Below are 55,999 nucleotides of genomic sequence, written 5' to 3' on the forward strand. Positions count from 1 at the left end.
CTCGAAGCGCATGCGCCGCAGGCGCGAGTCTCGAGCGCTGATCGGCGGCCCCCAAGGGGCCGCGACCTCGAGCGCGCCAGCGCTCCAAAAACACAGCGCATACCGTCCTGGGTCACCAAACCCCAAGTCAGCCGCGCACCCCCCACTCCCTCTACACTGCAAACCGTGCTCGCACCCGAGCGGCGAACGCGCGCCGACATCTTCACCGCTGTAGCGATCGCCGTCACCGTATTGGTGGCGGCGATCGTGGTATGGGCCCGCGCCGATGCCACCGGCACCGATTCCGTCGTCGCCTCCTCCCCCGCCCCCACCGTCACCGCCGCCACCCAGGTACCCACCGTCCTACATGAACGCTGGCACGCCGCCGACGATTCGAGCAGCCGCGCGCTGATCGCGGGCAATGTGGCGGTCACCGGCGCGGACGGCACCGTCAGCGGGCGTAACCCGCAGACCGGCGAGCAGCTGTGGTGGTATCGCCGGGACATGCCGCTGTGCGCGGTGCAGTCGCAGTACGGCTCGGTCATCGCCACCTACCGTGATCAGCGCGGGTGCAGTCAGAGCGTGATGCTCGACGCCGGCACCGGGCAGCGCAAGGTGGCGCGCAGCAGCTACATGGACGACGACATCCAGGTCACCGGCGACGGCACCTACCTGCTGGCGCTGGGCCCCGAACGGCTGGAGATGTGGCGCTCGGATCTGGTCCGCACGCTCGAGTACGGCTATGTCGACGCCCCGGTCAACCCGAACACCCAGCCGCGCTCGGGGTGCACGCTGCGGTCGGCGGCGTCGAGTTCTTCCCGGCTGGCGGTGCTCGAACGCTGCCCCGGCGACACCACCGACCGGCTGACCGTGCTCAATCCCGCGCCCAAGGAGGCGACCGATCCCGAGGAGTACGGCTCGCACGTGCTCACCGCGCCCGGCGCCGACGCACCCGAGGTGCGCGTGATCGCGGTGTCGGACAACAAGATCGCGGTCTACTACCCGCCGACCGCGCCCACCGCGACCGGTCTCGGCCTGCCCGCGCGGCTGGCCGTGTACGACGGCAACGGCAACGAGCTCGCGACCCATCAGCTGGCCGCGCCGTGGACCGCCGACACCACCGTCACCCGAATCGGTTCGGCCGTCTACGTTTTCACCGGCGACAGCCTGATCTCGTTGAACACCAGCACATTACAGCCGGTGTGGACGGTCCCCGACGCGCTCGGCACGCCCGCGCTGATGGCCGGGCGGCTGCTGGTCCCGGTCGCCGACGCACTGCTGGCCGTCGACGCGGGCGACGGCGCCACCGTCGGGCGGATTCCGGTCCAGCGCAGCGACTACACCGGCGGCGTCATCTCCACCGCAGTCCTCGGCCCGACCGTGTTCGAGCGCCGTGGCGGGGTGCTCTACGCCCTGGGCTGAATGTCGGACCGCCCTGCCATGATGGAGCCATGTCCGTACCCGAGGCCCGACTGGTCCTGCTGCGCCATGGCGAAACCACCTGGTCGAGTCAGCGCAGGCACACCGGCCGCACCGATCTGCCACTGACCCCCGACGGCGAGGCGCAGGCCCGCGCGGCCGGGCCGGTGCTGAAGTCCCTCGAACTGCGCGATCCGCTGGTGTTCACCAGTCCCCGCCTGCGCGCCAGGCAGACCGCCGAGCTGGCCGGGCTGTCCCCCGCCCTGATCGACGACGACCTGGTCGAGTGGGACTACGGCGACTACGAGGGCATCACCACCGCGCGGATCCGCGAGACCGTCCCCGGCTGGACGGTGTGGACCCATCCGGTACCCGGCGGCGAGACCGCCGACCAAGTCGGCGCCAGAGCCGATCGGGCACTGGGCCGGGCCGAACCCTTACTGGCCGAACGCGATGTCGTGTTCGTCGGGCACGGCCACTTCTCGCGGGTCCTGATCGCCCGCTGGGCCGAGTTCCCGGTCCGGGAGGGCCGTCGCTTCGCCCTGTCGACCGGCGCGATCAGCGTGCTCGGTTTCGACCACGACGCCCGCAGCATCTGGGGCCACAACCTCACCGCCCGCACCGAACCGATCGAAGGAACCGGCCGATGAGTACCGCTGTCCGCCGCGCCACGCCCGCCGATGTCGCGACGATGGTCGAGCTGGTGCACGAGCTGGCCGCCTACGAGAAGGCGCCCGAGCAGTGCACGCTGACCGCGGAGCAGTTGCATACGGCGCTGTTCGGGCCGTCGCCCGCGCTGTTCGCGCATGTCGCCGAGCACGACGGCGTGGTGGCCGGGTGCGCGATCTGGTTCCTGAACTATTCGACGTGGGACGGCGTGCACGGCATCTACCTGGAGGACCTGTACGTGCGCCCGGCGACCAGGGGTAGCGGGCTCGGTCGCGCGTTGGTCGCCGCGCTCGCCGCCGAGGCGGTAGCGCGGGGCTACAGCCGGGTGTCGTGGTCGGTGCTCACCTGGAACACGCCGTCGATCGCCTTCTACGAATCCCTCGGCGCCGCAGCGCAGGACGAGTGGATCGGGTATCGCCTCGCCGGTGCCGAACTGGCCGCGCTGGCCGCCACGGTGCGCTGAGATGCGCGTCGACGCGCCCGCCGAGTGGCCGCGCACCGAGGCCGAGGCGATCGCCCTGCAGCAGGCGTTGCGCCCGCTGGTGCGCGCGGAAAACCCGGCGCCACCGCGATTTCGCACCGCCGCCGGAATTGATTCGGCCTATGCCGAGGACGGCACTGTCGCGACCGCCGCCGTCATTCTCGATATGGTCAGCATGGAAACGGTGGAATCGGCCGTCGCACAGGGAATTTCGACATTTCCCTATATGCCGGGACTACTGGCGTTCCGGGAACTCCCGGCCACTGTCGCCGCCCTGGAAATGCTCACCGCCACACCGGATCTGCTGGTGTGCGATGCCCAGGGCACCGCGCATCCGCGCCGTTTCGGGCTGGCCTGTCATATCGGGTTGCTGACCGGAATTCCGACCGTCGGCGTCGCCAAATCGGTGTGGGGTGAATACACCGAACCGGGACCACGGCGCGGGGACGCCACCGATGTCACCATCGACGGCGAAGTGGTCGGCCGGGCACTGCGCACCCGCGACGCGTTGAAACCGCTGTTCGTCTCGGTCGGCCATCTCATCGACCTGGATACCGCGTGCGCGCAGGTACTGGCGCTGACGCGGGGTTTCCGGCAGCCGGAGACCACCCGGCGAGCCGACCACCTGTGCCGGGAAGCCCTGCGGGCGGCTACGGCCTGATCAGGCGCGCTGGTCGTCTTCGGGGATTTCGCCGTAATCCTGAGCCATGTACCGGCTGGTAGCCGGGGCGAACAGGGCGCCGAGGGTGCCGAGGGAGAGCACGGCCAGGAGGGTTCCCCACAGCGGCTGGTGCGAGTCGGTCAGCAACGACCACGCGACCGGCAGCAGCAGCACCTGCGCGATGACCGCGATGGCGCGGCCCCAGCGCTTGCCACGCAGCAGCCCGATGCCCGCGGCGAGTACACCGCCGAACAGCACCCCGAACCAGATCGCGGTGCCGATACCGCTGGCGACCGACTGATCGTGCCCGGTCGCGGCCCGCACGATCAGCACGATCGCGGTCCCGACCCCGACCAGCCCTTCGAGCGAGACGAGCGCACCGGCGACACGCACCGCAGTCGGGATTCCACCCGCCACCGACTCGACGTCGTGCTGCTCCTCAGCACCACGCTGCTCGTCACCTTTGGTCATATCCGGCTCACCCACAGGCCCCACCCTACGGCCATCCCGACCACGCACCCCCGACCCCTAGGGAGGGGCCGGTTGACGGCCCGGCCCGCCGGTCAGGTGCCGCGGCGTAGGCGACGAAGGAGCAAGCCGCGGTGCCTGACCGGCGGGCCCCGAGGGGGCCGTCAACCCGCCGCGCCGCAGGCGCGGCAAAATAAACACAGTGCGGACGTTGCTGATCGTCAATCCGAATGCCACCTCGACCACTCCGGCGACGCGGGATCTGCTCGCGCACGCCCTGGAGAGCCGGACACAGCTGACCGTTGCGCACACCCAGCATCGCGGCCACGCGGCCGAATTGGCCCAGTGGGCATCCACCCAGGAAATGGACCTGATCGTCGTGCACGGCGGCGATGGGACGGTCAACGAGACCATCAACGGATTCCTGCCGCTGCCGCAGGTCGGTGACGATCAGGTGTGGCGGCCCCGGCTCGGCATCATCCCGGGCGGTTCGGCCAATGTGTTCGCCCGCGCGCTCGGCATCTCCCCCGATCCGGTGACAGCGACCAATCAGCTCATCGATCTGCTCGGCCGCGACGCCGACCGCCGGATCGGGCTCGGGCTCGCCGACGACCGGTGGTTCACCTTCAGCGCCGGCGTCGGTCTGGACGCCGATGTGTGCGAGTCGATCGACGCCGCCCGCGCCAAGGGCCGCAAGGCCACGCCCGCGCGTTATCTGCGGACCACGGTGCGCCAGTTCTTCCGCGCCCGCAGGCGCGAGCCCGACGTCACTGTCGAGGTCCCCGGACATGATCCGGTGGAGCAGGTCTATTACGCCTTCGTCACGAATTCGAGCCCGTGGACCTATCTGGAGGACCGGCCGATTCGTACCAATCCCACAACAACCTTCGAATCCGGGCTCGGGGTGTTCGCCGTCCGGTCGATGAGTGTGACCCGAACCCTGCTGCTTGCCCGCCAGTTGCTGGCCGAGAATGGAAACCCCAAGTCAGCCGCGCTCTTTCGGGCCGACGACGTGCCGTCGGTGCGCATCGACACCGGCACCGAGATCGGCCTGCAAATCGATGGCGACTTCATCGGAAAACGCAAGATGGTGCATTTCACATCGGTTCCCGGGGTCCTCGATGTGGTAGCTCCCAAGCCCTCGTGAGGTTCTGACACGCAGAAAAATCTCCCGGTTGCGCTGCGAAAACCAGGAGACGCGAGTACAAAGGACCGGGCAGGTTCCCCTTGCGGGTCCCCGAGAGCGTGATCTCCCCCACGGTGCGCCGGACACCTATTGACATCTACGGTGTTCGTGAAAGCATTCACAAGCAACCGTGCGGAAACATTCGAGTCGCACAAGTGAACGATCCACTAACCAGAGGTGCCCTTTGGGGTGCCCGCGCAAAGGAGCAGAGGAATGGACTGGCGCCACAAGGCCATCTGTCGCGATGAGGACCCCGAGCTGTTCTTCCCGGTGGGTAACAGTGGTCCTGCGCTCGCGCAGATTGCCGATGCCAAGCTGGTCTGCGCCCGCTGCCCCGTCACTGCCGATTGCCTGTCATGGGCCCTGAAGTCCGGACAGGATGCCGGCGTGTGGGGTGGAATGAGCGAAGACGAGCGTCGCGCGCTCAAGCGGCGCAACGCGCGCACCCGTACGCGTACCTCCGTCTAGTCGACGTAGGAGGCGTTGCCGGGCCATCCAACCCCCGGCCCGGTAACGCATGTAGCGAACCCGGCACCTCGCGGTGCCGGGTTTATTGTTGCCTCGCAGCGGTTTTCAGCGCCCGGACCGACGTCCGAGCGGAACCCGCAGCACCGCGTCGGTACCCACCTCGGCACCGGGATGCAGCCCGATCGAACCACCCAGTTCCGAGGTCACCAGCGTGCGCACGATCTGCAGGCCGAGCCGGTCGGAGCTCTCCAGGCTGAAACCTGCGGGCAGCCCGCGACCGTCGTCGCTGATGATCACATCGAGCCAGCGCGCCGAACGTTCCGAACGAATGGTCACCATGCCGTTCTGACCCGCGTCGAAGGCGTGCTCGATCGCGTTCTGCACCAGTTCGGTCAGCACCATCACCAGCGGTGTCGCCCGTTCGGCCGAGAACACCCCGAGCGAACCGGCCCGGCGCACGGTGATCCGCGCGGTGTGCACGGTGGCCACATCGGCCATGATCGGCAGCAGCCGGTCCACGACCTCGTCGAGGTCGACCTCTTCGTCCACCGACATCGACAGCATCTCGTGCACCGAGGCGATGGAGGTGACCCGGCGCACCGATTCCGTCAGCGCCACTTGGGCTTCCGGGTTCTCGGTGCGGCGCGCCTGCAACCGCAGCAGCGCCGCGACGGTCTGCAGATTGTTCTTCACCCGGTGGTGGATCTCGCGGATGGTGGCGTCCTTGCTGAGCAGCGCGCGGTCGCGCCGCTTCACCTCGGTGACATCGCGCACCAGCACCGCGGGCCCGGCCAGTTCCCCGCCGGGACGCAGCACCAGCGTGCGCAACAGCACCGTCGCGCCGCGCGCCTCGACCTCCATCCGCCTGCCGGTGCGACCGGCCAGCGCGGCCTGGATATCGGCGACCACTTCCTGCGCGTCGAACGGGTCGGTGATCAGCGAGCGGGTGGTGACGGCCAGATCCTGGCCGACCAGATCGGCCTGCATCCCCATCCGGTGATAGGCCGACAGCGCGTTGGGGCTGGCGTAGACCACGATGCCGGCGGTGTCCAGGCGGATGAAACCGTCGCCGGCGCGCGGGCTGGAATGGGTGGCCGCGCGGTCCTCCGGGGTGGGAAAACTGCCGTCGGCGATCATCCGGCACAGGTCGTCGGCGCAGGAGACGTAGGCGGTTTCCAGGGTGGAGCGCACCCGTGAGCGCTGCAGGTCCGAGTCGCGGCTGAGCACCGCGATCACGTCCTCGCCACAGCGCACCGGGATGGCCTCGCGCACCGCGTGCAGCGGGCTGGGGTGGTAGACCCCGCTCACCTCGACCTCGGTGTCGGTGCGCACCGGTGCACCGGTCAGCAGGGCGTCGAACACCTGCGGGAAGTCGGTCCGCGAGGCGGTGGTGCCCACCTTGTCGTCGAGATGGACGGTGGGCGCCGTCGTCGGGCGGATCTGGGCGACACACACGACGTCGGCGCCGTCGGCGACCGGTCCCGCCCCCACCCACAGCAGCAGATCCGAGAACGAGAGGTCGGCGAGCAACTGCCAATCGCCCACCACCCGTTGCAGATGGTCCACGGCGATGCCGGGAAGGTCGGTGTGTTCGGCCAGGAGCTCGCTCAGTGTTGCCACGGATCTACCGCTTCGTTCCTTCCCCGGCCTACGCGATCGTGGCGATCAGGTCGCCCGCCTGTAGTACCTGGCCGGGCGCGACGTCGACCGAGGTGATGTCGCCTTCGATCTCGGTGAGCACCGGGATCTCCATCTTCATCGACTCGAGCAGCACCAGGGTCTGGTCGACCTTGACGTGCTCACCCACTGTGACCTCGACAGCGAGCACGGTCGAGACCATCTCCGCGCGCACTTCTTCAGGCATGACACCCCGTTCGTTAGTCGTTCGGCCACCGCGTGCGGGCGGTGGCCGTATCCGCCGAAGCTACAGCCAATCACACATGAAACAATGGCTGTCGATCAGATTGTGCTCCGCGCTGCGGCGGGGAGGACCCACAGAAGGGAGCTACCGATGGGTAAGCGTGGACGTAAGAAGCGCAGCCGCAAGGGCAACGCAGCCAACCACGGCAAGCGGCCCAACGCCTGAGCTTGGTTCGGATACCGAAAAGGGGCACCCGGCGGGTGCCCCTTTTCTGTGTCTGTGCCGTGGGTCTCAGCCCTCGGTGGTCTCGATCCTGGTGACCGTGATGGACCGGTGGATCTCCAGCTTCAGCCGGTCGCGCAGACCTTCCGGCGCGTGCTCACCACCGCATTTACGGCTGAGCAGGCCCTTGATCTTCTCCTCGATACCGTAGGCCTCGATGCACGGACTGCAGTGGTCCATGTGCTGCTGGAGGCGCTCGCGGGTGGCCTGATCGCATTCGCCGTCGAGCATGAGCCACACGTCCGCGAGTACGGCGGTGCAGTCCATCTCCATATCGGGGTCGCTCACTTCGTAACCTCCTGGCGTTCCCCACGGTCGAATCCACGTTCGCGCGCCACATCGGCGAGCAAACTCTTGAGTTGCTTGCGGCCGCGATGCAGCCGGGACATCACGGTACCGATCGGAGTGCCCATGATGTCGGCGATTTCCTTGTACGGGAAACCTTCGACATCGGCGTAGTACACCGCCATCCGGAATTCCTCGGGCAACTGCTGCAGCGCCGACTTGATCTCGTCGTCGGGCAGCGCGTCCAGGGCCTCCACCTCGGCCGAGCGCAGACCGGTGGACGAGTGCTCGGCGGTGGCCGCCAGCTGCCAGTCGGTGATCTCGTCGGTCGGGTACTGCGCGGGCTGACGCTGCTTCTTGCGATAGGAGTTGATGTAGGTGTTGGTCAGGATGCGGTAGAGCCAGGCCCGCAGGTTCGTGCCCTCCTTGAAGGACTTGAAGCCCTGGAAGGCCTTGACGTAGGTCTCCTGCACCAGGTCCTCGGCGTCGGCCGGGTTCCTGGTCATCCGCAGGGCGGCGCCGTAGAGCTGATCCAGCATCGGGAGCGCATCGCGCTCGAACCGCGCGGCCAGCTCGGCTTCGTCGTCGCTCGTCACACCAATCCCTTCGATCGCCGTAGTAGCCGAATCTACCGGCTCGGCGGAATCGACGGGCAAGCGCGCACCCCGCACGGCGATGGGACGCTCCTCGAGCAGCACTGTCACTATCTCTCCTTCGCATCGCTCGGCGGGCCGGTGTGTCACACCTGTGCAACACCGCACCCGTGCGCCGGTGTTCCCGTTCGGGAGCAAAATCTGGTTGCGCCCGCCGATAAAGTGCTGTTCATGGCAGCCGCGTCGACGCCCGCGATCAAGGTCCTCACCGGTGCGGGGATCACCCATCGGGTGCACGCCTACGCCCACGACCCGCGCGCGGAGTCCTTCGGTGACGAGGCCGTCGATGCGCTCGCCGCCGAACTCGGGGTGCTGCCCGCGCAGATCTTCAAGACTCTGGTGATCGAACTGTCCACCGGCGCGCTCGCGGTCGCGGTGCTGCCGGTGCCTGCCAGGTTGTCGCTCAAGGCGGCGGCGGCCGCGCTGGGCGCGCCGAAGGCCGCGATGGCCGACAAGACCAAGGCCGAACGCAGCACCGGCTATGTGCTGGGCGGGGTCTCGCCGCTGGGGCAGCGCAAGCGGCTGGCGACCGTCCTCGACGCCTCGGCGCTGGACTGGGACCGGGTGCTGTGCAGCGCGGGCAGGCGCGGCCTCGAAATCGAGCTCGCCCCGGCGAATCTGGTGCGCGCGGCCGGCGCGGTGACCGCCGCGATCACCAGCTAGCCATCCGTTCGGGGGTCCGGTTCCGAATCTCCCCCAGACGCATTCCGCGCCCGGTACGACCGATTCGATACCCGAGGATGTGATGCGAGAAATGTCCGCTCGTTCGACGATCGCCACCCTGTCCGGTGCTCTTGTCCTCACTGTCGGCGCGCTCGCTTTCGCCGCGCCGGCCACCGCGATTCCGCCGGTGGCACCATCCGCACCCACCGCGCCGGGCGACTACCCGCTCAACGGCCAGGGCACTCCGAAGAACTCACCGCAGCAGCACACCGAACCCGAGCGCAGCGAGGAGGCCGAGAAGGCCGAGAAGCTCGGCGGCGGGCTCGCCACGGAGGTGATCGACCTGGTCACCGGCGTCATCAAGTGCGGCTTGAACATCGCCACGGACTCGGTGCCCTGCACTCTCTGATCTCCCGACCATCGGGTGGTCAGAACAGTCCCGGTGGGCCGGCCGGATCGCCGCCGGTCGCGTCCGGTTCCAGCAGTTCGGGGCCGTTGTTGCGGACATTGTTGACCAGCGTGGACACCGGTCGGGCCACGATCGTGGCGACCTCGGCGGCCGAGGGCGGCGTCAGCAGGTCGGCGGGGGCCGGGTGGTCGGGGTCGAGCCAGGCAGCCCAGTGCTCGCGCGGCATGGGCAGCGGCATACGGTCGTGGACGGCGGTCAGATCGCCGACGGCGTCCGTGGTCAGAATCGTGCACGACAGCAGCGGCGGCGAATCCGGCTGCGCGCGGTCGCGCCACACCGACCACAGTCCGGCCATGTAGAGCAGTGAGCCGTCGGCGTGCGACATGTAGAAGGGCCGCTTGACCGCCTTGCCCTTCCTGGTCGGCGCCGGCTCGACGAGCCATTCGTACCAGCCGTCCATCGGGACCAGGCAGCGCTTGTGCTTGGCGGCGTCACGGAAGGAGGGCGCGGTGATCGCCCGGTCGGCGCGCGCATTGAACAGCGGCTTGCCCTTGGCGGGCACGCCGGGTTCGGCCGCCTTGGTCCAGGACGGGATCAGCCCCCAGCGCATCCGCCGGATCCGTAACCGGGGGTCGTCGTCGGGGTCGCCGTGCGCGTGCCGCTCGACCACGGTCAGCACCTGGGTGGTCGGCGCGACGTTGTAGCTGACGCCGGCGTCGGGCAGCGTGGCGTCCAGCCCGGTTTCGTCGACGGCGTCGAGGTCAGCGGCGAGGCGGGCCGGATTCGTGGTCGTCGCATATCGTCCACACATCTGTCCATGGTCGCACCACCCTCCGACATCCCGGTGTGACACAGCTGACGGCGACCACGCCGATTTGTGCGCCACTGATGTATCCGGACCGCACATGAGAGAGGATGGGCGGGTGAGTTTCTGGCCAGCGCCCCATATCGAGGTCCCCGTCCACGCGACCGTGACCCTGCCCGGTTCGAAATCCATCACCAATCGCGCGCTCATCCTGGCAGCGCTCGCCGATGGTCCGTCCACCCTCACCGGCGCGCTGCGCAGCCGCGACACCGACCTGATGATCCAGGCACTGCGTGCCCTGGGGACCGAGATCACCGGTGACGCCGAGACACTCGAGGTCACCCCCGCTCCCCTGCACAACGCGGCCGTCGACTGCGGCCTGGCAGGCACCATCATGCGGTTCCTGCCGCCCGCCGCTGCCCTGGCCACCGGCGACGTCGCCTTCTTCGGAGACGAACAGGCCCGCCATCGCCCGCTGACCACCATCCTGGACGCGCTGCGCGCGCTCGGCCTCGACGTCGACGGCGACGCGCTGCCGTTCGTCGTGCACGGCACCGGCAGCCTGCGCGGCGGCACCGTCACCATCGACGCCTCGGGATCCTCGCAGTTCGTCTCCGGGCTGCTGCTCTCGGCGGCCCGCTTCGACGAGGGCATCACCGTCCACCACGACGGCAAGCAGCTGCCCTCGATGCCGCATATCGAGATGACCGTTGAGATGCTGCGCCGCGCCGACGTGGCCGTCACCACCCCGGCCGATTCGCGCAGCGCGCAGACCTGGACCGTGGCGCCCGGCCCGATCCGCGCGGTGGACTGGGAGATCGAGCCCGACCTGTCCAACGCCACCCCGTTCCTGGCCGCGGCCGCGGTGACCGGCGGCGAGGTGAGCGTGCCGATGTGGCCGCGCGGCACCACCCAGCCCGGTGACGTGATCCGCGAGATCCTGGTCCGGATGGGCGCCGAGGCGCGGGTGTTCGACGGCGTGCTCACCGTGCGCGGGCCGGAACGGCTGGCCGGCATCGATATCGACCTGCACGATGTCGGCGAGCTCACCCCGACCGTCGCCGCGCTGGCCGCACTGGCCGATTCGCCGTCCTATCTGCGCGGCATCGCGCACCTGCGCGGCCACGAGACCGACCGGCTGGCCGCGCTCTCGGCCGAGATCAACCGCCTCGGCGGCAATGTCACCGAGACCGCGGACGGTCTCGAGATCGTGCCCGCCCCGCTGCACGGCGGGCAGTGGCATTCCTACGCCGACCACCGGATGGCCACCGCCGGTGCGATTCTCGGCCTGCGCGTGCCCGGGATCGAGATCGAGGACATCGGCACCACCGCCAAGACACTGCCGACCTTCGTCGCACTGTGGGAGCAGATGCTGGCGCCCGCGTTATCGGGTGAGGGAGCGGTGCGCTGAGCCGCCGCGGCCGCACCGCAGCCAGCTACGACGAATCCGATGTCCGGGTCCGGCCGGGCAAGGCCTCGCGCCCGCGCACCAAAACCCGGCCGCAGCACAACGACGCCGAGGCCGCCATGGTGGTCTCGGTGGATCGCGGCCGCTGGGGCTGCGTGCTCGACAGCGACGCCGACCGGCGGATCGTCGCCATGCGCGCCCGCGAGCTGGGCCGCACCCCGATCGTGGTGGGCGACCAGGTCGACGTGGTCGGCGACCTGACCGGCAAGCCCGACACCCTGGCCCGGATCGTGCGGGTCGCCGACCGCGCGACGGTATTGCGGCGCACCGCCGACGACACCGATCCGTTCGAGCGGATCGTCGTCGCCAATGCCGAGCAGCTGTTCATCGTGGTCGCGCTGGCCGACCCGCCGCCGCGCACCGGTTTCGTGGAGCGGGCGATGGTGGCCGCGTATGCCGGTGGGCTGGAACCGGTTCTGGTACTCACCAAACGCGATCTGGTCGCGGAATCCGAATTCGCCACCGCCTTCGAGGGTTTGGACCTGAAGATCATCTACGCCGGGATCGACGATCCGATCGAGCCGGTGCTCGACATCCTGCGCGACCGGCTCAGCGCGCTGATCGGGCACTCGGGGGTGGGTAAGTCGACGATGGTGAATCGTCTTGTGCCCGACGCCTATCGGGCGGTCGGTGAGGTCTCGGGCGTTGGCAAGGGCAAGCACACCTCCACCCAGTCGGTGGCGCTGGCACTGCCCGAGGGCGGCTGGGTGATCGACACTCCCGGCGTGCGCTCGTTCGGCCTGGCCCACATCACCCCCGACGACGTGATCGCCTCGTTCACCGACCTCGCCGACGCCATCGAGGACTGCCCGCGCGGCTGCACCCATCTGGGTCCACCCGCGGACCCGGAGTGCGCGCTCGACCAGCTCCCCGGCACGGAACGGCGGGTGGCCGCGATTCGTCAGCTGCTGACCGCGTTGATCGCCAACGAGACCTGGTAGCAACCGATTCCGTGCCGGGGTTCCTGCTCAGAAGCTGAACGATCCGGTGTCGAGACCGCCACCGTCGCCGGGCTCGGGCTCGGTCGGCAACTCGGCGACGGTGACCACCCTGGTGGTCGACGAGCTCGCCACGCCGCTGCGGCCGGAGAAGGTCGCGCCGATGGTGTAGGAGCCGGGCGCGCCCGGGGTCCAGACGATGGACGCCTTGCCGTTCGCGGCGACGGGGATGTCACCGAGGACGTTGTCACCCGCCTTGAACTGGATGGTCCCGCCGGCCGCGGCCGGGGTCACACTCGCCTCGAGTGTCACCGCCTGGCCGACCTGCGCGCCGCTCACCTCGGTGATGGTCGTGTTCGACACCGCGTCGCTGGAGACGGTGATAGCCGGGCCTTTGCCCTGGTAGGTGCCGTCACCGAGCGAGCCGCCGTAGTGCATCGAGGTCGGCAGCGGGGTGTCGCGCGCGCAGTTCACGCCGACGGTGTACTGGATCTCGAAGGTCTGTGACTTCGGCGAGATGTTCGGGTACACCGGGTATTTCGTGACGCCGAACTCGGCCCGGGTCCAGTCCGAGGACGAGGTGTCGAGCTGGACCGCGTCGCCCGACATCTTGGCCGAACCAGGCACCGGGCTCAGGCATGCCGGGTGCAGGTCCTTGATCGAGTAGATGTACTCGACCGGGATGCCGGTGCGCTCGAACTTCGTCGTCACGGTCACGACATCGCCGACGACCGGGTTGGTGTTCGACACCGTCCTGGTGAATTTGCTGTTGCCGTCGGTCCAGCTGATCGAGCCGGGCGCGGCCATCGCGGTACCGGGTACCGCTGCCACCGCGAAGCCCGCCGCCACCGCGAACGCGGCCAGCGAACCGGCCACACGCTGCACTGTTGTGTCCACCATCGTTGTTTCTCCATCTGCCAGGCATTGATTCGCCCGAGGTGGCAGCAGTAGATCACGCCATGGTGGGCCACCGGACGAAAATCAGAAATGAGTATCATTCAGATTGCGAATTCGACTCGCGTTCGCTAGCGTTCACGACGACGACACCCACCGCCGGTACCGTCATGCCCATGAAGCCACCGGCGATCGGTTATCTGCGCCGCGACATCTCGGGTGTCGCCCAATCCTGGGATGAAACGCAGATCCGTTCCCTAGCCGAGCGTCTCGGTTACCGCTTCACCAAGACCGTGGTCTTCAGCGAGCGCACCGTCGATCCGATCCGCAGGCTGCTCGAGGTCGTCGGCACCGTCGAGGCCGCCGCGGTCGTCACCCCCAGCCTCGCCCACCTCGACCACGATGTCCCCGACCGGTTGCTGGCGGCGTGCGACGTCGTCACGGTCTCCCCCGAAATGACCCACGCCAGAACCCTGCCCGCGCTGCCCGCCTAGGTCAGCGCGCGATAGCGGCCGCCGGGCTCACCGGCCAGGCGGCCGCGACGCACGGCCTGGGTGAGGCAGGCCTCGATACGGTCCTCGGCCTCAAAGGGGTGTCGTCACAACGGACGCGCCGAGAGTTCCCGAGATGGTCCAGCCGGCCATCATCCCTTGGGAGGTTCGAGGGCGCCGGCGGTGAGGCCGGTGGCGATGAGGTCGGCGGTGGTGCGGGCGGTGGTGGCGGTGGTGCGGGCGGCGACGCGGAGGTGGTGGAGGCGGCGGAAGGCTGCGCCGTAGCGTTGCTGGTCAGGGAGTGGGAGCAGGGGGATGCGCAGGCGGGCGGGGTCCAGGCGGATGGTGGTGGTGCCGTACATGGCGGCGGCGTTGTCGGGGCTGCCGATGAAACCGGCGAAGAACCAGGGGTCGACGCGGGCGGGGTCGGTGCGGAAGACGAGCACGCCCGCCCCGGGGACCGCGCCGATATCGGCGCCCTCGGCGACCCGCGCACCCTGGGCCGCGCCGTGGTCGTCGCGCAGTCGCGAGACCAGTACGTCACCGGCTTCGATCGGCTCACCGACCGGGGCGCCGGGCGCGGTGAGACCGGAGGGGGCGCGACTGTCGAGCAGGTCGTGCCCGGTCAGTACGGGGCGTTGCGGGGTGTCGTCGGCGGCCGCGTCGTCGGTGGCGCTGGTGACGATGCGCACCGCCTTGCCGGTGATCAGATTGCCGACGGCCACATAGCGCCACACCGTGCCCGGCGCGGAGTCCCATGCGCGCACCGCCTCGGCGACATCGCGTAGTTCCGTCAGGTTCTCGCCGAGCTGACCGATGGCCGCGCGGGCCGCGGCGGAGGCATTGTCGGGGTCGACGGCGGCGCGGACCTGCCGGGCCGGCGTCAGGTCGACGTCGTCGTCGAGCACATCCATCACCCGGACCACGGCGGTCACATCCGAGACGGTGGCCGCCTCGGCGTCGCCGCGGTCGAATGCCCGCCAGGTGTCGATCACGGTCGCGGCCAGTACCGGCCAATCCGGTTGGTCGCCACCGTGATTCGGTAGCCGGGTGGTGTCGGCGAACAGCAGGGTGTCGGCGGGCAGACCGGGCCCCGGCCGGCGCAACACCCACAGTTGCAGCCCGACCTGACGTGGTGTCGACGCCCCGGGCGGCAGCGCGATCACCGCCCGTAACGCGCCCGCGCGCAACAGTTCCATCCGGATCCGGCGACCCGACGACCTGGCCGCGACGGCGGGCGGCAGCAGCAGGACCGCGGTCGCACCGGGGCGCAGATGCGCGAGCGCGTGCTGGGCCCAGGCCAGTTCGGATTCACCGCGCGGCGGCACCGAGTACACCCAGCGCGGGTCGAGGGCCAGTTCGTCGGCACCCCAATCACGTTGCGAATAGGGCGGATTGGACAGCACGCCGTCGAATTCGACATCGGTGAAGGCGTCGGCGAGCAGCGCGTCACCGGTGCGGATATCGGCGGTCGCGTCCGGTGCCAGCGTGCTGAGCAGGGCCGCGGTGCGACCGGCCTGCACGGGCAGGATGTCCTGGCCGTCGAGGCGGGTCGCGCCGATCCGGGACGCCTCGAGCAGCAGGGCGCCACCGCCGCAGGACGGGTCGAGCACGGCCTGCGGCGCGGGTCCGGTGGCGGCGGCGAGGACCTCGGCCATCAGCGCGGCGACCGGCTGATCGGTCGGATAGACGCCGGTACTCGGGCCGTCGAGGCCGCGTTCGGCCAGCACCGCGAGGGTCTGCTGGACGCCGACCTCGCCGATCGCCGCCCGCACGGCCTCGCGCACCGGATCATCGGCCGGACCGGCCGGATCGGCCACGAAGGCCATCAGCGCGGGCACGTCCTCGGGGGAGACCTCGGCGCGGAGCAGGGTGCGCAGTCGCTGCACCGGCGAGTCGGCGGCGGTCACCCCGTGGCCGCGCAGCCACTGCTGTACTTCGGCGAGGTCGAACAGCGGCCGGGATTCGGAACCGCCTGCGACGGGCGCGGGGAAGTCGGCGTGCCTGCGCCGCCAGTTGCTGACGGTCGCGCGGGTGACACCGGCCAGCCGGGAGATCTCGGCGGCGGCGACGGTGGGCGTCGAGTCTGGCATGGGTCTCCTCTCGACTGCCCAGCCTTGCTGACGAGGTAGTCAAGGTCAAACACTACACACTGATTTTGACAAACCTCGACGTCAGTACACATGTTTTCACCATTCACGCTGAAAACATTGTTCTTCTGTTGCGTTCGCCGTGGCGACGGTGTACCGTTCTTCTCAACGGAGCGGCAACATCCCAGTAGCCAGCTCCGCAGCCACGAAAAAGGTTGTCCACAGGCCTCTTTCGCCATCATTCAGCGCATCGAGCACCCCGCAGCTAACAGCCCGCACGGGCCGCGATCGGTCGTGCCCGCAGTACGGAAGGAGAGGGTATGTCCACCCACCGACACACTCGCGCCCGTCGTCACCAGGGCCGCGCACTCACCCTGCGGCACGGCGACGACCTGCGGAAACTGCGCGCCTCCGTCCCCACCACCCGCTGCCACCACGGCAAACGCCGCTACTTCACCCAGCTCGACGCCGAACTGGTGCTGCGCAGCCTGGACCGCCGCGACCCGCGCCGGCAGGAGTGCCGCGCCTACGTCTGCCCCGCCTGCCACGGCTGGCACCTGACCAGCCAGTCGCTGCGCCAGTACCGCGACGCCCACACCGTCACCCGCGCGCCGATCACCCTCGGCGACATCCCGCCGCGCACCGGCCCGATGCCGACCCCCGCCGACCTCGCCCGCCTGCGCACCCCCGTTCAGCCCGCCGGCCCGGCGCCGAGCCGCTTCGCCACCCTTCGATCCCGTTTCACCGCAACAGCTTTCGGCTCCCGCCTGACCACTTGGCTGTCCCGCCGCTGATACCCACTGATCCCCCACAACACTTTCCGATCCGAGGAGATCAAAATGACCAACCCCCAGTATCCCGCCACTCCCCCGCAGCAGCCCTACTATCCGCAGCCGCCGCGCAAGCGGCCGGTGTGGCCGTGGGTGCTCGGCGGATTCGCGCTCGCGGTGCTCGTGCTCTTCGGCGGCTGTGCAGCGCTGCTCGGCAGCGCGGCCGAAGAAGTGGCCAAGAACGAGGAGAGCCGGGCTTCGGCGGCACCGGCCGGGTCCGAGGTGCGCGACGGGAAGTTCGGGTTCACCGTGACCCAGGTGGACCCGCCGGTCAGCACCGTGGGCGACAACCAGTTCCTGCAGAAGACGGCGCAGGGCGAATACATCCTGGTGTACGTCGATGTCACCAACACCGCCGATGTCGCCCAGCACTACTTCGGGTCGAATCAGAAGCTGATCGACGATCAGGGCCGTGAGTTCGCCAACGACACCTCCGCCGAGATCAATGTCAACGACCAGCTCTCCGCCGAGATCAATCCCGGCAACAAGATCTCGGTGGTCCTGGTCTTCGACGTACCGCCGGGCACCGTGCCCGCCGCCGTCGAATTCCACGACTCGGCCTTCTCCAACGGCACCCGTGTCGCGCTGAAGTAGCGCGAGAACGCCTTGGGCCCAGCGGTTTCCGCCGGGCCCTTCGGCGTGCGACCGTACCCATCGCGACGGACCCTCGATCGGCCTCTCATGATCGCCGGTCCCGGATCCAGCTAGTGCTTGGCGCCGATGGTGTGCAGGATCTCGTGGATGATCGGGTCGGCGAGGCGGTTGGTGACGGTGCGGCCCTCGCGGGTGGAGGTGACGCAGCCTTCCTGGCGCAGCACCCGCAGCGCCTGGGAGATGGCGTTCTCGTTGCGGCCGAGGGCGGTGGCCAGTTCACCGACGCTGATGCCGGGGGTGCGGTGCAGGCAGAGCAGGATCTCCAGGCGGCCGGGATCCGACAGCAGGTCGAAGCGCTGCGCCCAGGCCCGGATCTCGACGTCACCGATCGCGCGCCGGCCGAGTTCGACCGGCGATCCGTCCAGTGTGCGTGGCTCTCCCATGGCGGAGTTCAGTTTAGCGGGTCTATCATCTGTTCATCTGTTCAGATAAACAGGAGTAGGGATCGCTGGATGAGGCTGCGCGTTCGATCGCTGTGCACTGTGGGAGCGGCGCTCGCGCTGGCGATCTCCCTGTCGGCGTGCGGTGCGCCCGAGACCGGATCGCCGGACGCGATCGTCCTCGCCGACGCCCACGAGCTGGGTGGTTACAACCCGGTCGCCGGGTACGGCGCCGCCGGGGAGGCGAAGGTCTACGACGGTTTGCTGCGGCTGAGCGGCGGCACCGGTATGCCGGGCTTCACCCCCGCCCTGGCCACCGAACTGCCCACCGCCACCGCCGACGCCACCGTCTGGACCGCCCCGCTGCGCCAGGGCGTGCGCTTCAGCGACGGATCGGACTTCGACGCCGCCGATGTGGTGGCGACCTACCGGGCGATCCTGGACCCGGCCTCCGCCTCCGAGGCGCGCTCCTCGTTCTCGATGATCGACACGGTCGAGGCCGTCGGCACGCATTCGGTGCGATTCACCCTGCGTCACCCCTATGCCGCGTTCCCCACCAAACTGCTGATCGGGATCGTTCCGTCGGAGTCGGTGGCGACCCCGGGGCCCGCCACGGAATCACCGCTCAATACCGCCCCGATCGGCACCGGACCCTACCGCCTGACCTCTCTCGAGCCGACCCGCGCGGTATTCGAGGCGAACGAGAACTATTGGGGCGGAGCACCTTCGGTCAAACGCCTGACCCTGCTCTACGTCCCCGACGACAACACCCGCGCGCAGCGTATGGCCACCGGCGAACTCGACGGCACCTCGCTGCCCCCGCTGCTGGCGGCCACTTTCGCCGACCGTCCGTCGATGTCGGTGCGGTCCAACACCTCCGCCGACTGGCGGGGCGTGTCGATGCCCGCCGGTGACCCGGTGGCCGGCGATCCGGCCGTCCGGCTCGCGCTCAACCACGCGGTGGACCGCCAGGCGATGATCGACAATATCCTCGGCGGCTTCGGCAGGCCCGCCTATACCCCGATCCCCGAGGTCTTCGGCGACGCCCACGACCCGAGCGCGGTATTCGCCTTCGACCCTGCCCGCGCCGCACAGATCCTCGACACCGCAGGCTGGCGGGCGGGCCCTGACGGCGTACGCGCGAAAGACGGTGTGCGCGCCCGTTTCACGGTGATGTACAACTCCACCGACACCCTGCGCCGCGATCTGGCGCTGGCCTTCGCCTCCGATGCGCGCAAGGTCGGTATCGAGGTCGATCTCGAGGCGCTGTCGTGGGACCGGATCGAGCCACGCATCGAGCAGGCAGGCATTCTGCTCGGCGGCGGCGAGGAACCCTACGACCCCGACACCCAGGCCTACCGCACCCTGCATTCGCCGGCGGCCGACCCGAGCGCGGGCAGCCCCTACGACAATGCGAGCCGCCATGTCGACCCGGTGATCGACGCCGAACTCGACACCGCCCGGCGCAGTATCGATCCGGCGGTGCGCGCCGCCGCCTACCGGGCGGTCCAGCGCCGCTACGCGCAGGATCCGAGCCATGTCTTCCTGGTGCATCTCGACCACACCTACGTGGTGCGTGACTCCGGCTGGGACACCTCTGGCCCGATTCTGGAGCCGCACGCGCACGGTGTCACCTGGGGTCCGTGGTGGTCGTTGCAGACCTGGTCGCGCCGATGACCCGCAGCCGGTTACGCGACCGTGGCATCGAGGCGATGATCGGCCGGCGGTTGCTGGCGCTGATTCCGGTGCTCGGCGCGGTATCGGCGGCGCTGTTCGCGGCGGCCTCGGTGTCACCGTTCGATCCGCTGGTCGGCTACCTCGGCGCGCGCTACGAGTCGACCAGCGCCGCGGACAAGACCCTGCTCACCGAGCAGCTCGGACTGGACGCGCCCTGGTACCACCTCTACGGACGCTGGCTCGGTGACCTTTTCCACGGCGATCTCGGCGATTCGCGCGGTTTCGCCCAGCCGGTGAGTCAGCTGCTCGCGCAACGCATTCCGTGGACGATGCTGCTGGTGGTGGTCGCCATGGCCGTCGCGGTGGCGCTGGCGCTGAGCGCCGGGGTGTGGGCGGGCATGCACCGGGGCGGGCGGGTCGACCGGGCGGTCACCGCCGCGTGCGTGATGATGCAGGGCCTGCCGCCGTTCGTGGTGTCGCTGGCGGCGATCGCGCTGTTCGCGGTCGGGCTGGGCTGGCTGCCGCCCGCCGGGCTCACCGACGCGGGCGCCGAGGTCGGGGTGGCGCAGGTGGCCCGGCATCTGGTGCTGCCCGCCGCCGCGCTGGCGCTGTCGCAGGTGCCGTGGCTGCTGCTGGCCGTGCGCGAATCGGTATCGGGTAATCGCGCGGAGGATTTCGTGGTCGGCGCGGCCACTCGCGGCATCGACGCGACCACCATCACCCGCCGCCACATCCTGCCTGCCTCGCTGGCGCCGTTCGTCACCATTCTCGGCGCGCGCCTGCCCGAGGTGGTGGTCGGCGCGGTGCTGGTGGAGGAGATCTTCTCCTGGCCGGGGATCGCCGGGGCCTTCGTACAGTCGGCGAAAGATCTGGACATGGCACTGCTGGCGGTACTGACCGTCGGCACCACCTGCGCGGTCATGCTCGGTTCGCTGCTCGCCGATGTCGCGGTGGTGCTGCTGGATCCCCGGGTGCGGGCCGATGGCTGAACGGCGGCGATATTCGACGCGGGCGCAGCTGGATCAGGGGTGCGCGCCGATGGCTGAACGGCGGCGATATCCGGCGCTGACGCAGCTGGATCAGGGGGTGCGGGCTCGTGGCTGAGCGGCGGTTGTATCTGTCGGTGTCGGTGTTGGTGGCGGTGGTGGCGTACGCGGTGCTCGTGCCGTGGGTGGACGGGGTCGACGACCGGCTGACCGATTTCGCCCATGCGCGGCAGGCGCCGTCGGGGCAGTGGTGGTTCGGTACCGACGCGGCCGGGCGGTCGCTGTTCGTCCGGATCGCGGCGGCGCTGCGGACCTCGCTGATCGTTGCGGTCTGCGCGGCGGCGGTGTCGACGGTGATCGGGGTGCTGGTCGGGGCGGTGTCGGCGCTGGCGGGCGGGTGGCTCGACCGGGCGATCATGCGCCTGGCCGATACCGCGAACGCGCTGCCGCATCTGCTGCTCGGCATCGTCATCGTGGCATTGTTCCGGGGGAATGTGCTGGCGGTGGTGCTCTCGATCGGGCTCACGCACTGGGTGCAGGTGGCCCGGATCGTGCGGGCAGAGAGCCTGAGTCTGCGGGAACGCGAGTACGTGTCCGCGGCGGTGCTGGCCGGGGCGAGCCGCACCCATCTGCTGGTGCGGCATCTGCTGCCCGCGGTTGCGCCACAGGCATTGATCGCGGTGGTTCTGCTGCTGCCCCACGCGATTTGGCACGAGTCGACGCTGTCGTTCCTCGGCTTCGGGCTGCCGCCGCACGAACCGAGCCTCGGCACGCTGCTCGAGGAGGCGCGCACCTCGCTGCTGCTGGGCGGCTGGTGGACGTTGCTGTTCCCGGCCGGGTTCCTGGTGCTGACCACGGTCGCGGTGGCCGTCGCGGGTTCGTCGCTGCGGGCACTGCTGGTGCCGCCGAAACCGTCGAGGATGCCGCGATGAAGCCAGCACGGAGCCAGGCGCCGGGATGCGACGCCCGCCCGGGAGCCTTGTCCATCGACGGGCTGACCGTGCGGATTCCGGTGCGCCACGGCGAGGTGGTGCACGCGGTGACCGAGCTGTCGCTCGACCTCACGGCAGGCACGATCACCGCGCTCGTCGGCGAATCCGGTTGCGGGAAGTCGATTGTCGCGAGTGCGGTGATGGGCGTGCTGCCACGTTCGGCCGTCACCACCGGGTCCGTCCGGCTACAACTCGATGGCGCGGACCACCTCGACATCCTCGCCGGCCACCAGCCGTATCGCGGCAGGCACATCGCCCTGGTCCCGCAGTCGCCGGGCACCCACTTCACTCCGGTCCGGACCGTCGGATCCCAGCTCGCGGAGACGATCAGCACACTCGGCACCACCCACACCCCCGCCGGCCTCGTCGAGCGCGCCGGTCTGGCCGCCGCCGCGCTCGACCGGTATCCGCACGAACTCTCCGGCGGCATGATCCAGCGGGCGGCCGTGGCGGCGGCCCTGGCCGGCGACCCCGCGGTGATCATCGCCGACGAACCCACCTCCGGACTCGACCACGCACGCACCGACCAGATCGGAAAACTGTTGCGCGAGTGCGCCGATGCCGGTGCCGCGGTGCTATTGATCACCCACGATCTCGGGCATCTGCTCCGCGCGGGCATCGCCGACACCGTCGCGATCATGTACGCCTCCCGGCTCATGGAGGTCGGGCCCGCCGCGCAGGTGCTCGACGATCCCTGGCACGCCTACACCGCCGATCTGCTCGCCGCCCTGCCCGAACGCGGCCTGCGCCCACTCCCGCATCCACCGCGGGCACTGACGAACCTGACCGAGGACTGCCCCTACGCGGGCGCTCCCACCGTGCTGCGCCGCCGCGACGAGCGCCTGATCCGTGAGCCGAGGTCCTGATGCTCGCCGCCGATGCCGTCACCGTGAGTTACCGGCCCGGTGAACCCGTCGTGCGCGGGGTGGATCTGCGGGTCGAGGCCGGCGAGATCGTCGGTGTCACCGGCGATTCCGGCTCCGGCAAGACCACCCTCGCCCGTGCCATGGCGGGACTGCTCACTCCCGATTCGGGCCGGGTCACCCTCGACGGCACACCGCTGCGCCGCCATCGCGGCGAGATCGCCATGGTCTTCCAATCCCCGCGCGCCGCAACCAATCCCCAGTTCACCCTGGCCCGGATCATCGCCGAACCCGCCGTGATCCGCGGCCTCCCGACCCCCGACCTGCCCGCGCTGGCCGCCACCGTCGGCCTCACCCCCGACCTGCTGACCCGCCGACCGCACGCCCTCAGCGACGGCCAGCTCCAACGCGCCTGCGTGGCCCGCGCCCTGGCGCAACAGCCGCGCTACCTGCTGCTCGACGAGGCCACCGCCATGCTCGACGCCGCCACCACGGCCACCATCATCCGCCTGATCATGGACCGCGCGGGCACCGGTCTCGGCGTCGTCCTGATCAGTCACGACCACGCCCTGCTCGAGATCGCCTGCACCCGCGTCACCACGATGCGCGCGGGCGTGCTGTCTCCGCAATAGCTTCACGAATACCTCAGCGGGCTCTCAGGAACCGCTCTTAGCGTGAGCCCCTGTGATAACACGACGCAGTCTCAGCGGTTGGGGGCGCACCGCGCCGACCGTGGCCGAAGTACTGCACACCCCGGATCTGGCGGTGATCGCCGAACGAGTGCGCACCGCCGGACCGCGCGGAGTGATCGCGCGCGGCCTGGGCCGCAGCTACGGCGACCCCGCGCAGAACGGTGGCGGACTGGTGGTCGACATGACCGCCCTGGACCGGATCCACCACATCGATCCCGACAGCGGCATCGTCGAGGTCGACGCGGGTGTCAGCCTGGATACGCTCATGCGGCGCGCGCTGCCGCACGGATTGTGGGTGCCGGTGCTGCCCGGGACGCGGCAGGTGACCGTCGGCGGCGCGATCGCCGCGGATATCCATGGCAAGAACCATCATTCGCAGGGCAGCTTCGGCAATCACGTGGTGTCGCTGGAGCTGCTCACCGCCGACGGCTCGGTGCGCACGCTGACTCCCGAGGGCGCGCAGGCCGAGCTGTTCTGGGCGACGATCGGTGGGATGGGCCTGACCGGAATCATCGTCGGCGCGCGAGTCCGGTTGAAGCACACCGAGTCCGCGTATTTCCTGGTCGACAACGACCGCACCCGCGATCTAGACGCGACGATGGAATTGCTGACCGGCGGTTCCGATGACAGCTACGACTATTCGATGGCGGTACCGGACACCATTTCCACCGGCCCGAAACTGGGCCGGGCCGGATTCAGCCGCGGTTCGCTGGCCACCCTCGATCAACTGCCCGCGAAATTACGCGGGAATCCGCTGGCTTTCGATGCGCCGCAATTGTTCACGGTGCCCGATATCTTCCCGAACGGAATGGTCAACTCGGTGACCACCCGGATCGCGGCGGAGGCGGCGCACCGCCTGTTCCCGCGCCGGGCGCGCGGCCGCATCCAGAATCTGACCCAGTTCTATCACCCCCTCGACCTGCTCGGGGAATGGAACCGGGCCTACGGCAGGCGCGGATTCCTGCAATACCAGTTCTCCATGCCGTTCGGGGCCGAGCAGCAGCTCGCCGACGCGGTGCGGGCCGTCGCCGAATCGGGCCACCACTCGTTCCTCAATGTGTTCAAGCGGATGGGAGCGAGCAATCCGGCACCACTGTCGTGGCCGCATCCCGGATACATGCTGAGCTTGGATTTCGCCTTCGCCGACGGTCTCGACCGATTCTGCGTCGCCATGGACGAGCGGGTGCTGGCGGCGGGTGGCCGGCTGTACTTCGCGAAGGACTCCCGGACCACGGCCGACATGATCGCGGCGATGTATCCACGGTTGCCGGAATGGCGACAGGTGCGGGACGCGGTCGACCCCGAACAAGTGTTCGCCTCGGACCTGTCCCGGCGTCTCAGGTTGACCGGTGCTTCCGGGCCAGAATCCTGACGTGCTGTAGATCACGATTCGAAAACGGTGAACGAAAACCATTCGTGGCAAATATGTTTCACCAGCGATGACACAGGTCGATGTCCGTTTCGGCTTCTTATGACATTTTAAGTTACTTCCCAGCAACAAACACTTGGACACTTGTTCATGGGTGCTCGATCGAGGGCCTGCGCTCCACCGGAGCATCGCCATTGAGGGAAAGACTGCATTCATGAAGTTCAGCAAGGTCGCCGCGACCTCCGCACTCGTCATCGCCGCGCTCGGAGTCGCCACCGGCACCTCGCACGCCGCGCCGGCCACCGCCCCGATTCCCGCCTTCCTCGACGGCGTCGAGCAGGGTGTCGCCCAGGTGCTGCCCGGCATCCACTGGAAGACCGGCATCGAAGGCGACGCGGTCGTCGTCGAGACCGACGCGGGCTCGCTCACCACCGAGAACAACCAGTTCCAGGTGCGCGACGCCCAGGGCGCCGTGGTGGCCGCGTTCCCGCTCGCCTACACCCTCGACGATGTCGAGTACCCGATCGACGCCGCCGTCGACGGCACCCGCGCGCTGCTGACTCCGCGCACCGACGCCGCCTCGGCGCGCCCGGTGAGCCTGGTCAAGCCGGTCGTACGCCAGGACGCCTTCGACGACGCGGTCAGCGCCGCGGCCACCCAGTTCGGCATCATCACCTCCATCGGCACCCTGGTCGGCACCATCGTCGGCGGCGGCGCGGGCTGCGCCATCGGCGGCATCGGCGGCCTGGTCCTCGGCATCCCGGTGCTCGATCTCGGTGGCGCCACCGGTCTGGCCGGCTGCCTGGCCGGTGCGGCCGTCGGCATCCCGCTGGGCGCCGCCGCCGGTCTGGTGCTGACCGGCGTGCCCGCCGCGATCGTGGTCGGCATCGGCTTCCACAACCGGATCAACGCGCCCGAGAACCAGTAGTCCCGCGTGCACACGAAAGCCCCGTCCACCTGGGCGGGGCTTTCGTGGGTCAGGAGGCGAGCCGGATGCGCAGCGTCTCGTAGGTGGGGATGAAGACCTTGCGGCGGTAGCGGCGCTCCACGATCTCCCATGGCCTGCCCGCCGCCGTGAGCGCCTCGAGCAGTGCGGTCAGCTCGGAATGCACCAGCTGGGCGCCCAGGCACAGGTGGCGGCCGCCGCCGAACCAGAGCTGCCGGGTCTCCGGCACATAGTCGCGCCGCACACTGAATTCGCCGACAGCGTTGTTGATCGTCCAGGTCAGGATCTTGACGTGCTCGCCGGCGCGCAGCTCACGATCGGCGACCCGGACATCGGCGGTGACCGACCGCCCGACCAGATACGCCGGGCTGGTCACGCGCAGGGTCTCGCGCACCGCGTCCGGCAGCCGATCGGGCGCGGCCAGCAGGGCGCGGTGCTCGCCGGTGTCGTGCAGGATCGCGACCATCCTGGTCATCGCGCTGGCCAGGGTGTCGGTGCCGGCGACCGCCATCAGGATCGCCAGCCCGGCGGCGTGTTCGACATCGAGGCCGAGTTCGCGGCAGCGGCCGAGCGTGGTGTCGGGATCGGCGCGGGCGTAGGCGTCGGGGACGTTCACCGCCAGCTGGGTCGCCAGCTCGCGGGCGCGCGCCACCGCGACCGGGTCGAGGGTGGTCGATGCCATGGTGCCGAAACCCAGGTTGACCAGCTCTTCGACATGGTGGAACAGCCGCAGGAACAGCGCGTCCTGGTCGTCGGTGTGGTCGCCACCGATGGCCGCGGCGATATCTACCGGGCGCATACCGACCAGATCGGACACACTGCGCCCGACGAGTATCTGGGCGCGCGCGGCGATGTCGACGGTCTCGCCCGCGGCCAGCCGCTCACGCAGATCGCGCAGATCCGGCCCGATCACCCGCTCGACCAGGGCATCGGTGTGGCTGAGGGTGAACAGATCACGCACCTTGGCGCGCAGCTCGGTGTGGCCGGGGCCTTCGAACAGGTCCTCCACCCAGTCGCCGATGACCTGCGCCCACCAGTGCCCGGCCGCGCCCTCGGAGACGATGCTGAAGTGGGTGCTGTCGTTGTAGATCTGGCGCGCGACGAGCGGATCGGCGACGAACCAGCCCAGTCCAGGGACCTTACGGATGGGCCGCGCGACCCGGCCAAGGAGCAGTAACCCCGGTAGCCACGGCTGACCTGCGGCGAGAAGGGCGAGTTCATGGCGACGAGCGGCACTCCACACCCCGGGAGAATCTAGTTGACCGTGACCGAATAGTGAAGGTCTGTGACTAGGATCGGCGGGATGCGCTGACGGAGGGCTGTCTGTCACGCGACTTCGGAGAAGTGTGATCAACATGGTGAACTCGACAATCGAAGCTGTCGGCGCGTATCTGCCGGCCCGAGAAGTGACCACCGCGGAGCTGATGCGCCGCCTCGCTGTCGACGCGCCGCTGGACCTGGAGAAGGTCAGCGGCGTCAGCGCGCGGCGGGTGCGCGCCGAATCCGAGGACTCGTTCAGTATCGCGCTCGCCGCGGCGCGCAGCGCGCTGGCCAATTCCCGCTACGACGCCGCCGAGCTGGATGTGATCATCTCCTGCTCGATCACCCGGACCCGCGGCGACGACTTCTGCCTGGAACCGTCGTTCGCGTTGATGCTGCGCAACACCCTGGGGGCCACCCGCGCGATCCACTTCGACGTCTCCAATGCCTGCGCCGGGATGCTGACCGGAGTTCTGTTGCTGGACAGGATGATCCGCTCTGGCGCCGTGCGGCGCGGCATGGTGGTCTCCGGCGAGTGCATCACCCCGATCTCCGATACCGCGGTGCGCGAGATCTCCCAGAAGTACGACCCGCAGTTCGCCTCGCTCACCGTCGGCGACGCGGGCGCGGCGGTGGTGCTCGACAGCACCGGCGAACCCGGCCTGGACTACGTGGAGCTCAACACCAGCGCGGCCTTCGCGAAACTGTGCCTCGGCATGCCGAGCGACCGGAGCCCCGGCGTCGCGCTCTACACCGACAACCGGGCCATGCACAACGAGTCCAGGTACCTGCTGTGGACCACCCGGCAGCGCGAATTCCTCGCCGCACGCGGCACCACCTTCGCCGCCGAGGGCTACGATTACCTGATCCATCACCAATTCAGCGGTCCCGCAGTGGAATTGATCGACAAGATCGCCGAACGGGAATTCGACGCGGTGATGCCGCCGAAGCTGGCGGTGCTGGACAGATACGGAAACACCGCGTCCACCTCGCATTTCGTGGTGCTGCACGACGCGCTGCGGCAGGGACTGATCGCACCGGGGTCCAAGGTGCTGCTGGTGCCTGCCGCCTCCGGCGTGGTCGCCGGATTCCTGTCGGTGACAATCGGCGATCTTCGGGTATAGGACAGTATGGGAATCATCATTTCTTCGGCCGTCACGCAGTCCGGCGGCGTCAGCTCGGTGGATCAGGCGGCAGCGGCCGCCGGGGCCGCGCTGACCGCGGCGGGCTGTCGCACCGACCAGGTCGACGCGCTGATCAATGTCGGCGTCTATCGCGACGCCAACCTCGTGGAACCGGCCATCGCCGCGCTGATCCAGCAGGCCGCGGGCATCGGGCTGGACTACCGGGCCGGTGATGTGCCGTGCCTGTCGTTCGACCTGATGAACGGGGCCTGCGGGGTGGTGAACGCGGTCGGCGTCGCGGCGTCGCTGCTGGCCGATCTCCCCGCCGGGCACGTGGTCGTGGTCAGCGGGGACGCGCATCCGTCCAACCGGGCCGACGCGGAGTTCGCCTTCCAACCGGTCGGCGCGGCGCTCGTACTCGAGAACTCCAGCGAGGCAATCGGTTTCGGTGGCGTGCATGTGAGCGCCGGCGACACGCTGCCGGACCCGCAGGGGTATGTGCAGCTCGTGGCGATGGGCGCCGAAGGACGTTCGTCGCTGACGGTGGAACTGGCCACCGGCACCGGCGAACTCGTCGAGCACGCGGCCGCCGCCGCCCGCGAAGCCCTGGCCGCGGACGGCCTGGACGCGGCCGAGGTGGTGCTGCTGTGCGGTAAACCGACCCCCGATTTCGCGGCGACGCTGGCCGCCGAACTGGGCGTCGGCACGGTGCTCACCGACGACTTCGCCGGTGACGCACACACTTCCGCGCTCACCGCCGCCTTCGTGGCGGCCCGGGAGGCGGGCGTGACCGACCGGCCGCTACTGTTCGTGGCCGCCGACGGCGGACCGACCGCGGCGGCCGTGACCTATCGAGGAGTGGGACCGCAGTGACGAAGCCGAGCCGACCGATGCACGCTGTCCCCGACCTGGACGAGGGCACTACCTGGACGGTGCGCCCCGCCCAGCCCGGCACGGCGCGTCATCGCGCGCAGGCGCCCGACCGCACCCTGGTACTGGCGCTGCGCTCGATCCCCATCCTGGGCTGGCTGTTCCTGCTCCTCGGCGTCGTCCGCCCGTTCCGCTCCCGCCTGCTGCGCGTGGCGTTCTGGATCGACGCGGTCCTGAGCATCGTCGTCCACGCCGCCCAGATCCCCACCGCCCGCAAGGTCGCCGCCGAGCGTGGCATCACGCCCGGCCGGGCCGCGGTGATGACGATGGTGTTCGGCGCGACCTGGTGGAAAACCCTGGGCGAGGACCCCCAGTGACCTCCGCGCCGGTTCTCGGCGGCACGCCTCGGCACCCCACCGCCGATGCGCTGCCCCCGGCTCCGGCGCGAGCCGATCGGCCGAGCTGGTCGGCGCTGGGCCCCTGCGATCCGGTGGCGAGTGCCGCGGCACAGGTCGGGAGTGGCTGTGGGGTGACGCTGTGACTGTCTTGGTGACCGGGGCGAGTGGGTTTGTCGGTGGGGCTGTCGTGCGCGGGTTGGCGCAGCGGGGGGTGGCGGTGCGGGCGATGGTGCGGGATGCGGCGTCGGCGCCGGCGGGGGTCGAGGTGGCGGTCGCCGATCTCGGGGATGCCGCGGCGCTGGCGCGGGCGGTGTCGGGGGTGCGGGCGGTGGTGCACGCGGCGGCGCTGCTCGGGGAGTTCGGGCGGGCCGCGGAGTTCTTCGCGGTGAATGTGGCGGGGACCGACCGGCTGGTGCAGGAGGCCGCGGCGGCGGGGGTCGAGCGGTTCGTGTTCATCGGCAGTCCCAGTGCGCTGATGGCACCCGACGGTGGCGATCAGCTCGGGATCGACGAGACGGTGCCGTATCCGGATCGGTTCCTCAACAGCTACTGCGAAACCAAAGCTGTCGCAGAGCAATTGGTGCTGGCGGCCGATACACCGGCGTTCACGACCTGCTCGCTGCGGCCGCGCGCGGTATGGGGACCGGGCGACCGGAGCGGACCCGTCGTCCAGCTGCTGTCGAAGCTGCGCGCCGGGCGTCTGCCCGACCTGTCCGGCGGACGCGAGGTGTGGGCGTCGCTGTGCTACATCGACCATCTCGTGCAGGCAGTCGCGCACGCACTGGTCGCCGAGAATATCGGCGGGCGTGCGTATTTCGTCGCCGACGCCGAACCGGTCTCGGTCTGGCCGACGCTGCACGCCGTCGCCGCGCGCTTCGGGCTGCCCGGGCCGAGTATCACCGTGCCCGCACCTGTCCTCGGCGGCGCGCTGGCCGCGATCGAAACCGTCTGGCGGATACCGGCGGTCGCGCAACGGTGGACTCCCCCACTCTCGCGCTACGCGGTCGCCCTGGTCACCCGGTCGGCGACCTACGACATCTCCCGTGCCGAACGCGAACTGGGCTTCCGCCCGGAGATCCCCTTCACCGACGGCCTCGACCGTTTTCACGCCTGGGTCACCGAGATCGGCGGGCTCGACCAGTTGCTGGAGGAACTGTGAATCACCGGACTACGACCACGGTGTCGCGGATGGCCAAGCACAGGCCCGCTGTCGCGGCAGACCGCGGTGCCCGCCGAGTCCGCGACAGTGCGCGGGGCCGGCAGCACACGGACAACGCTGATGCGCGGGGGCTACAGCACACGGGTGCCCGCGACGGCGGCGGCGCCGGATATCAGCTGGGCGGCGCAGCATGACGGCGGGACTGTGGGTCGTAATTCCCGCCTTCAATGAGGAACGCGGGATCACCGCGACGCTGGAAGCTATTGCGCGTCAACGTGATACCGATTTCAGCGTGGTCGTGGTCGACAACAATTCCACCGATCGCACCGTGGAGGTAGTCGAGAAGTTCGCCGCGGTGAATCCGGTCCCGCGCATCGAGGTGATCGGCGAGCAGCAGAAGGGTACCGGCGCCGCTGCCGACACCGGGATGCGCTATGCGATCGCGCACGGCGCCACGCTGCTGGCACGGACCGACGCGGACTGTCTGCCAGCGCCGGACTGGATCCTGCGGATCAAGGTCGGGTTCGCCGCGGGTCTGCGGCTGGTGAGCGGGCAGCTGATTCCGCGCACCGACGAAGGGGTGTCCTGGCGGGATCGCACGATCATCCGGGTGGCGCTCGAGGTCGCGTCGGCCTTCGGCAAGATCCGCTCGGGCAACCGCGATCCGAAATATCTGGGGCCATATGTGATGACGCCCGGGTGCAATATGGCGATCACCGCGGAACTGTATGTGGCCGCCGGCGGGTTCCCGCGCACCGCGATCGAGGACCTGCACGAGGACCGCGCGCTGGTCAACGCGGTGCGCACGATCACCACCGACTACGGGCTGCGCAGGGATGTGCGGGTCTACGGCTCGAATCGCCGGGTGCGCGCGTGGGGCATCCGTAAGACACTGGCCTGGTACGCCGATCATCGCTATCGGCCCGAAGTCGTCGACATCCGATGACGAGCGACTTCCTGGCCCGCCTCGCCGGGCACGCCGACCGCATCCCCGACGCCTCAGCGCTGGGGACCGTCGGCAAGCGCGCGCTCACCTATCGCGAGCTGGTCGACAGTGTCGGGCGGATCGCACACAATCTCGACGCCGCCGGATTCTCCCCCGGCGACCGGATGCTGTTCTCGATCCGGCCGAGCGTGCCGTCGGTGCTGCTGATCTTCGGGACGATCGCGGCGGGCGGGGCGATCGTCTTCGTCGACCCCGGGGTCGGCCCCGAACTGTTCGCGCAACGCGTCGCGCTGGTCGAACCCACCTGGGCTGCAACGGAATCGCTGCTGTACGCGGTGAGCGGTCCGCTGGCCGGGTTCGGCCGCAAGCGCGGGCTGGAACTGCCCCGCTTCGGGTCCCTGGACGTCCGGCACATCCACAGCGGCCTCTGGTTGCCGGGCACCCCCTTCGACTCGATTCCCTTGCGCCGCTTCACCGGTAACGCTCCGCGCACGGACCTGCCGCCCGCCGATCCCGACGCGGCCGCGCTGATCGTGTTCACCTCCGGCACCACCGACGACCCCAAAGCCGTTGTGCACACCCGTGCTTCGCTGAGCGCGGGCCTGGCCGCGATGGGTGGCCGCACCAGCCTGGCGCCCGGTGCGTTCCTGCACACCGAACAGCTCATGATGGGCCTGCCCGCGCTCATGGCGGGCGCGCGCTGGGCGCTGCCCCGGTATCCGCGCTTCGGCACCCACATCGACCCGGTGCGCTTCACCGAGCGTCTGCGCAGCGCGACCCACGCCTTCTACACCCCGGCCGACCTCGCGGTCGCCCTCGACGCCATCGAATCCGGTGCGATCCCCGCCCCACCATCGCTGCGCCAGGTCGCCCTCGGCGGCGCTCCGGTCACCACCGCGCTGCTGCGCCGGGCACGGAAGTCGTTGCCCGACACCGAGTTCCTGGCGATCTACGGGATGACCGAGATCCTGCCGGTCGCCGTAGCCACCGGGTCGGCCAAGCTCGCCCACGACGGCGACCTGCTCGGCGCCCCGGTGCGCGGGGTGATCGCGCGCATCGCCGAGGACGGCGAACTCGTCCTCGCCGGCCCGAATCTGTGTCGCGGCTACCTCGGCGACGAACCGCTCACCGAGATCGCCACCGGTGACCTCGCCCGGTTCGACGGCGATCAACTCGTCCTCACCGGGCGCAAGAAGGACATGATGATCCGGGGCAAGACCAATATCTACCCCGGGCTGTACGAACCGGTGATCACCGCGATCGACGGGGTGCGCGAGGCGATCATGGTCGGTCTGGCCGACGAGATCGGCGACGAGCGGATCGTGCTGGCCGTCGTCGCCGAACCGGAGGCGGGCGACGTCGCGGCCGTGCTTCGCGCACGGTTGCCGCAGGTCATCGACACCACTGCCGTCCCGGACGACATCGTGGTGGTGGACCGCATCCCGGTCACCGGACGGACGAACAAACCGGACCGCGCGGCCCTGCGAAAACTGGTGACCGAACTGCTCACCTGAGGCTCGCCCGCCGCCTCGGCCTGCCCCGGCAGATTCCCGATAAATCTCCGGCAGATTCCGGATACACCCCCGGCAGATCCCGAATAAATCCACGGCAGATTCCGAGTACGCTAGTCAGAGCATTGAAATCACACCCGCCGACCAAGGGGAAGATCGTGCTCGAATTGGTGCCACGCGCCGCATCGGATCAGCTCACCGACGCTATCGCCGACTTCCGGGTCACCGTGGTCAACGGCCCGCGACAGGCAGGCAAGACCACGCTGCTGGAGATGTTCATGGAGTCGCACGGCGGGACCTACCGCTCGCTCGACGACACCGACGAACTCGCCGCCGCGCTGGCTGATCCGATCACCTATGTCGACAACGGCGACCGGCCGCTGATCATCGACGAGGTGCAGCGGGGTGGTGAACCGCTGATCCTCGCGATCAAACGCAGAGTCGACCGCAATCGCGCACCGGGCCAGTTCGTGCTGTCGGGTTCCACCCGGTTCCTTACCGTGCCAACCCTGTCCGAGTCGTTGGCAGGACGCGCGGCCTTCGTCGATCTATGGCCACTGTCGATGACCGAGCGGACCCGCAGTGGCGAAGACTTTCTGCAGTCCAAGATCGGAAGGCCGGAAGAACTGCTCGGCACCGTCTCGTCCTGGACCCGCGATCAGTACCTGGAACTCATCACTACCGGAAGCTTTCCCGAGGCGATCGGCATGTCGAGCCGGAACTCGCGGCGCCGGTGGTTCACCGGATATCTGCGCACCATCATCGAGCGCGATATCCGCGAGTTCGCCGATATCCGGCACGCCCGCGCCTTGCCTCGACTCACCTCGATGATCGCCGCCCGCGCGGGCAGTCCGTTCGTCGCCACCGATGCCGGAAACGGCCTTTCGCTGAACGCCGAGACAGTGAGCACATACCTGCAGTACCTGGAGACGGTCTTCCTCGTGGCGACCGTACCGGCGTGGTCGACCAACCTCGTCAGCCGGATCACCAAGGCTCCCAAAGTGTTTCTCACTGATTCGGGCCTTGCGGCCAACCTCACCAACACCGATGCCGACTCCCTCCGCCGGCCGGGTCAGCGCCCTCTCGGTGCACTCATCGAGACCTTCGTCCTCGCCGAACTACTGAAACTGAAAAGCCTGACCTGCGACGCCTTCGAGATCATGCACTACCGCGACCGCGACAGCCGAGAAATCGACTTCATCCTCGAGACACCCGACGGCCGCATCTACGCTATCGAGGTCAAGGCCTCCGCTTCCCCCCACTCCGACGATGCCCGCCACCTCACCTGGCTCCGTGACAAACTCGGCGACCGATTCACTGCCGGAATCGTCCTTCACCTGGGGGCAAAAGGATTCTCGTACGGGGACCGGATCCTGTCGCTTCCACTCTCCGCCCTGTGGGGTAACGCGCCGCTCCCCGACCACGATCGACGCCGCGGCGATGAGCTTGTAGTCGACCGGATGCCGGTCAGCGACCGGACGAAGTAGCCGAATCGTGCACTCCCGCGCGAAATGATGCGAAAACGGCTCGGTGGAGGCCCTCAGTGCACGATTTCGCCAACTCCGAGCGCCCGCAGGGTGCGGTCGGAGAGGCGGTCGATGGCCGGGCGCGGCAGCATGGTGTCGACGTAGCAGAACGTGATCGACAGCGTGGTGTCGATCGTGACCACCGCGACCGTGAGGGCGCTGGCGCAGGAATTGGTGCCCGCGACGGTCAGGTCCGTGAGGTTCAGTGGTTCGGGGGTTTCGGGGGCGGTGAGGCGGCCCAGGTTGCTGAGGGTCACGTTCCACGGCGCGCGGCGGTCGATGAGTTCGATGGTGCGCCTGCCGGATTCGAGGGAGCGGGGACAGCCGTAGCGGATGGCGGCCAGGGCGGTGAGGTCGGCGTGGCGGGAGAGACACTGGGCGAGTTGGGTTTTCGCAGTGCGGGCAGCGTCCCAGAGGGACTGCGCCGGGCCGAACGGGACGAAGGTGGGGACCACGGCGGTGAACATGCCCGGTTCGTCGTCGGCGGGGACCGGGTCCAGGCGGGACCGCACGTCCACCGGAATGCCGATGCCCGCCACCCCGGAATCGCGCGGGGACAGTTCGCCGAGAGCCTGGGCCAGCGCGGCCACGAGCGCGGCGGTGAGCGTGACACCCGCCTCGTGGCAGCGGGCGCGCAGGCCGGTCAGGGTGGCGCCGTCGACGGTGCGGATCACGGTGCGGGTGCGCCGGATCGGCAGCGGAGGCGCGGTGCCGGGCAGGCCGACCGCGCGCCGGGCCACGGCGGTGAGCTGGCCGGTGAGATTGGTGCGCAGGCAGGGCAACAGGCGGGTGTACCGGGGTGGGATCAGGTCGTCGGGAGGCGGGATCGACGGGCGGGAGGCGGCTGGCGCGGGGACGCCGAAGGTGTAGGCGAGGATGCGGTAGGCCAGCGCCGCCATCGAGCGGCCGTCGAGCAGGACATGCGAGAGCACCAGGATCAGGTCGTGCTGCTCCTCGGAATCACCTGGGCGCCAAGCCAAGTCGATGAGCCGACCGGGCGCGGTGGACAGGTCGATCGGCGCGGCGAGCTGCTCGTCGAAGACGGTGCGCCACTCATCGCGCTCGGTGACGACGCGATGCAGGACCGGCAGATGCGGGTCGGGGGACGGGGCGAAACGCGGGCCGTCGACCACAACGGTGCGCAACAGCGGGAACTCCGCGACCACCGCGGCGACCGCGTCCTCGAGGCGATACGGCCCGATCGCGCCGCGCACCCGCAACCGGACCACGCAGTTGGCGGGCGAGAGCTGATCGACGAGCCAGAACCAGCGTTCCGATGCCGACAGCGGGCGAACCACCTCGGTGCGCACCTTCGCGCCTCCACTTCCTCGGCAACCGGTTCCCCCGCGAGCCTAACCAACCGGTGCCCGCTCGCCCGGCGACACTTCCACCCGGTGGTACTACCTGCGTATTATGGACTGATGGGTTTCGAGTGGCCTGATTGGGCGATCGCTCACCTGATCGGCATCGAACCCAGCGAGGTTCGGCAGGTCCTCGCAGCGTCACAACGGTGGCCTCGCCCGGCCTTCGACAGCCAGGTGACCGTTCTGACGGTGTGGGGGCGCACCACGGCCGGCCGCCCGCTGATCGTGGTGACACGGCAGCGCGACGACTGGACGTGGGTGATCATCGGCGCACGCACGATGCGCGCCGAGGAACTGGCGCAATTCGAGCAGTGGGAAAGTGGGAACCGACCATGAGCGATCAGGACTATCCGTCGAGCAAAGAAGAACTCGCCGACTTCATGGACCGGCTGAGTTTCTCCGACGCGCCCGCCGACGCCCCACCCCGCCTCCCCGCCAACGAGGACATCATGGTGACCACCTCCATCCGGTTACCCCTCGGCCTGCACTCCCGCCTCAAAGACCTCGCCGACGAACGCCGGGTAGGCGTGTCCACCCTCCTGCGCGAATGGGCCGAAGCCGCGGTCTCGGAAATCGACGACGAAGACCAGCTCATCTCCCTCGCCGAAGCCAAACGCGCCCTCTCCCGCGTCCACCCCATCCACCGCGCGTCCTAGACCCTGACCCGGGGTTCGCGTGGAGTCCACAGAATCAGCACCCGACCATTGCACCGAACAACGGCAAACTCAACGAGGACCTGATCCGGGACTGGCTCCCGTCCGCACCACTCACGAACTGAACCCAACCCGGCGACCCCGCGCGCCGGCGTCGAATTCGCGGTCGGCGGTAGGCTCGGGCGCACCTGCGACGACGAGGAGCTGACGATGACCGCGGCGCACCCGGACGAAGCGCATCGCATCACCGCCGAGAAATTTCTCGCGGCCGAGCCCGATGCGCTCAGCGGCAGTCTCGGCGACTTCGAGATCGTCGACGGGCTCGTGGTGCGTGCGATGGCGCAGAGCGAGGCGCACAGCCGCGTGGTTCGCCGGTTGGCCGCCGCTCTCGAAGACGCGCGGGACCCGGCGGGGCCTTGCCTCCGCGTCGGCTCCGACGTCGCGGTTCGATTCGCGGACGCCGAAGACGGAGCCGCCGACTACAAACTCAATATCCGGTACCCCGATGTCTTCGTGCGCGACTGCGAACCGTACGACGTCAACACCGTTCGCGAGCACATCACGCTGGTCGCCGAAGTCGCGTCGCGTTCGACGGTCGACAGCGACAGCGGAATCAAACGTCAGCTGTATGCCCGAGCCGGCATCCCGGTCTACCTGATCGTCCATTTCGACAAGAGCTGGGAACTCATCGACCGGATCGAGGAGTACCGGCTGGACTGGTCCGGGATGCGATACATGCCCCACCGGGTCCACCGCACCGCGCTGGTGCTGGACAGTCCGGTCACCATGGCGATCACCCTCGACGCCCTCCATCGCCCCTAGCGAACCACACCGGACGCCACTTCCTACCTCCGCCGGTCCCCGACCGTCCACAGCGAGCTGATCGGGATGGCGGTGAGCCCATCGCCGAAGGGCAGCTGTTGGGTGCCGCAGTATACGACGTACCCCGCGATGAACCTGTCACCGAGCCTGCTCTGGAGATGGCGCAGACCGCGGAAATCATCTGCGCGAACGGTTTCGGCCGCTTTGACCTCGATAGCGACGACTCGTCCGGCATTGTCTTCCAGCACCGCGTCCACCTCGTATCCGTCGCGATTGCGGTAGTGATGCAGCCGGGCCATCGTCTGACTCCAGGTGAGTTGCCGCGCGAGCTCGCCGAGGACGAAGGTCTCCATCAATCCACCGATCGTCGCGTCGTTGGTGACACCGGTGAGCAAGTGCGCGGCGAGCCCGGAGTCGGTGAACACCAGTTTCGGCGTCGCGATCGCGCGTGTGGTCGCATTGGCCGACCATGCCGGAATCAGGCGAACGAGATAGATGAGCTCGAGGATGCCCACCCAGTCACGAATCGAGCCCACCGCGACACCCAGATCGGCCGCCAGCCGAGAGTAGTTGAGCAGACCGCCGCTTTGGGCCGCCAGCACCGCGATCAGCCGCGCCATCTCTGAGCGGCGCTGGATGTCGGCGACCTGATGGACGTCGCGACTCATGATGTCGTCGAGATAGGACTTGAAGAACTGCGCACGCCTGCGGGGCGCTGTCCGGCGAACAGCTTCCGGGTATCCGCCGCGTGCGATCAGCGCCTGGTAGTCGCGGCGGCGCAGCGTGGACTCCGGTACCCGCAGTCGTGTTCCCTGTGCGAAAGCCGCGTCGATGAAACCATCCGGCGCTCCGCTGATTTCGCCCTGCGACAGCGGAAACAGCTCGATCGTCTCCGATCGCCCCGGCAAGGCGTCGGGAATCTGACGCAGACCGAGCAGCCGAGCCGAGCCCGTAAGCAGGAAGCGGCCGGGGCGTGGGTCGCGGTCGACAATGTTCTTGATCGCCAGCCACAGGTCGGGCACCCGCTGGACCTCATCGATCAGCATCGGTCCGGGAGCGTCGAGAAAGGCGATGGGGTCGGCCTCGGCCGAAGCTCTGGTTCTCGGGTCGTCCAGGAAGTGCTTTACGACATCGGACTCACCAGCCAGGGTACATTCAGCGAGCGTGCTCTTACCAGTCTGCCTGGCACCGTTGACTATGACGACCCGAGTGTCGTCCATCGCCTCTTTTACCAGCTCAGAGGCATGTCTGGGAAAATGGTCTGCGCCGTGTCGCATGCATCGAGTGTAGGCCAGAATGTCGATCTGCCGATGAGTTGGGTGACAATCTGCCGAAGGGGTGAGTGACGATCTGCCGATATTGGTGAGCTTCCTCGGCCACGGCCATCACGACGACGCCGTGAACGGGTTCTACCTCCTGGCAAAGGACTCGCTGGACCGAGACCGGCCCGACCTCGTCGACCCCGACCGAACCATCGACCCCCAGGTCCTGTTCACCCCCGACACAAGTACGGTCAGCGATCCGGCAGATCCCCGATAATTGCCCGGCAGATCTCGATTAACAGACCGGCAGATTGCGAATCGGCGTGGGGTTCGCGGGCAGGCCGGCGGACTCGGCGATCGGCCCGGCGAGCTCGCACGGATCCCAGACTGCGATGTCTTTCTCCGGCGCGGGTGTGGTCGAGGTGGTCGATGACGCTTCGAGTGACTCGAAGACGCCGATCGTGATACGCGGCAAGGTCGCGGGCAGTGCCGCGGCCAGCGTCGAGGCCGTGGCATCGGCGCCGGCCCGCAGGTCCGAGCGCAGACCCGCAGTGTCGTACGTCGGGAACGCGCCGGACCAGTCCGCCCCCGATGTCCGCACCGTGATGGTGAGATTGTCGATCCGCACCCGGGTGCTCGCAGACACGTATTCGTTGTCGTCCAGCTCGAACCAGGCAATCGCATCCTGACCGACTCCGGCCGGTCGGGTGGGAGCTCCGACTCTCTTCGCGCCGAAGGCGGGGTCGGGAACAGCGAGCGGCTCGGTGGTCCGCGCAGCCCGCTTCGGGCGCGGGCTCAACCACAGGTCGATGACCACCGATCGCCGCATCGCCCTCTCATCGCCGATGAGGTCCCCGGCCGATTCGGGCAGATTCCCCCGAAGAGCCGAAGCCCACCCGCCACCACTGCACCCCGAATTGCTATCACATCGCCACGGGCCGCCCATCTTTCGTGTGCACGTCCGCCTCCTCACACCTCGACCCGCAGAACCCGAACCTCGCAGGTGATACCCGAGGCGTTCGCCAGGCGGGTGTCTGTGGTGAGCAGGGCACAGCCGTAGGCTTCCGCGGCGGCGACGTAGGCGGCGTCGTAGGCGGTCAGGTTGTCGCGGAGTTCCCAGATTCTGGGGACCAGGACGCGGGTGACGGGGACTTCGGGGTCGAGTTTTTCCAGGGCGGCGACGGCTTGGCCGGCTTGGGCAGCGGTGATGGTTCCCGCGCGGGTGAAGCGGCGGATCACCGACAGGACCTCGACCGTCCAGTGTTGGGGGGCGATCCAGCGGTTGTCGGCTTCCAGGGCGGAGCGGCAATGGTCGCCGAGGGGGCCGGGATTCAGGAGGGCATGGGCGAAGACGGAGGCGTCGACCACGATCACTCGGCGGTCTCCTGCCCGAACAGCGCCGAATCGCGTTCGGCGCGTTCGGCATCCAGGGCGACCTGGATGTCACGGGCGGGGAAGGCAATGTCCCAGGTGGCGGGGCTGAACTGTTTGAGGACGGCGATGTTGTCCTGGCGGCGGGCCTCGTCGCGGACGAGATCGAACAGGAAGGCCTGGAGTGACTGACCGCGGCGCTGCGCCAGCGCGACCAGCTGGTCACGCAGGGACTCCGGGACGTCACGGATCTGCAAGGCAACCATGCATGCAATAGTACATGCATGCTGCATGCATGGCTACATGCAGTGAAGGCCCCCACCGGAGTGGGGGCCTTCACTGGATCAGCGGACTATCTCAGCGGCGGCGCTTGCCCTTGGTTTCGGCGCGGGCGGCTTCGCGGCGTTCGCGGCGGGTGCCGGACTGCTGCTGGCCGCCGTATTCCTGGGCGTCGGAGTGGGATTCGGCGCGGCCGTCCTCGGCGGGGCCGGAGTAGTTCAGGCCCTTCGGGGTGGACTCGTCGATGCCCTTGGCGCGCAGGGCGGGCGGGGCCTGGGTGGGGGCGGGGGCGTCCTGGGGGCGGGCGCCGACCGGGGAACGCAGGCCCTTGTCGATGGAGACGCCTTCGGGCTGGGGCTGCTGGACCTCGACCTGGAGGTTGAACAGGAAGCCGACCGACTCCTCTTTCAGGCCTTCCAGCATCGCGGCGAACATGTCGAAGCCCTCGCGCTGGTACTCGACCAGCGGGTCGCGCTGGGCCATCGCGCGCAGCCCGATGCCCTCCTTGAGGTAGTCCATCTCGTAGAGGTGCTCACGCCACTTGCGGTCCAGGACCGACAGCAGCACCTGGCGTTCCAGGTTACGCATGGCACCTTCGCCGGCCAGACCGTCGATCTCCTGCTCGCGCTTCTCGTAGGCGGTGTGCGCGTCGTCGAGCAGGGCCTCGCGCAGTTCGTCACGGGAGAGTTCGCCCGCGTCACCGGTGGCGGTCTCGCCCGCGAGTTCCTTGTGGTCCAGGCTCACCGGGTACAGCGTCTTGAGCGCGGTCCACAGCTTGTCCAGATCCCAGTCCTCGACATAACCCTCGGCGGTGGCACCGTCGACATAGGCGGTGGTCACGTCGGTGATCATGTTCTGGACCTGACCCTCCATGTCCTCGCCACGCAGGATCCGGTTGCGCTCGCCGTAGATGACGGTGCGCTGCTGGTTCATCACCTCGTCGTACTTCAACACGTTCTTGCGGATCTCGAAGTTCTGCTGCTCGACCTGGGTCTGGGCGCTCTTGATGGCCTTGGAGACCATCTTCGCCTCGATCGGCACATCGTCGGGCAGGTTCAGCCGCGTCATGATCGCCTCGAGCGCGGCGCCGTTGAAGCGGCGCATCAGCTCGTCACCCAGCGACAGGTAGAACCGGGACTCGCCCGGGTCGCCCTGACGACCGGAACGGCCACGCAGCTGGTTGTCGATGCGGCGCGACTCGTGCCGCTCGGTGCCCAGCACGTAGAGGCCACCGGCCTCGCGCACCTTCTCCGCGTCGTCCTCGGTCTGCTGTTTGACCTGCTCGAGCGCGGAGTGCCAGGCGGCCTCGTATTCGTCGGGGGTGTTCACCGGGTCCAGGCCCTGCTTGCGCAGCAGGATGTCGGCGATGATGTCGGCGTTGCCGCCGAGCACGATGTCGGTACCACGACCGGCCATATTGGTGGCGACGGTGACCGCGCCGGGCCGGCCGGCCTCGGCGATGATCTGGGCTTCCTGCTCGTGGAACTTCGCGTTCAGCACCGAATGCGCCACGCCGCGCTTGGTGAACTGCTTGGACAGATACTCCGAGCGCTCGACGCTGGTGGTACCGATCAGGACCGGCTGGCCCTGCTCGTGCCGCTCCACCACATCGTCGACGACGGCGTTGAACTTGGCCTCTTCCGACTTGTAGATCAGGTCGGCCTGGTCCTTGCGGACCATCGGCTTGTTCGTCGGGATCGGGACGACACCGAGCGAGTAGATCGAGTGCAGCTCGGCGGCCTCGGTCTCGGCGGTACCGGTCATGCCGGAGAGCTTGTTGTAGAGGCGGAAGTAGTTCTGCAGGGTGATCGTGGCCAGGGTCTGGTTCTCCGGCTGGATCTCGACCTTCTCCTTGGCCTCGATCGCCTGGTGCATGCCCTCGTTGTAGCGGCGGCCGACCAGGATGCGGCCGGTGAACTCGTCGACGATGATCACTTCGCCGTCGCGGACGATGTAGTCCTTGTCGCGGGTGTAGAGCTCCTTGGCCTTGATGGCGTTGTTCAGGTAGCTCACCAGCGGGGAGTTGGCGGCCTCGTAGAGGTTGTCGATGCCGAGCTGGTCCTCGACGAACTCCACGCCCGCCTCGTGCACGCCGATGGTGCGCTTCTTGATGTCCACCTCGTAGTGGACGTCCTTCTTCAGCAGCGGCGCGATGCGCGCGAACTCGGCGTACCACTTGGAAGAGGCGTCGGCCGGGCCCGAGATGATCAGCGGGGTACGGGCCTCGTCGATGAGGATGGAGTCGACCTCGTCGACCACGGCGAAGTTGTGGCCGCGCTGGACGAGATCGTCCAGCGAGTGGGTCATGTTGTCGCGCAGGTAGTCGAAGCCGAACTCGTTGTTCGTGCCGTAGGTGACATCGGCGTGGTAGGCGACGCGGCGCTCGGCCGGAGTCATGCCGCCGAGGATCACGCCCACCTCGAGACCGAGGAAGCGGTGCACGCGGCCCATCCACTCGGCGTCACGCTTGGCGAGATAGTCGTTGACGGTGACGACGTGCACGCCCTCGCCGGACAGGGCGTTGAGGTAGGCGGGCAGCACACAGGTCAGGGTCTTGCCCTCACCGGTCTTCATCTCGGAGATATTGCCCAGGTGCAGCGAGGCGCCACCCATGATCTGGACCTTGTAGTGCTTCTGGTTCAGCACCCGCCAGGACGCCTCACGGGCCACCGCGAACGCCTCGAGCAGCAGGTCCTCGAGGGTCTCGCCGTCGGCGTAGCGCTGCTTGAACTCGTCGGTCTTGCCGCGCAGTTCCTCGTCGGTGAGCTGCTCGATCTCCTCGCCGAGCGCGATGACCTCGTCGGCGAGGTTCGAGAGCCGCTTGACCATGCGGCCTTCACCAATCCGTAGCAACCTCGTCAGTGTCAGCGCAGGCACGGGTCTCGTCAGTCCTCTGGTCGAAGTGTTGTCGGCTGGTGAGCCACAGTGTTGTGGGCCATGGTAGTCCGCAGACCACCGTACCCGGCGGCGTGTACCCGTGCCCGGTGTACCGGCGCCGTCATCGGCCCAGGTCACGGCGCACGCCGAGTGGCGTTGCCGGGCACTGTCGTTCACCTGGTGTGACGTAGGATGTAGCGCGTGCCCGATCTGCGGATACGGCACCGGAAGGAGCAGCGGAGCGCGTGATCACGAGATTGACGCCGCAGGACGCGTCGTTCTATCGGCTCGAATCGAGCAGCAACCCGATCCATATCGGCTCTCTCGCGATTCTGCAGAACACCGCTCCCGGGGTGCCGGGCCCGGTCCTGGACTACGACCGGCTCATCGACCTGGTCGAATCCCGGCTGCCGCTGGTCCCCCGCTACCGCCGCAAAGTGCGCGAGATCCCGCTGGCGATGGGCAGGCCGGTGTGGGTGGAGGACAGCCGCTTCGACATCAGCTATCACATCCGCCGCTCCGCGCTGCCCGGTCCCGGCAGCGACGAACAGCTCTACGAGCTGATCGCCCGGCTGGCCTCGCGCCCGCTGGACCAGGGCAGGCCGCTGTGGGAGATGTATCTGATCGAGGGCCTCGCCGACGGGCGCAGCGCGGTGTTCACCAAATCGCATTCCGCGCTGGTCGACGGCGACACCGCGCTCGAGATCGGGCATGTCATCCTCGACAACAGCCCGCTGCCGCGGGTGCTGGCCGACGACGCCTGGCGCGCGCCGCGCGAACCCACCGATGTGGAACTGCTGGCCGGGGCGCTCTCGCAGCTGGCCGCCCAGCCGCGCGAAGCCTACGAGGTCGCCCGGGACGCGGGATCGAGCGCGTTCGGCGTGGTCCGCGGTACCCGGATGGCGATGCAAGCCGCGGCCAACGCGGTGCGCGCGGCGACCTCCGGCGCCCCCGACAGCCCGCTCAACGCGCGCACCTCGCGCAGCCGCCGCTTCGATGTGGTGCGCACCGATCTCGAGGACTACCGCACCATCCGGCGGCATTTCGACTGCACGATCAACGACACGGTGCTGGCGGTGGTCACCGGGGCGCTGCGCAACTGGCTGCTCTCGCGCAACGAGGCGCTGATCGAGTCGACCAATCTGCGCGCGGTGGTGCCGATGTCGGTCTACGTCGACGGTGACAACCAGCTGACCCCGGCCAGCGAGGTGTCCTCGTTCCTCGTCGATCTACCGGTGGGCGAACCGAATCCGACGATGCGGCTGTCGCACATCGCGCACGCCACCGACGCGGCGGGCAAGCAGCGGCAGCGGGTGCGGGCGCGCACGCTGGTGCACCTGGCCGGGTTCGCGCCTGCCAGCCTGCACGCGATGAGTGTGCGCGCGGCGAGTACCTTCGCCGACAACACGTTCAACCTGGTGATCACCAACGCGCCGGGACCGCAGACCGCGATGTACATCGGCGGCGCGCGCATGCTGGAGATGTATCCGGTGTCGCCGCTGCTGCGCAATCAGACGTTGAGTTTCGGACTCACCTCGTACGACGGTCAGGTCTTCTACGGACTCAACGCCGACCGCGACGCCATGGCCGACATCGATGTCCTCGCGGCGTCGGTGCACGAATCGATGGAGGAGTTGCTCGGTGCCTGTCTCTGAGAACGCCAAGATGCGCGTCTACATCCCGGTGACGATCCCGGTGCTGCGGCAGCTCGTCGCCGAGCGGGAGTTCTTCCCGCTGGGCGCGACCGCCTTCGCGGTGACGCCCGCGCTGCGCGAGGCCTACGCGGCGGGCGACGACGACGAGCTGGCCGAGGTGGCGATGCAGGAGGCGGCCAGGGCGTCGCTGCGACTGCTGGCCGCCGAACGCGACAGCGACGCCGAGGGCACCGAGGCCGCGCCGGGCAGCCCGATCTACCGGCGCGCGGTGATCGCCGCCGACGTGACCGGCGCGAAACTGCGGCCCGACCTCGACGACGCGGTGGTGAAGCTGGCCGGACCGGTGAGCTACGACCAGGTGGCCTCGGCCCATGTCGACCTGGCCGATGCCGAACCGCAGGTCGCCAAGGCGGTCGACGTGATCGATGCCGCCGACCTGGGCGATACCGACGCCGAGTTCGTCCTGGGCGATGCCGAGGATCACCAGCTGGCCTGGTACGCCACCCAGGAACTGCCTTTCCTGCTCGATTTGCTGTGACATCCCACTGACCGTCGCGCTCACGGCGCCGGTGCCACTGCCGGGAAACCTACGATGCCGTAACCTTGCGTCGAGCGAGCTGCCCCACCGAAGCTCGCCAGAAAGCACAGGAGACAACGGCAAGCATGGTCATGAACAAGTTCCGGGAATGGCTCGAAGCACCGGCAGCGCAGGTCGCCGATCGTGGCGGCAAGCTGAACGTGCTGCGTGGCGCGGTCGCCCGGGTGACCACTCCGCTGCTGCCCGACGATTACCTGCACCTGGCCAACCCGCTGTGGTCGGCGCGTGAGCTGCGCGGGCGCATCGTCGAGGTGCGCAAGGAGACGGCCGACTCCGCGACCCTGGTGATCAAGCCGGGCTGGGGCTTCGACTTCAAGTATCAGCCGGGTCAGTACATCGGCATCGGCATCCTGATCGACGGGCGCTGGAACTGGCGTTCCTACTCGCTGACCTGCCCGCCGGACTGGACCGGCGAGGGCGGCAAGCGGCTGATCTCCATCGCGGTCAAGGCGATGCCGGAGGGCAAGCTGTCCAGCCATCTCGTCAACGGGGTGGCCGCGGGCACCATTGTGCGGCTGGCCGCGCCGCAGGGCGGGTTCGTGCTGCCCGAGCCGCCGCCGGCGAAGGTACTGTTCCTCACCGCGGGCAGCGGCATCACCCCGGTGATGTCGATGCTGCGGACGATGGACCGGCGCGACGGGGTCACCGATGTGGTGCACGTGCACTCGGCACCCACCGACGCCGATGTGATGTTCGGCGCCGAGCTGCGCGCCCTGCACGACAAGCACCCCAGCTTCGTCTCGCATCTGCAGCTCACCGACGCCCATGGCCTGTTCTCGCTGGCGAGCCTCGACGAGCTCTACCCCGATTGGCGCGAGCGTGAGACCTGGGCGTGCGGTCCGGCCCCGATGCTCGATGCCATCGAACAGCATTGGAAGGCCGCGGGGGTCGGCGAGAAGCTGCACGTCGAGCGGTTCGAGGTGGAGCGGTCGGCGGTCGGCGAGGGCGGCACCGTCACCTTCGGCACGACCGGGCGCACCCTCACCGTCGACGGGGCGACCAGCCTGCTGGAGGCGGGCGAGTCGATCGGCGTGCAGCTGCCGTTCGGCTGCCGGATGGGCATCTGCCAGACCTGTGTGGTGACACTCTCGGACGGACACGCGCGCGATCTGCGCAACGGCGACGAGCGTCAGCCGGGCGACAAGGTGCAGACCTGCATCTCCGCCGCCGCCGGGGATTGCACACTCGACATCTGAGCATCGGCGTCCGCGCTTGTCAGCAGGTACTCTCGAAGTCATGCGTCGGCCTCCGAACGGCCGACAGCGGCTGGTCTGGGCCTCCGTGCGCCGTCTGCGTGAAAGGGCCGAGAACAGCGGCGTAGCCGCCGGTTCTCGGCCCGCCTCGATTCTGGACTGACCAGAGGGTGCGACGAAGGAGTACCCGGCGGGAGGGAAGAATCGAGGCCCGCCAGGGCCGAGAACCCGCGGCGCCAGCCGCCATCCAACAGAGAGAGGACCCCGGTGGCCATCACCGATATCCAGGCCTTCGCCCATTTGACGGCGGCCGACATCGAGACCCTGGGGAAAGAGCTCGATTCGATCCGCCGTTCGGTGGAGACCTCGCGCGGCGAACGCGACGCCAAGTACATCCGCCGCACCATCGCCGCGCAGCGCGGCCTCGAGGTGGCGGGCCGCGCGATCCTGTTCGGCAGCCGTAATCGCTGGGCCTGGCTCGGCGGTACCGCGCTGCTGTCGGTGGCCAAGATCATCGAGAACATGGAGCTCGGGCACAACGTGAGCCACGGGCAGTGGGACTGGATGAACGATCCGGAGATCCATTCCACCAGCTGGGAGTGGGATATGACCGGCACCTCGGCGCAGTGGCGCCGGGCGCACAACTACTCCCATCACACCTACACCAACGTCCTGGGCAAGGACGAGGACCTGGGCTTCGGCATTCTGCGGATGACCCGCGACGAGGCCTGGCATCCCAAGCATCTGGTGCAGCCCGCGGCCAACCTGCTGCTGGCCGCGACCTTCGAGTGGGGCATCGCGCTGCACGATCTCGGCATCGAGAAGGAACTGGCGGGTATCCCGTCGACGCAGCTGCTCTCGGAGCCGAACAAGGATTTCGCCCGTAAGGCGGGCCGCCAGGTGGTCAAGGACTTCGTGCTGTACCCGGCGCTGACCGGGCCGGCCTGGAAGTCGACGCTGAAGGCGAACGCCACCGCCAACCTGGTCCGTAATCTGTGGGCCTACGCGGTGATCTTCTGCGGGCACTTCCCGGACGGGGCGGAGAAGTTCACCGTCGAGCAGCTCGACGGGGAGACCCAGGGCGAGTGGTATCTGCGTCAGATGCTGGGCAGCGCCAATTTCAAGGCGGGCCCGGTGATGGCTTTCATGAGCGGCAATCTCTGCTACCAGATCGAGCATCACCTGTTCCCCGACCTGCCGAGCAACCGGTATCCGGAGGTCGCGGTGCGGGTGCGCGAGCTGTGCGACAAGTACGACCTGCCCTACACCACCGGCTCGCTGGGCAAGCAGTACCTGCTGGCCTTCCGGACCATCCACAAGCTGGCCTTGCCGGATCGTTTCCTGAAGCGGACCGCCGACGACGCCCCCGAGACGTCCTCGGAGCGCAAGTTCGCCGGTCTCACGCTGCCGGAGGCGCTGCGGGTCGATCCGGAGACGGGTAAGCGGTTCGGTCTGCGTTCAGCGCTGCACGACGCGAAGGTGACCTTGGAGATCAAGGCCCGGCACGAGAAGGAAGTGCTGCGCGAGGCGAAGGCGGCGCTCAAGGCGCGCGCCCGCCAGGAGAAGCTGGCGCTGCGCGAGGCCAAGCGGGCCCTCGGCGAGCGGGCCAAACACGAGCGCGGGGCATTGCGAGACCGGGCGGCGCGACGGATGGCCCGGACCAGATAACATCTCCATCTCGATTTCGCAATAGGACCTTTCACACATTCCACGCCCGAAATCGCCAACCTACGCTCTCGTAACTTACGGTACTGTAACCGCCATGGCGATCTCGGATGTCAAGGAATACGCGCACCTCACCGCTGCGGATGTCGAAGCTCTCGGTGCGGAGTTCGACGCGATCCGCCGCGAGATCGAATCCTCGCGAGGCGCGGCCGACGCACGCTACATCCGCAATGTCATCCGGTTACAGCGCGCCCTGGAGATCAGCGGCCGCACCGTCCTGTTCGCCAGCTTCCTGCCCCCGGCCTGGCTGGCCGGCGTCGCCCTGCTCGGCACTGCCAAGATCATCGAGAACATGGAGATCGGGCACAACGTGATGCACGGGCAGTGGGACTGGATGAACGATCCGGAGATCCACTCCACCTCGTGGGAATGGGACAACGCGGGCCCGTCGGCGCACTGGAAGATCACGCACAACTTCCTGCACCACAAGTACACCAACGTCCTCGGCATGGACGACGACATCGGCTACGGCCTGCTGCGCGTCACCCGCGATCAGCGCTGGATGCCGTTCTACCTGGGCAACCCGATCTACAACTTCCTACTGCAGGCGCTGTTCGAGTACGGCGTCGCGATCCAGCATCTCGAGCTGGGCAAGGTCGCCAAGAAGAAGTGGGCCAAGGACTCCCCCGAGTGGCAGCAGTTCGACGCCGACCGCAAGCTGGTGCTGAAGAAGATCGGTAAGCAGGCCGCCAAGGACTACCTGATCTTCCCGCTGCTCACCGGCCCGTCGTTCTTCACCACGCTGACCGCCAATATCGCCGCCAACGTGATGCGCAATGTGTGGACCAACGCGGTCATCTTCTGCGGGCACTTCCCCGACGGCGCCGAGAAGTTCACCAAGGCCGACATCGAGAACGAGACCCAGGGCGAGTGGTACCTGCGCCAGATGCTGGGCAGCGCCAACATCAGCGGCGGCCCGGTCATGCACTTCATGACCGGCAATCTCAGCCACCAGATCGAGCACCACCTGTTCCCCGACCTGCCCAGCAACCACTACGCCGCCATCGCGGTGCGGGTACGCGAGCTGGCCGAGAAGTACGACCTGCCCTACACCACCGGTTCGCTGCCGGTGCAGTACTTCAAGTCGTGGCGCACGATCCTCAAGCTGTCGCTGCCCAACAAGTACCTGCGCCACACCACCGACGACGCGCCGGAGACCAAGTCCGAGCGCCTCTTCGGCGGCAACGCCGTGGCCACCGTCGACCCAGTGACCGGACGTCGCCGTGGCCTGCGCACCGCGCTCGCGGCCGGGCGCAAGCTGGCCCGCCGGGCGGCGGCCTGACCGGCTGCGGTTCACTGTTCGGCGTGTGTGCCGAGCAATTGAGCGTCTACGACGCGATCCGTCTGCGTCGCGATGTGCGCGCCGAGTTCACCGGCGAGCCGATCGACGACGACACCCTGTGGCGGATCCTGGACGCCGCCCACCGCGCGCCCAGCGTCGGTAACTCGCAACCGTGGGACTTCGTCGTGGTCCGGCAGGCGGACACGCTGCGCCGCTTCGCCGGCCACGTCGCGGACAAGCGGGCCGAGTTCGGTGCGGCGCTGCCCACCGAGCGCGCCGCGACCTTCGCCCCGATCAAGATCGAGGGCATCGTCGAGAGCGGCACCGGCATCGTGGTCACCCATGACGACCGGCGCGGCGGACCGCAGGTGCTCGGCCGGGCGAGCGTGCCCGAGACCGGCGTGTACTCGACGGTGCTGGCGATCCAGAACCTGTGGCTGGCGGCCACCGCCGAGGGCATCGGCGTCGGCTGGGTGTCGTTCTACGACCCGCAGGTCCTGCGCGAGCTGGTCGAGCTGCCCGCCGGGATCGAACCGGTGGCCTGGCTGTGCATCGGGCCGGTGCGCGAATTCCAGCGGGTGCCGGACCTGGAACGCTTCGGCTGGCGCAGCGGACGCGCGCTCACCGAGGCCGTGCACCACGAAACCTTCGGCGGCTGAACGCGATCCGGGCACCCGCGGTGGCGGGTGCCCGGATCGGTGCGTGCGTCAGGCCAGCCTGATCAGGCCGTAGTCGAAGGCATGTCTGCGATAGACCACCGAGGGCCGGTCGGTCGCGCTGTCGTGGAACAGGAAGAAGTCGTGGCCGACCAGTTCCATCTGGTAGAGCGCATCGTCGACCGACATCGGTGTCGCGGTGTGCACCTTGGTACGGACGATGTGGCCGGGACCGCCCTCGTACTCGGCGTCGTCGCCGTGGGCGTGCGCCGCCGCGCCGTTGGGCGCGGTGAACAGGGAGTCGTCGACCAGCGTCGCGGTCGCCTGGGCGACCGATACCGGGGTCTTGTCGCCGTAGTGCACGACGCGCCGCTTGTCCTTGGCGCGGCGCAACCTGCTCTCGATCTTCTGGGTGGCCGATTCGAGCGCGGCGTAGAAACTGTCGGCGCACGCCTCGGCGCGCACGATCGGTCCACGGCCGCGTGCGGTGATCTCCACACGTTGACAGGCCTTGCGTTGACGACGGTTGCGTTCATGGAAGAGTTCCACATCGAACAGGAATATCGACGGGTCGAAGCGCTCCAGCCGAGCGAGCTTCTCCGCGACATGGATTCGATAGTGGTCGGGGATTTCGACGTTGCGACCGGAGACCACCACTTCAGCGTGTGGGGTGTCGATTCCGGTCGACTCGGTGGCACCGTTCACCAGTGCCGTAGGGTCAGCATCTCGCACTGATGCCCGTGAAGAAGTCGTCACGCGTACCTCCCGGATATGGCCGCACGCTTGCGCTGATGTGCGGCGAGATTGAGCTGTGCCGATCGGGAATCGCCCGGCACCAGATATCCGCGGCCCCACCTCCCAAACTTGTGGATCGGTGTGTGCTCGCGACGCTAGTCCGCCACGAGCAAGTGCGCCACTGTTCACGCAAATTTCGCCGCGTCAAGCCGCACAGGTCACCAAAACGGCACGGGGAACTACGCCGATCCGGCCAAGAACACGCACCGACTCGCGCGCGGTGGCCCCGGTCGTCAGCACATCGTCGACCAGGACTACCTCGGCATTCGCCGCGATCGGGCGCTGCGGGAGCGGTACCGCAACGGCCATGATCTTGTCGCGCAGATTGTGTGCTCGCTCATCCGGCGTCAACCCGACCGAATCGCGCACGCCGCGCCGCATCCGCAGCAGCGGCACGCTCCGGCAATCGCCGAGCCAACCGGCCGCGGCCGCCGTCGCGCCGGCCACCGGATCGCCGCCGCGGCGCCGGGCGGCGGCGGCTCGGGTGGGGGCGGGCACGAGCAGCAGGGGCCGGTCCGGTGCCCGTAAACGCACCAGGGCGCGCGCGAGCGCGAGGCCCAGTGGTGCGGCCAGGTCGCGGCGGCCGCGCTCCTTGGCGGCCAGGACCGCGCGCCGGCCAGGACCCGCGTAGGGACCGAGGGCCCAGCACGGCACGCCGGGATCGGCCCGCGGCCGCACCCGGACCGGATCGCGGCCCAGCGCGGCGGCACAGTCCGCGCACCACGCGGGCCCGGCCACGCCGCACCCGCCGCAGCACACCGGCAACACCAGATCGAGCAGCACCCGCCTCATAACGAGTGAGTATGGCGATGGGGTCCGACAGGTTTCAGCCGGGCAGGACCGGCACGACGCTGTCCCCGGTGAGTCCGGGCACCTCCCGCCAGAAGCGGTCGTTGCCCGAGGGGTCGGCGGTCTGCAGTTGCAGCACCGCGCGCGAATCGGCCACGTACTGGGTGGCCGGCGCCGCGGTCACCACCCGGACCGGCGGCGTCAGGTTCTGCGGCGTCACCGCCGTGAGCTGGGAGCCGTCGATGGAAACGGTGAGGACCGGGTCGACATTGCCCTCGCGGGCCACCATCAGGGTGTCGCCGGTGACCCAGCTCAGCGAGACCGCGCGGCTGCTCAGGCCGACGGCCACCGGCACCGGCGAGGTGAGTGCGTACTTGCCGTCGGGGCGCCGTTCGATCACCGCCACGTAGACCTTCCCGTCGGCGATCACCGCCGCCCGCACCCCGGTCCGCGAGACCGCGATCTCACCGATCGGCATGCGTGGCGTTCCGGTGCCGGCGAGCAGGCCGCTGATGTCGACGTCCTCCACCGAGACATTGCCGGTGGCGCGATCGGTGACCGCCCGGATGACCCGTTCCCCGTCGAGCACGGTCCAGGCCGCGCCGCCGTCGGCGGTCCAGGACGGGCGCGCGATACTCGCGCCCTCGGCCACCGCGAACGCCTTGGCACCGTAGTTTCCGATCAGCAGGGTCCGGCCGGGTTCCGGCTCAGGTCTGCCGGTGTCGGCGACGGCGGCGACGAACTGGCCGTCGGCGGAGATCCCGACCGACTGCAGATTGGTCGCCTCGCCGAAGGAACCGCTCGGGGTGACGATGCCGTCCGGTGTCACCTGGACCAGGGTCCCGTCACGCAGCGCGTGCAGCCCGACCCGGTTCTGCCCCGGCGCGCTCGCGCTGAACTGGTCGACATCGGCGACCGCCCAGCCGTTGGCGAAGCGCTCGTCGAGCGGCTTGCCGTCGGCCAGCAGCACATACGGTCCGAGGATGTCGGCGCCGGCCAGCGTCAGCACCACCTGGGCGGCGAACAGTTCGCGCTCGCGCTGGCCCAGATTGCCGACCCCGGCGAAGTCGATGCGCACCCCGCCGATGCCTACCCCCGCCTCACCGGGTTCGTTGCTGGCCTTGACGATCGGGCCGTTCACCGTGACCGGTGCGGCGAGCAGGTTGCGGACCACCGGGGCGATCGTGGCCTCCGGGCCCGCCCCGAGCAGGCCGATCAGCCGGCCGGTGAGCTCCGCGCGCGAGGACGAGATCCAGCGCGGGTCCGGCACCAGCACCGAACTCCCCGGGTCGATGTAGTTCAGGACATAGCGGTGGTAGGACTTGTCGAAGGAGTTCACGTCCATCACCACGCCGTCGGGCAGATCGGTGATGCGCCACTCGCCGTCGACCTTGCTCATCTCGATCTTGTTCTCGAGTGTGCCGTCGACCGCGCGATAGGTGCCATCGGCATAGAGTTCGCCGACCTTACGGCTGCGCACGACATAGCTGGCCGTGTCGCTGGAGCGCGACTCGCGCAGGGTGTCGGGCCGTTCGACGATGGTGATGCTCGCCTCGGCGTTCCATTCGGCCGCCGTCTCGCTGGTCAGGTACTGGCGCGCGGCCGCGTGCCGGTTGGCGGGGTCGGCGCTGGCGGTGAGGAAATCGCCGACCAGCAGATCGGGGTCGCGCCCCGGTACGGGCGGCTGCGGCCCCACCGAGGTCGGGGCCCGGTTGATCGTGCCGAGGGCCTGCGGCGCGGAGGACTCCGGCAGGCTGGCGCACCCGGTGAGGATCAGCAGCCCGGCCAGGGCGGCCGCGAACACACCACGCGCCATCGTCATGTCTGTCGGTCTCCGGTCTCGGTCGAGGTCGGCTGGTCGGCGGCGCCGGTGTCGGCGCCGGTCCCCGCGGCGGGCGCTTCGCTCGCCGGGGCGGCCTGCTCGCCGGTGTCCTGGGCGGCCGGATCGAGAACGGGTGCGTCGGTGTCGGCGGGCTCGGGCAGGGCCGGGACCTTGCGCAGCATGGGTTCCAGCGCGAGCGGGCTCTGCCCGAGTTTACGTCCGCGCACCATCGGCAACAGCAGCCGGAAGCTGGCACCGACGCCGGGGTCACCCCAGGCCTCCAGCCTGCCCTCGTGCAGGTTGGCGTCCTCGACGCTGATCGACAGGCCGAGGCCGGTGCCACCGGAACGGCGCACCCGGGAGGGGTCCGAGCGCCAGAAGCGGTTGAACACCATCTTCTCCTCGCCAGGCCGCAGGCCGACGCCCTGATCGCGCACCACCGTCGCGACCGCGTTGGCGTCGCTGTCACCGCGCATCCGGATGAGCACCGGTTTGCCCTCGCTGTGGTCGATGGCGTTGGCGAGCAGATTGCGCAGCACGCGTTCGACCCGGCGCGGGTCGACCTCGGCGACGATCGGGTCATCGGGCAGGTCGATGACGACCTCGACCCCGGCGTCCTTGGCCAGGTGCCGCACCGTGGAGATCGCGGCCCGCGCGCACATCCGCACATCGAGCGATTCCACCTGCAACTCGGCCACACCGGCGTCGTGGCGGGAGATCTCGAGCAGGTCGTTGAGCAGGCCCTCGAACCGGTCGAGCTCGTTGACCAGCAGTTCCGAGCTGCGGGCCAGCGCCGGATCGAGATCGTCGCTGGAGCCGTGGATGAGGTCGGCGGCCATCCGCACCGTGGTCAGCGGGGTGCGCAGCGCGTGGCTGACATCGGAGGTGAACCGGCGTTGCAGATTGCCGAATTCCTCGAGCTGGGTGATCTGTTTGGACAGGCTCTCGGCCATCTCGTTGAACGCCTGCGCGAGCCGGGCCATGTCGTCCTCGCCGCGCACCAGCATGCGTTCCTTGAGCCTGCCGTCGGCGAAGCGGCCGGCGATCCGCGCCGCCGACCGGATCGGCAGCACCACCTGTCTGGTCACCAGGGCGGTGATCGCGGCCAGCAGTACCAGCAGCACCACACCGCCGATGAGCATCGTGCCGCGCATCAGCGACAGGCTCGATTCCTCGCTGGCCAGCGGGAAGATCAGGTAGATCTCCAGGGTCGCCACCTCGGCGCTGGGGCTGCCGATGATCAGCGCGCGACCGCGGTAGCCGTCGGGGTCGGCGACGGTGGTGAACTGGTAGGAGACCTGGCTGCGCTGGACGAAGCGGCGCAGTTCCTGCGGCACCTCCGAGATCGGGCCCGCGGTGATCTCCTGCGGCGGGGTGCCGCCGACCATCGCCAGCGCCGAGACGAAGCTGCCCGCCGCGCCGGTGGACTGACCGGTGCCGCCGCGGGTGGACAGCGCCGCGCGCGCGTCGGCGAGCTCTTGCTGCTGGCTGTTCGCGTCGTTCGCGCCGGTGAGCAGGTGTTCGATCGTGCTGCGGGCACGATCCATCTCCTCGACCGCCGCGTTGATCTTGGCTTCGAGGAGCCGGTCGGTGATCTGACCGGTGAGCACGACCCCGAGGATCGTGATGACGATGAGCGACAGCGTCAACGTGGACACGATGACCCGCAACTGCAGCGAACGGCGCCACAGATGACCGAGGGCGGTCCCGATGGTCTGGAACCAGTCCAGCACCGGGGCCACCCACTGCCGTACCTGCGCTACGGCGGACTGTCCACGTCCGCCCGGCGCGGCATCGTCTGCTGGTAGGCGCTCCTGTGCACTGTCGGTCACCGCGGCGCCTCGCAGCGACCGATCACGGCGGTCCGGCCTTGTAGCCGACACCGCGGACGGTCAGCACGATCTCCGGGTTCTCGGGGTCTTTCTCGACCTTGGCGCGTAGTCGCTGCACGTGCACGTTCACCAGGCGGGTGTCGGCGGCGTGCCGGTAGCCCCACACCTGCTCGAGCAGGACCTCGCGGGTGAACACCTGACGCGGCTTGCGCGCCAGTGCCACCAGCAGGTCGAACTCCAGCGGGGTGAGCGAGATCTGCGTGCCGCCGCGGGTCACCTTGTGCGCGGGCACGTCGATGACGATGTCGGCGATGGAGAGCAGCTCGGCGGGCTCGTCCTCGGTGCGGCGCAGCCGCGCGCGCACGCGGGCGACGAGTTCCTTCGGTTTGAACGGTTTGACGATGTAATCGTCGGCGCCGGACTCCAGACCGAGCACCACGTCGACCGTGTCGGTCTTGGCGGTGAGCATCACGATCGGAACGCCGGAATCGGCCCGTAGCACGCGGCATACGTCGATGCCGTTCATGCCGGGCAGCATCAGGTCCAGCAATACCAGGTCGGGGCGGATCTCCCGCACCGCCGACAGGGCCTGCGTGCCGTCGCCGACCACGTGCGGGTCGAACCCTTCCCCGCGCAAGACGATGGTCAGCATCTCAGCGAGTGCCATATCG

Annotated in this window: 59 protein-coding genes (1 of these 59 only partly in view); 38 read left to right on the top strand and 21 right to left on the bottom strand. The window is 68.9% G+C overall.

The features are described from left to right. Positions 1-165 precede the first annotated feature (165 nt). Genes ACFXK0_RS02215 through ACFXK0_RS02230 form a run of 4 tightly spaced genes read left to right on the top strand, consistent with a single transcriptional unit; the run spans position 166 to position 3,209 of the window. Positions 166-1,401 (top strand): hypothetical protein, encoded by a 1,236-nt coding sequence (locus tag ACFXK0_RS02215; RefSeq protein WP_379407833.1) that lies wholly within the window; start codon positions 166-168, stop codon positions 1,399-1,401. Between the two features lie 29 nt (positions 1,402-1,430). Then, on the top strand, positions 1,431-2,048 hold the full coding sequence (locus tag ACFXK0_RS02220; RefSeq protein WP_379407834.1) for an acid phosphatase: 618 nt from the start codon (positions 1,431-1,433) through the stop codon (positions 2,046-2,048). Beyond that, positions 2,045-2,530: a GNAT family N-acetyltransferase gene (locus ACFXK0_RS02225; RefSeq protein WP_379407835.1), complete on the top strand. Its 486-nt coding sequence runs from the start codon at positions 2,045-2,047 to the stop codon at positions 2,528-2,530. The genes ACFXK0_RS02220 and ACFXK0_RS02225 overlap by 4 nt, the downstream gene beginning before the upstream one ends. Position 2,531: 1 nt before the next feature. After that, complete coding sequence (locus ACFXK0_RS02230) at positions 2,532-3,209, top strand: endonuclease V (RefSeq protein ID WP_379407837.1); 678 nt, start codon at positions 2,532-2,534, stop codon at positions 3,207-3,209. Here the strand turns inward: ACFXK0_RS02230 and ACFXK0_RS02235 are convergent, their stop codons facing one another. Further along, a complete protein-coding gene (locus tag ACFXK0_RS02235; protein WP_379408064.1) occupies positions 3,210-3,680 on the bottom strand; it encodes a hypothetical protein in 471 nt (156 codons plus the stop codon). Between the two features lie 199 nt (positions 3,681-3,879). On the opposite strand from ACFXK0_RS02235, the gene ACFXK0_RS02240 reads away from it, so the two are divergent. Together ACFXK0_RS02240 and ACFXK0_RS02245 are read left to right on the top strand one after the other, a co-directional pair. Next, a complete protein-coding gene (locus ACFXK0_RS02240) occupies positions 3,880-4,824 on the top strand; it encodes a diacylglycerol/lipid kinase family protein (protein ID WP_379407838.1) in 945 nt (314 codons plus the stop codon). 252 nt (positions 4,825-5,076) lie between these two features. Beyond that, entirely contained in the window at positions 5,077-5,331 is a 255-nt protein-coding gene (locus tag ACFXK0_RS02245; RefSeq protein ID WP_022567051.1) for a WhiB family transcriptional regulator, read from the top strand. 105 nt (positions 5,332-5,436) lie between these two features. On the opposite strand, the gene ACFXK0_RS02250 is transcribed toward ACFXK0_RS02245, so the two are convergent. Together ACFXK0_RS02250 and ACFXK0_RS02255 are read right to left on the bottom strand one after the other, a co-directional pair. Further along, positions 5,437-6,951, bottom strand: coding sequence for a sensor histidine kinase (locus tag ACFXK0_RS02250; protein WP_379407839.1), 1,515 nt, complete (start codon positions 6,949-6,951; stop codon positions 5,437-5,439). A gap of 28 nt (positions 6,952-6,979) precedes the next feature. Further along, the gene (locus tag ACFXK0_RS02255) at positions 6,980-7,195 is read right to left on the bottom strand and encodes a biotin/lipoyl-binding carrier protein (protein ID WP_379407840.1); all 216 of its coding nucleotides are present in this window, start codon (positions 7,193-7,195) and stop codon (positions 6,980-6,982) included. 147 nt (positions 7,196-7,342) lie between these two features. On the opposite strand from ACFXK0_RS02255, the gene ACFXK0_RS02260 reads away from it, so the two are divergent. After that, positions 7,343-7,417, top strand: coding sequence for a 50S ribosomal protein bL37 (locus ACFXK0_RS02260; protein ID WP_022597109.1), 75 nt, complete (start codon positions 7,343-7,345; stop codon positions 7,415-7,417). Positions 7,418-7,483: 66 nt separating this feature from the next. Here ACFXK0_RS02260 and rsrA read toward each other — a convergent pair whose 3' ends face one another. Further along, positions 7,484-7,747, bottom strand: a complete 264-nt coding sequence (gene rsrA / locus ACFXK0_RS02265) for a mycothiol system anti-sigma-R factor (protein ID WP_336081815.1) — start codon at positions 7,745-7,747, stop codon at positions 7,484-7,486. Positions 7,748-7,758: 11 nt separating this feature from the next. Then, complete coding sequence (locus tag ACFXK0_RS02270; RefSeq protein ID WP_379408065.1) at positions 7,759-8,370, bottom strand: sigma-70 family RNA polymerase sigma factor; 612 nt, start codon at positions 8,368-8,370, stop codon at positions 7,759-7,761. 213 nt (positions 8,371-8,583) lie between these two features. Here ACFXK0_RS02270 and ybaK point away from each other — a divergent pair, with 213 nt between their 5' ends. Continuing rightward, positions 8,584-9,075 (top strand): Cys-tRNA(Pro) deacylase, encoded by a 492-nt coding sequence (gene ybaK / locus ACFXK0_RS02275; protein ID WP_379407842.1) that lies wholly within the window; start codon positions 8,584-8,586, stop codon positions 9,073-9,075. A gap of 91 nt (positions 9,076-9,166) precedes the next feature. Further along, on the top strand, positions 9,167-9,484 hold the full coding sequence (locus ACFXK0_RS02280; protein ID WP_379407843.1) for a hypothetical protein: 318 nt from the start codon (positions 9,167-9,169) through the stop codon (positions 9,482-9,484). Between the two features lie 19 nt (positions 9,485-9,503). On the opposite strand, the gene ACFXK0_RS02285 is transcribed toward ACFXK0_RS02280, so the two are convergent. Further along, entirely contained in the window at positions 9,504-10,295 is a 792-nt protein-coding gene (locus ACFXK0_RS02285; RefSeq protein ID WP_379407844.1) for an SOS response-associated peptidase, read from the bottom strand. A 94-nt stretch (positions 10,296-10,389) separates the two neighbouring features. Here ACFXK0_RS02285 and aroA point away from each other — a divergent pair, with 94 nt between their 5' ends. Both aroA and rsgA read left to right on the top strand, forming a co-directional pair. Next, entirely contained in the window at positions 10,390-11,700 is a 1,311-nt protein-coding gene (aroA, locus tag ACFXK0_RS02290; RefSeq protein WP_379407846.1) for a 3-phosphoshikimate 1-carboxyvinyltransferase, read from the top strand. Continuing rightward, a complete protein-coding gene (gene rsgA, locus ACFXK0_RS02295; RefSeq protein WP_379408066.1) occupies positions 11,697-12,698 on the top strand; it encodes a ribosome small subunit-dependent GTPase A in 1,002 nt (333 codons plus the stop codon). The genes aroA and rsgA overlap by 4 nt, the downstream gene beginning before the upstream one ends. A gap of 27 nt (positions 12,699-12,725) precedes the next feature. Here rsgA and ACFXK0_RS02300 read toward each other — a convergent pair whose 3' ends face one another. Continuing rightward, positions 12,726-13,595 (bottom strand): Ig-like domain-containing protein, encoded by an 870-nt coding sequence (locus ACFXK0_RS02300; RefSeq protein WP_379407847.1) that lies wholly within the window; start codon positions 13,593-13,595, stop codon positions 12,726-12,728. Positions 13,596-13,765: 170 nt separating this feature from the next. Here ACFXK0_RS02300 and ACFXK0_RS02305 point away from each other — a divergent pair, with 170 nt between their 5' ends. Then, positions 13,766-14,083, top strand: a complete 318-nt coding sequence (locus ACFXK0_RS02305) for a hypothetical protein (protein ID WP_379407848.1) — start codon at positions 13,766-13,768, stop codon at positions 14,081-14,083. Positions 14,084-14,232: 149 nt separating this feature from the next. On the opposite strand, the gene ACFXK0_RS02310 is transcribed toward ACFXK0_RS02305, so the two are convergent. Further along, the gene (locus ACFXK0_RS02310; protein WP_379407850.1) at positions 14,233-16,173 is read right to left on the bottom strand and encodes an N-6 DNA methylase; all 1,941 of its coding nucleotides are present in this window, start codon (positions 16,171-16,173) and stop codon (positions 14,233-14,235) included. Between the two features lie 317 nt (positions 16,174-16,490). Between ACFXK0_RS02310 and ACFXK0_RS02315 the strand changes: the two genes are divergently transcribed. Both ACFXK0_RS02315 and ACFXK0_RS02320 read left to right on the top strand, forming a co-directional pair. Then, positions 16,491-16,964: a hypothetical protein gene (locus ACFXK0_RS02315; protein WP_379407851.1), complete on the top strand. Its 474-nt coding sequence runs from the start codon at positions 16,491-16,493 to the stop codon at positions 16,962-16,964. A 45-nt stretch (positions 16,965-17,009) separates the two neighbouring features. Continuing rightward, positions 17,010-17,594 (top strand): DUF4352 domain-containing protein, encoded by a 585-nt coding sequence (locus ACFXK0_RS02320; protein WP_379407852.1) that lies wholly within the window; start codon positions 17,010-17,012, stop codon positions 17,592-17,594. A 110-nt stretch (positions 17,595-17,704) separates the two neighbouring features. On the opposite strand, the gene ACFXK0_RS02325 is transcribed toward ACFXK0_RS02320, so the two are convergent. Continuing rightward, positions 17,705-18,037: an ArsR/SmtB family transcription factor gene (locus tag ACFXK0_RS02325; protein ID WP_379407853.1), complete on the bottom strand. Its 333-nt coding sequence runs from the start codon at positions 18,035-18,037 to the stop codon at positions 17,705-17,707. 69 nt (positions 18,038-18,106) lie between these two features. Here ACFXK0_RS02325 and ACFXK0_RS02330 point away from each other — a divergent pair, with 69 nt between their 5' ends. From ACFXK0_RS02330 to ACFXK0_RS02360, 7 genes are all read left to right on the top strand, one after another. Further along, positions 18,107-19,711 (top strand): ABC transporter substrate-binding protein, encoded by a 1,605-nt coding sequence (locus ACFXK0_RS02330; RefSeq protein ID WP_379407855.1) that lies wholly within the window; start codon positions 18,107-18,109, stop codon positions 19,709-19,711. Further along, a complete protein-coding gene (locus tag ACFXK0_RS02335; protein WP_379408067.1) occupies positions 19,708-20,700 on the top strand; it encodes an ABC transporter permease in 993 nt (330 codons plus the stop codon). The genes ACFXK0_RS02330 and ACFXK0_RS02335 overlap by 4 nt, the downstream gene beginning before the upstream one ends. A 107-nt stretch (positions 20,701-20,807) precedes the next feature. Next, positions 20,808-21,629 carry an ABC transporter permease gene (locus ACFXK0_RS02340; RefSeq protein ID WP_379407856.1) on the top strand — a complete coding sequence of 274 codons (822 nt, stop codon included), beginning with the start codon at positions 20,808-20,810 and terminating at the stop codon, positions 21,627-21,629. Next, positions 21,626-22,555 (top strand): ATP-binding cassette domain-containing protein, encoded by a 930-nt coding sequence (locus ACFXK0_RS02345; protein ID WP_379407857.1) that lies wholly within the window; start codon positions 21,626-21,628, stop codon positions 22,553-22,555. Before ACFXK0_RS02340 ends, ACFXK0_RS02345 begins: the two co-directional genes overlap by 4 nt. Then, positions 22,555-23,184: an ABC transporter ATP-binding protein gene (locus tag ACFXK0_RS02350; RefSeq protein WP_379407858.1), complete on the top strand. Its 630-nt coding sequence runs from the start codon at positions 22,555-22,557 to the stop codon at positions 23,182-23,184. Before ACFXK0_RS02345 ends, ACFXK0_RS02350 begins: the two co-directional genes overlap by 1 nt. Before the next feature lie 52 nt (positions 23,185-23,236). Beyond that, positions 23,237-24,616, top strand: coding sequence for an FAD-binding protein (locus ACFXK0_RS02355; protein ID WP_379407859.1), 1,380 nt, complete (start codon positions 23,237-23,239; stop codon positions 24,614-24,616). Between the two features lie 211 nt (positions 24,617-24,827). Continuing rightward, positions 24,828-25,541: a hypothetical protein gene (locus ACFXK0_RS02360; RefSeq protein ID WP_379407860.1), complete on the top strand. Its 714-nt coding sequence runs from the start codon at positions 24,828-24,830 to the stop codon at positions 25,539-25,541. A 49-nt stretch (positions 25,542-25,590) separates the two neighbouring features. Here ACFXK0_RS02360 and ACFXK0_RS02365 read toward each other — a convergent pair whose 3' ends face one another. After that, positions 25,591-26,802, bottom strand: a complete 1,212-nt coding sequence (locus tag ACFXK0_RS02365) for a cytochrome P450 (protein WP_379407862.1) — start codon at positions 26,800-26,802, stop codon at positions 25,591-25,593. 112 nt (positions 26,803-26,914) lie between these two features. Here ACFXK0_RS02365 and ACFXK0_RS02370 point away from each other — a divergent pair, with 112 nt between their 5' ends. From ACFXK0_RS02370 to ACFXK0_RS02400, 7 genes are all read left to right on the top strand, one after another. Continuing rightward, positions 26,915-27,943 carry a 3-oxoacyl-ACP synthase III family protein gene (locus ACFXK0_RS02370; RefSeq protein WP_379407863.1) on the top strand — a complete coding sequence of 343 codons (1,029 nt, stop codon included), beginning with the start codon at positions 26,915-26,917 and terminating at the stop codon, positions 27,941-27,943. A gap of 6 nt (positions 27,944-27,949) precedes the next feature. Then, complete coding sequence (locus ACFXK0_RS02375; protein ID WP_379407864.1) at positions 27,950-28,816, top strand: hypothetical protein; 867 nt, start codon at positions 27,950-27,952, stop codon at positions 28,814-28,816. Continuing rightward, positions 28,813-29,190 carry a hypothetical protein gene (locus ACFXK0_RS02380; protein WP_379407866.1) on the top strand — a complete coding sequence of 126 codons (378 nt, stop codon included), beginning with the start codon at positions 28,813-28,815 and terminating at the stop codon, positions 29,188-29,190. Before ACFXK0_RS02375 ends, ACFXK0_RS02380 begins: the two co-directional genes overlap by 4 nt. Before the next feature lie 160 nt (positions 29,191-29,350). Further along, positions 29,351-30,370 carry an NAD-dependent epimerase/dehydratase family protein gene (locus tag ACFXK0_RS02385; protein ID WP_379407867.1) on the top strand — a complete coding sequence of 340 codons (1,020 nt, stop codon included), beginning with the start codon at positions 29,351-29,353 and terminating at the stop codon, positions 30,368-30,370. A 190-nt stretch (positions 30,371-30,560) separates the two neighbouring features. After that, positions 30,561-31,316, top strand: a complete 756-nt coding sequence (locus ACFXK0_RS02390; RefSeq protein WP_379407868.1) for a glycosyltransferase — start codon at positions 30,561-30,563, stop codon at positions 31,314-31,316. Beyond that, positions 31,313-32,830 carry a class I adenylate-forming enzyme family protein gene (locus ACFXK0_RS02395; protein WP_379407869.1) on the top strand — a complete coding sequence of 506 codons (1,518 nt, stop codon included), beginning with the start codon at positions 31,313-31,315 and terminating at the stop codon, positions 32,828-32,830. The genes ACFXK0_RS02390 and ACFXK0_RS02395 overlap by 4 nt, the downstream gene beginning before the upstream one ends. Before the next feature lie 224 nt (positions 32,831-33,054). Then, entirely contained in the window at positions 33,055-34,314 is a 1,260-nt protein-coding gene (locus ACFXK0_RS02400) for an ATP-binding protein (protein ID WP_379407870.1), read from the top strand. Positions 34,315-34,367: 53 nt separating this feature from the next. On the opposite strand, the gene ACFXK0_RS02405 is transcribed toward ACFXK0_RS02400, so the two are convergent. Further along, positions 34,368-35,663 carry a hypothetical protein gene (locus ACFXK0_RS02405; protein WP_379407871.1) on the bottom strand — a complete coding sequence of 432 codons (1,296 nt, stop codon included), beginning with the start codon at positions 35,661-35,663 and terminating at the stop codon, positions 34,368-34,370. A 111-nt stretch (positions 35,664-35,774) separates the two neighbouring features. On the opposite strand from ACFXK0_RS02405, the gene ACFXK0_RS02410 reads away from it, so the two are divergent. The 3 genes from ACFXK0_RS02410 (at position 35,775) to ACFXK0_RS02420 (ending at position 37,192) form a co-directional block, all read left to right on the top strand. Then, positions 35,775-36,053 carry a hypothetical protein gene (locus ACFXK0_RS02410; RefSeq protein WP_379407872.1) on the top strand — a complete coding sequence of 93 codons (279 nt, stop codon included), beginning with the start codon at positions 35,775-35,777 and terminating at the stop codon, positions 36,051-36,053. Beyond that, the gene (locus tag ACFXK0_RS02415) at positions 36,050-36,373 is read left to right on the top strand and encodes a hypothetical protein (protein ID WP_379407873.1); all 324 of its coding nucleotides are present in this window, start codon (positions 36,050-36,052) and stop codon (positions 36,371-36,373) included. Before ACFXK0_RS02410 ends, ACFXK0_RS02415 begins: the two co-directional genes overlap by 4 nt. 207 nt (positions 36,374-36,580) lie before the next feature. After that, on the top strand, positions 36,581-37,192 hold the full coding sequence (locus ACFXK0_RS02420) for a Uma2 family endonuclease (RefSeq protein ID WP_379407875.1): 612 nt from the start codon (positions 36,581-36,583) through the stop codon (positions 37,190-37,192). Positions 37,193-37,215: 23 nt separating this feature from the next. On the opposite strand, the gene ACFXK0_RS02425 is transcribed toward ACFXK0_RS02420, so the two are convergent. Continuing rightward, positions 37,216-38,469, bottom strand: a complete 1,254-nt coding sequence (locus tag ACFXK0_RS02425; RefSeq protein ID WP_379407876.1) for an ATP-binding protein — start codon at positions 38,467-38,469, stop codon at positions 37,216-37,218. A gap of 61 nt (positions 38,470-38,530) precedes the next feature. On the opposite strand from ACFXK0_RS02425, the gene ACFXK0_RS02430 reads away from it, so the two are divergent. Beyond that, positions 38,531-38,731: a hypothetical protein gene (locus ACFXK0_RS02430; RefSeq protein ID WP_379407877.1), complete on the top strand. Its 201-nt coding sequence runs from the start codon at positions 38,531-38,533 to the stop codon at positions 38,729-38,731. An 18-nt stretch (positions 38,732-38,749) separates the two neighbouring features. On the opposite strand, the gene ACFXK0_RS02435 is transcribed toward ACFXK0_RS02430, so the two are convergent. The 4 genes from ACFXK0_RS02435 to secA form a co-directional block, all read right to left on the bottom strand. Further along, positions 38,750-39,283, bottom strand: a complete 534-nt coding sequence (locus tag ACFXK0_RS02435; RefSeq protein ID WP_379407879.1) for a hypothetical protein — start codon at positions 39,281-39,283, stop codon at positions 38,750-38,752. A 140-nt stretch (positions 39,284-39,423) separates the two neighbouring features. Then, positions 39,424-39,828, bottom strand: coding sequence for a type II toxin-antitoxin system VapC family toxin (locus ACFXK0_RS02440; protein ID WP_379407880.1), 405 nt, complete (start codon positions 39,826-39,828; stop codon positions 39,424-39,426). Then, a complete protein-coding gene (locus tag ACFXK0_RS02445; protein ID WP_379407881.1) occupies positions 39,825-40,091 on the bottom strand; it encodes a hypothetical protein in 267 nt (88 codons plus the stop codon). Before ACFXK0_RS02445 ends, ACFXK0_RS02440 begins: the two co-directional genes overlap by 4 nt. 91 nt (positions 40,092-40,182) lie before the next feature. Continuing rightward, positions 40,183-42,981, bottom strand: coding sequence for a preprotein translocase subunit SecA (gene secA / locus ACFXK0_RS02450; protein WP_379407882.1), 2,799 nt, complete (start codon positions 42,979-42,981; stop codon positions 40,183-40,185). 245 nt (positions 42,982-43,226) lie between these two features. Here secA and ACFXK0_RS02455 point away from each other — a divergent pair, with 245 nt between their 5' ends. The 6 genes from ACFXK0_RS02455 (at position 43,227) to bluB (ending at position 50,093) form a co-directional block, all read left to right on the top strand. After that, positions 43,227-44,636, top strand: a complete 1,410-nt coding sequence (locus ACFXK0_RS02455; RefSeq protein ID WP_379407883.1) for a wax ester/triacylglycerol synthase family O-acyltransferase — start codon at positions 43,227-43,229, stop codon at positions 44,634-44,636. Between the two features lie 10 nt (positions 44,637-44,646). Beyond that, positions 44,647-45,174 carry a DUF6912 family protein gene (locus ACFXK0_RS02460; protein WP_379408068.1) on the top strand — a complete coding sequence of 176 codons (528 nt, stop codon included), beginning with the start codon at positions 44,647-44,649 and terminating at the stop codon, positions 45,172-45,174. Between the two features lie 125 nt (positions 45,175-45,299). Then, positions 45,300-46,430 (top strand): ferredoxin reductase, encoded by a 1,131-nt coding sequence (locus tag ACFXK0_RS02465; protein ID WP_379407884.1) that lies wholly within the window; start codon positions 45,300-45,302, stop codon positions 46,428-46,430. Between the two features lie 264 nt (positions 46,431-46,694). Next, positions 46,695-48,095 carry a fatty acid desaturase family protein gene (locus tag ACFXK0_RS02470; RefSeq protein WP_379407885.1) on the top strand — a complete coding sequence of 467 codons (1,401 nt, stop codon included), beginning with the start codon at positions 46,695-46,697 and terminating at the stop codon, positions 48,093-48,095. Between the two features lie 94 nt (positions 48,096-48,189). Further along, positions 48,190-49,434 carry a fatty acid desaturase family protein gene (locus ACFXK0_RS02475; protein ID WP_379407886.1) on the top strand — a complete coding sequence of 415 codons (1,245 nt, stop codon included), beginning with the start codon at positions 48,190-48,192 and terminating at the stop codon, positions 49,432-49,434. Positions 49,435-49,457: 23 nt separating this feature from the next. Then, positions 49,458-50,093 carry a 5,6-dimethylbenzimidazole synthase gene (bluB, locus tag ACFXK0_RS02480; RefSeq protein WP_379407887.1) on the top strand — a complete coding sequence of 212 codons (636 nt, stop codon included), beginning with the start codon at positions 49,458-49,460 and terminating at the stop codon, positions 50,091-50,093. A 48-nt stretch (positions 50,094-50,141) separates the two neighbouring features. Here the strand turns inward: bluB and hpf are convergent, their stop codons facing one another. The 5 genes from hpf to mtrA form a co-directional block, all read right to left on the bottom strand. After that, positions 50,142-50,795 (bottom strand): ribosome hibernation-promoting factor, HPF/YfiA family, encoded by a 654-nt coding sequence (gene hpf / locus ACFXK0_RS02485; RefSeq protein ID WP_379407888.1) that lies wholly within the window; start codon positions 50,793-50,795, stop codon positions 50,142-50,144. A gap of 234 nt (positions 50,796-51,029) precedes the next feature. Further along, entirely contained in the window at positions 51,030-51,677 is a 648-nt protein-coding gene (locus tag ACFXK0_RS02490; protein WP_379407890.1) for a ComF family protein, read from the bottom strand. A gap of 34 nt (positions 51,678-51,711) precedes the next feature. Beyond that, positions 51,712-53,496 carry an MtrAB system accessory lipoprotein LpqB gene (gene lpqB / locus ACFXK0_RS02495; protein ID WP_379407891.1) on the bottom strand — a complete coding sequence of 595 codons (1,785 nt, stop codon included), beginning with the start codon at positions 53,494-53,496 and terminating at the stop codon, positions 51,712-51,714. Further along, the gene (mtrB, locus tag ACFXK0_RS02500) at positions 53,493-55,226 is read right to left on the bottom strand and encodes an MtrAB system histidine kinase MtrB (protein ID WP_379408069.1); all 1,734 of its coding nucleotides are present in this window, start codon (positions 55,224-55,226) and stop codon (positions 53,493-53,495) included. Before mtrB ends, lpqB begins: the two co-directional genes overlap by 4 nt. A gap of 124 nt (positions 55,227-55,350) precedes the next feature. Next, on the bottom strand, positions 55,351-55,999 hold the 3' portion of the coding sequence (gene mtrA, locus ACFXK0_RS02505) for an MtrAB system response regulator MtrA (RefSeq protein ID WP_067491393.1). 29 nt of this gene lie beyond the right edge of the window; the window shows 649 of its 678 coding nt (coding positions 30-678); its start codon lies beyond the right edge, outside the window; it ends in the stop codon at positions 55,351-55,353.

This window comes from Nocardia sp. NPDC059177 (assembly GCF_042755165.1).
Lineage (GTDB): Bacteria > Actinomycetota > Actinomycetes > Mycobacteriales > Mycobacteriaceae > Nocardia.

Bases quoted from the DNA above. Each gene is read 5' to 3' on its own strand.
- ACFXK0_RS02220 (WP_379407834.1), top strand. From the start codon at position 1,431: ATGTCCGTACCCGAGGCCCGACTGGTCCTGCTGCGCCATGGCGAAACC.
- ACFXK0_RS02225 (WP_379407835.1), top strand. From the start codon at position 2,045: ATGAGTACCGCTGTCCGCCGCGCCACGCCCGCCGATGTCGCGACGATG.
- ACFXK0_RS02230 (WP_379407837.1), top strand. From the start codon at position 2,532: ATGCGCGTCGACGCGCCCGCCGAGTGGCCGCGCACCGAGGCCGAGGCG.
- ACFXK0_RS02235 (WP_379408064.1), bottom strand. From the start codon at position 3,680: ATGACCAAAGGTGACGAGCAGCGTGGTGCTGAGGAGCAGCACGACGTC.
- ACFXK0_RS02245 (WP_022567051.1), top strand. From the start codon at position 5,077: ATGGACTGGCGCCACAAGGCCATCTGTCGCGATGAGGACCCCGAGCTG.
- ACFXK0_RS02255 (WP_379407840.1), bottom strand. From the start codon at position 7,195: ATGCCTGAAGAAGTGCGCGCGGAGATGGTCTCGACCGTGCTCGCTGTC.
- rsrA (WP_336081815.1), bottom strand. From the start codon at position 7,747: ATGGAGATGGACTGCACCGCCGTACTCGCGGACGTGTGGCTCATGCTC.
- ybaK (WP_379407842.1), top strand. From the start codon at position 8,584: ATGGCAGCCGCGTCGACGCCCGCGATCAAGGTCCTCACCGGTGCGGGG.
- ACFXK0_RS02280 (WP_379407843.1), top strand. From the start codon at position 9,167: ATGTCCGCTCGTTCGACGATCGCCACCCTGTCCGGTGCTCTTGTCCTC.
- ACFXK0_RS02285 (WP_379407844.1), bottom strand. From the start codon at position 10,295: ATGTGTGGACGATATGCGACGACCACGAATCCGGCCCGCCTCGCCGCT.
- aroA (WP_379407846.1), top strand. From the start codon at position 10,390: ATGAGAGAGGATGGGCGGGTGAGTTTCTGGCCAGCGCCCCATATCGAG.
- ACFXK0_RS02300 (WP_379407847.1), bottom strand. From the start codon at position 13,595: ATGGTGGACACAACAGTGCAGCGTGTGGCCGGTTCGCTGGCCGCGTTC.
- ACFXK0_RS02305 (WP_379407848.1), top strand. From the start codon at position 13,766: ATGAAGCCACCGGCGATCGGTTATCTGCGCCGCGACATCTCGGGTGTC.
- ACFXK0_RS02310 (WP_379407850.1), bottom strand. From the start codon at position 16,173: ATGCCAGACTCGACGCCCACCGTCGCCGCCGCCGAGATCTCCCGGCTG.
- ACFXK0_RS02315 (WP_379407851.1), top strand. From the start codon at position 16,491: ATGTCCACCCACCGACACACTCGCGCCCGTCGTCACCAGGGCCGCGCA.
- ACFXK0_RS02320 (WP_379407852.1), top strand. From the start codon at position 17,010: ATGACCAACCCCCAGTATCCCGCCACTCCCCCGCAGCAGCCCTACTAT.
- ACFXK0_RS02325 (WP_379407853.1), bottom strand. From the start codon at position 18,037: ATGGGAGAGCCACGCACACTGGACGGATCGCCGGTCGAACTCGGCCGG.
- ACFXK0_RS02330 (WP_379407855.1), top strand. From the start codon at position 18,107: ATGAGGCTGCGCGTTCGATCGCTGTGCACTGTGGGAGCGGCGCTCGCG.
- ACFXK0_RS02335 (WP_379408067.1), top strand. From the start codon at position 19,708: ATGACCCGCAGCCGGTTACGCGACCGTGGCATCGAGGCGATGATCGGC.
- ACFXK0_RS02345 (WP_379407857.1), top strand. From the start codon at position 21,626: ATGAAGCCAGCACGGAGCCAGGCGCCGGGATGCGACGCCCGCCCGGGA.
- ACFXK0_RS02350 (WP_379407858.1), top strand. From the start codon at position 22,555: ATGCTCGCCGCCGATGCCGTCACCGTGAGTTACCGGCCCGGTGAACCC.
- ACFXK0_RS02360 (WP_379407860.1), top strand. From the start codon at position 24,828: ATGAAGTTCAGCAAGGTCGCCGCGACCTCCGCACTCGTCATCGCCGCG.
- ACFXK0_RS02370 (WP_379407863.1), top strand. From the start codon at position 26,915: ATGGTGAACTCGACAATCGAAGCTGTCGGCGCGTATCTGCCGGCCCGA.
- ACFXK0_RS02375 (WP_379407864.1), top strand. From the start codon at position 27,950: ATGGGAATCATCATTTCTTCGGCCGTCACGCAGTCCGGCGGCGTCAGC.
- ACFXK0_RS02390 (WP_379407868.1), top strand. From the start codon at position 30,561: ATGACGGCGGGACTGTGGGTCGTAATTCCCGCCTTCAATGAGGAACGC.
- ACFXK0_RS02395 (WP_379407869.1), top strand. From the start codon at position 31,313: ATGACGAGCGACTTCCTGGCCCGCCTCGCCGGGCACGCCGACCGCATC.
- ACFXK0_RS02410 (WP_379407872.1), top strand. From the start codon at position 35,775: ATGGGTTTCGAGTGGCCTGATTGGGCGATCGCTCACCTGATCGGCATC.
- ACFXK0_RS02415 (WP_379407873.1), top strand. From the start codon at position 36,050: ATGAGCGATCAGGACTATCCGTCGAGCAAAGAAGAACTCGCCGACTTC.
- ACFXK0_RS02420 (WP_379407875.1), top strand. From the start codon at position 36,581: ATGACCGCGGCGCACCCGGACGAAGCGCATCGCATCACCGCCGAGAAA.
- ACFXK0_RS02425 (WP_379407876.1), bottom strand. From the start codon at position 38,469: ATGCGACACGGCGCAGACCATTTTCCCAGACATGCCTCTGAGCTGGTA.
- ACFXK0_RS02435 (WP_379407879.1), bottom strand. From the start codon at position 39,283: ATGCGGCGATCGGTGGTCATCGACCTGTGGTTGAGCCCGCGCCCGAAG.
- ACFXK0_RS02445 (WP_379407881.1), bottom strand. From the start codon at position 40,091: ATGGTTGCCTTGCAGATCCGTGACGTCCCGGAGTCCCTGCGTGACCAG.
- ACFXK0_RS02460 (WP_379408068.1), top strand. From the start codon at position 44,647: ATGCGCGTCTACATCCCGGTGACGATCCCGGTGCTGCGGCAGCTCGTC.
- ACFXK0_RS02465 (WP_379407884.1), top strand. From the start codon at position 45,300: ATGGTCATGAACAAGTTCCGGGAATGGCTCGAAGCACCGGCAGCGCAG.
- ACFXK0_RS02475 (WP_379407886.1), top strand. From the start codon at position 48,190: ATGGCGATCTCGGATGTCAAGGAATACGCGCACCTCACCGCTGCGGAT.
- ACFXK0_RS02490 (WP_379407890.1), bottom strand. From the start codon at position 51,677: ATGAGGCGGGTGCTGCTCGATCTGGTGTTGCCGGTGTGCTGCGGCGGG.
- lpqB (WP_379407891.1), bottom strand. From the start codon at position 53,496: ATGACGATGGCGCGTGGTGTGTTCGCGGCCGCCCTGGCCGGGCTGCTG.